Source organism: uncultured Granulicatella sp. (assembly GCF_963521425.1).
Lineage (GTDB): Bacteria > Bacillota > Bacilli > Lactobacillales > Aerococcaceae > Granulicatella.
In genome coordinates, this window is sequence record NZ_CAUQUN010000015.1 from 1 (window position 1) to 44,083 (window position 44,083).

The 44,083-nt window shown below is 31.7% G+C and carries 39 protein-coding genes and 1 tRNA gene; 35 read left to right on the forward strand and 5 right to left on the reverse strand.

Going from position 1 to position 44,083, the window contains the following annotated elements:
• The first annotated feature begins 2 nt into the window (after positions 1-2).
• Both RWO76_RS05070 and pcp read left to right on the forward strand, forming a co-directional pair.
• Positions 3-74: transfer RNA gene (locus RWO76_RS05070), tRNA-Glu, on the forward strand.
• A 56-nt stretch (positions 75-130) separates the two neighbouring features.
• Positions 131-778 carry a pyroglutamyl-peptidase I gene (gene pcp / locus RWO76_RS05075; protein ID WP_314354590.1) on the forward strand — a complete coding sequence of 216 codons (648 nt, stop codon included), beginning with the start codon at positions 131-133 and terminating at the stop codon, positions 776-778.
• Between the two features lie 51 nt (positions 779-829).
• Here the strand turns inward: pcp and RWO76_RS05080 are convergent, their stop codons facing one another.
• Positions 830-2,317, reverse strand: coding sequence for a DUF1846 domain-containing protein (locus RWO76_RS05080; protein ID WP_314354625.1), 1,488 nt, complete (start codon positions 2,315-2,317; stop codon positions 830-832).
• 133 nt (positions 2,318-2,450) lie between these two features.
• Between RWO76_RS05080 and RWO76_RS05085 the strand changes: the two genes are divergently transcribed.
• On the forward strand, positions 2,451-3,260 hold the full coding sequence (locus RWO76_RS05085; RefSeq protein ID WP_314354591.1) for an excalibur calcium-binding domain-containing protein: 810 nt from the start codon (positions 2,451-2,453) through the stop codon (positions 3,258-3,260).
• 154 nt (positions 3,261-3,414) lie between these two features.
• Positions 3,415-4,704 (forward strand): Mbeg1-like protein, encoded by a 1,290-nt coding sequence (locus RWO76_RS05090; protein ID WP_314354592.1) that lies wholly within the window; start codon positions 3,415-3,417, stop codon positions 4,702-4,704.
• 28 nt (positions 4,705-4,732) lie between these two features.
• Here RWO76_RS05090 and RWO76_RS05095 read toward each other — a convergent pair whose 3' ends face one another.
• A complete protein-coding gene (locus RWO76_RS05095) occupies positions 4,733-5,923 on the reverse strand; it encodes an acetyl-CoA C-acetyltransferase (RefSeq protein WP_314354593.1) in 1,191 nt (396 codons plus the stop codon).
• A gap of 204 nt (positions 5,924-6,127) precedes the next feature.
• Between RWO76_RS05095 and RWO76_RS05100 the strand changes: the two genes are divergently transcribed.
• The 20 genes from RWO76_RS05100 to RWO76_RS05195 all read left to right on the forward strand — a co-directional run bounded on the left by RWO76_RS05100 (position 6,128) and on the right by RWO76_RS05195 (position 27,759).
• Entirely contained in the window at positions 6,128-7,288 is a 1,161-nt protein-coding gene (locus tag RWO76_RS05100; RefSeq protein ID WP_314354594.1) for a hydroxymethylglutaryl-CoA synthase, read from the forward strand.
• A gap of 125 nt (positions 7,289-7,413) precedes the next feature.
• Positions 7,414-8,382: an asparaginase gene (locus tag RWO76_RS05105; protein ID WP_314354595.1), complete on the forward strand. Its 969-nt coding sequence runs from the start codon at positions 7,414-7,416 to the stop codon at positions 8,380-8,382.
• Between the two features lie 15 nt (positions 8,383-8,397).
• A complete protein-coding gene (gene rlmN / locus RWO76_RS05110; protein ID WP_314354596.1) occupies positions 8,398-9,525 on the forward strand; it encodes a 23S rRNA (adenine(2503)-C(2))-methyltransferase RlmN in 1,128 nt (375 codons plus the stop codon).
• 683 nt (positions 9,526-10,208) lie between these two features.
• Positions 10,209-10,949, forward strand: a complete 741-nt coding sequence (locus RWO76_RS05115) for a 3D domain-containing protein (RefSeq protein ID WP_314354597.1) — start codon at positions 10,209-10,211, stop codon at positions 10,947-10,949.
• A 186-nt stretch (positions 10,950-11,135) separates the two neighbouring features.
• Positions 11,136-12,086, forward strand: a complete 951-nt coding sequence (locus RWO76_RS05120; RefSeq protein WP_314354598.1) for a peptidylprolyl isomerase — start codon at positions 11,136-11,138, stop codon at positions 12,084-12,086.
• 183 nt (positions 12,087-12,269) lie between these two features.
• On the forward strand, positions 12,270-12,695 hold the full coding sequence (locus RWO76_RS05125) for a hypothetical protein (protein WP_314354599.1): 426 nt from the start codon (positions 12,270-12,272) through the stop codon (positions 12,693-12,695).
• Positions 12,696-12,714: 19 nt separating this feature from the next.
• Complete coding sequence (locus tag RWO76_RS05130) at positions 12,715-13,737, forward strand: branched-chain amino acid aminotransferase (RefSeq protein WP_314354600.1); 1,023 nt, start codon at positions 12,715-12,717, stop codon at positions 13,735-13,737.
• 256 nt (positions 13,738-13,993) lie between these two features.
• Positions 13,994-14,206, forward strand: a complete 213-nt coding sequence (locus RWO76_RS05135; protein WP_314354601.1) for a YSIRK-type signal peptide-containing protein — start codon at positions 13,994-13,996, stop codon at positions 14,204-14,206.
• 179 nt (positions 14,207-14,385) lie between these two features.
• Entirely contained in the window at positions 14,386-15,837 is a 1,452-nt protein-coding gene (locus tag RWO76_RS05140) for an LCP family protein (RefSeq protein ID WP_314354602.1), read from the forward strand.
• Positions 15,838-16,513: 676 nt separating this feature from the next.
• Complete coding sequence (locus RWO76_RS05145; RefSeq protein ID WP_314354603.1) at positions 16,514-17,146, forward strand: sugar transferase; 633 nt, start codon at positions 16,514-16,516, stop codon at positions 17,144-17,146.
• The gene (locus RWO76_RS05150) at positions 17,146-17,937 is read left to right on the forward strand and encodes a DUF4422 domain-containing protein (RefSeq protein ID WP_314354604.1); all 792 of its coding nucleotides are present in this window, start codon (positions 17,146-17,148) and stop codon (positions 17,935-17,937) included. The genes RWO76_RS05145 and RWO76_RS05150 overlap by 1 nt, the downstream gene beginning before the upstream one ends.
• 21 nt (positions 17,938-17,958) lie before the next feature.
• Positions 17,959-18,780 carry a LicD family protein gene (locus RWO76_RS05155; protein ID WP_314354605.1) on the forward strand — a complete coding sequence of 274 codons (822 nt, stop codon included), beginning with the start codon at positions 17,959-17,961 and terminating at the stop codon, positions 18,778-18,780.
• Positions 18,781-18,784: 4 nt separating this feature from the next.
• Entirely contained in the window at positions 18,785-19,753 is a 969-nt protein-coding gene (locus RWO76_RS05160) for a capsular polysaccharide synthesis protein (RefSeq protein WP_314354606.1), read from the forward strand.
• 13 nt (positions 19,754-19,766) lie between these two features.
• Positions 19,767-20,870: a glycosyltransferase family 4 protein gene (locus RWO76_RS05165; RefSeq protein ID WP_314354607.1), complete on the forward strand. Its 1,104-nt coding sequence runs from the start codon at positions 19,767-19,769 to the stop codon at positions 20,868-20,870.
• Positions 20,860-21,864 carry a glycosyltransferase gene (locus RWO76_RS05170; protein ID WP_314354608.1) on the forward strand — a complete coding sequence of 335 codons (1,005 nt, stop codon included), beginning with the start codon at positions 20,860-20,862 and terminating at the stop codon, positions 21,862-21,864. Before RWO76_RS05165 ends, RWO76_RS05170 begins: the two co-directional genes overlap by 11 nt.
• Positions 21,854-22,825, forward strand: coding sequence for a glycosyltransferase family 2 protein (locus RWO76_RS05175; protein WP_314354609.1), 972 nt, complete (start codon positions 21,854-21,856; stop codon positions 22,823-22,825). The genes RWO76_RS05170 and RWO76_RS05175 overlap by 11 nt, the downstream gene beginning before the upstream one ends.
• A gap of 2 nt (positions 22,826-22,827) precedes the next feature.
• On the forward strand, positions 22,828-24,087 hold the full coding sequence (locus tag RWO76_RS05180; RefSeq protein WP_314354610.1) for a hypothetical protein: 1,260 nt from the start codon (positions 22,828-22,830) through the stop codon (positions 24,085-24,087).
• 120 nt (positions 24,088-24,207) lie between these two features.
• On the forward strand, positions 24,208-25,254 hold the full coding sequence (locus tag RWO76_RS05185) for an acyltransferase family protein (protein WP_314354626.1): 1,047 nt from the start codon (positions 24,208-24,210) through the stop codon (positions 25,252-25,254).
• Between the two features lie 41 nt (positions 25,255-25,295).
• On the forward strand, positions 25,296-26,708 hold the full coding sequence (locus RWO76_RS05190) for a flippase (protein ID WP_314354611.1): 1,413 nt from the start codon (positions 25,296-25,298) through the stop codon (positions 26,706-26,708).
• A gap of 25 nt (positions 26,709-26,733) precedes the next feature.
• Positions 26,734-27,759 carry an acyltransferase gene (locus RWO76_RS05195; protein WP_314354612.1) on the forward strand — a complete coding sequence of 342 codons (1,026 nt, stop codon included), beginning with the start codon at positions 26,734-26,736 and terminating at the stop codon, positions 27,757-27,759.
• 60 nt (positions 27,760-27,819) lie between these two features.
• Here RWO76_RS05195 and trpS read toward each other — a convergent pair whose 3' ends face one another.
• Positions 27,820-28,815, reverse strand: a complete 996-nt coding sequence (gene trpS, locus RWO76_RS05200; protein WP_314354613.1) for a tryptophan--tRNA ligase — start codon at positions 28,813-28,815, stop codon at positions 27,820-27,822.
• Between the two features lie 184 nt (positions 28,816-28,999).
• On the opposite strand from trpS, the gene RWO76_RS05205 reads away from it, so the two are divergent.
• The 6 genes from RWO76_RS05205 (at position 29,000) to RWO76_RS05230 (ending at position 35,090) form a co-directional block, all read left to right on the forward strand.
• Positions 29,000-29,791, forward strand: coding sequence for a nucleotidyltransferase domain-containing protein (locus tag RWO76_RS05205; protein WP_314354614.1), 792 nt, complete (start codon positions 29,000-29,002; stop codon positions 29,789-29,791).
• Positions 29,792-30,119: 328 nt separating this feature from the next.
• The gene (spxA, locus tag RWO76_RS05210) at positions 30,120-30,518 is read left to right on the forward strand and encodes a transcriptional regulator SpxA (protein WP_314349814.1); all 399 of its coding nucleotides are present in this window, start codon (positions 30,120-30,122) and stop codon (positions 30,516-30,518) included.
• A 129-nt stretch (positions 30,519-30,647) separates the two neighbouring features.
• A complete protein-coding gene (locus tag RWO76_RS05215) occupies positions 30,648-31,973 on the forward strand; it encodes a C1 family peptidase (RefSeq protein WP_314354615.1) in 1,326 nt (441 codons plus the stop codon).
• A 215-nt stretch (positions 31,974-32,188) separates the two neighbouring features.
• Positions 32,189-33,313 (forward strand): hypothetical protein, encoded by a 1,125-nt coding sequence (locus RWO76_RS05220; protein ID WP_314354616.1) that lies wholly within the window; start codon positions 32,189-32,191, stop codon positions 33,311-33,313.
• 104 nt (positions 33,314-33,417) lie between these two features.
• Positions 33,418-33,912, forward strand: a complete 495-nt coding sequence (locus RWO76_RS05225; protein WP_314354617.1) for an Lrp/AsnC family transcriptional regulator — start codon at positions 33,418-33,420, stop codon at positions 33,910-33,912.
• Positions 33,909-35,090 carry an aminotransferase class I/II-fold pyridoxal phosphate-dependent enzyme gene (locus RWO76_RS05230; protein WP_314354618.1) on the forward strand — a complete coding sequence of 394 codons (1,182 nt, stop codon included), beginning with the start codon at positions 33,909-33,911 and terminating at the stop codon, positions 35,088-35,090. The genes RWO76_RS05225 and RWO76_RS05230 overlap by 4 nt, the downstream gene beginning before the upstream one ends.
• 50 nt (positions 35,091-35,140) lie before the next feature.
• Here RWO76_RS05230 and cysK read toward each other — a convergent pair whose 3' ends face one another.
• Positions 35,141-36,067 (reverse strand): cysteine synthase A, encoded by a 927-nt coding sequence (gene cysK / locus RWO76_RS05235; RefSeq protein ID WP_314354619.1) that lies wholly within the window; start codon positions 36,065-36,067, stop codon positions 35,141-35,143.
• A 124-nt stretch (positions 36,068-36,191) separates the two neighbouring features.
• On the opposite strand from cysK, the gene RWO76_RS05240 reads away from it, so the two are divergent.
• The 5 genes from RWO76_RS05240 (at position 36,192) to cas9 (ending at position 43,606) form a co-directional block, all read left to right on the forward strand.
• Positions 36,192-37,217 (forward strand): serine hydrolase domain-containing protein, encoded by a 1,026-nt coding sequence (locus tag RWO76_RS05240; protein ID WP_314354620.1) that lies wholly within the window; start codon positions 36,192-36,194, stop codon positions 37,215-37,217.
• A gap of 317 nt (positions 37,218-37,534) precedes the next feature.
• Entirely contained in the window at positions 37,535-38,401 is an 867-nt protein-coding gene (gene cas1, locus RWO76_RS05245) for a type II CRISPR-associated endonuclease Cas1 (protein WP_314354621.1), read from the forward strand.
• Complete coding sequence (gene cas2, locus RWO76_RS05250) at positions 38,398-38,736, forward strand: CRISPR-associated endonuclease Cas2 (protein ID WP_314354622.1); 339 nt, start codon at positions 38,398-38,400, stop codon at positions 38,734-38,736. The genes cas1 and cas2 overlap by 4 nt, the downstream gene beginning before the upstream one ends.
• Positions 38,732-39,397, forward strand: a complete 666-nt coding sequence (csn2, locus tag RWO76_RS05255; protein WP_314354627.1) for a type II-A CRISPR-associated protein Csn2 — start codon at positions 38,732-38,734, stop codon at positions 39,395-39,397. The genes cas2 and csn2 overlap by 5 nt, the downstream gene beginning before the upstream one ends.
• Before the next feature lie 174 nt (positions 39,398-39,571).
• Positions 39,572-43,606: a type II CRISPR RNA-guided endonuclease Cas9 gene (gene cas9, locus RWO76_RS05260; RefSeq protein ID WP_314354623.1), complete on the forward strand. Its 4,035-nt coding sequence runs from the start codon at positions 39,572-39,574 to the stop codon at positions 43,604-43,606.
• Positions 43,607-43,668: 62 nt separating this feature from the next.
• On the opposite strand, the gene RWO76_RS05265 is transcribed toward cas9, so the two are convergent.
• A partial coding sequence (locus RWO76_RS05265) for a hypothetical protein (protein ID WP_314354624.1) occupies positions 43,669-44,083 on the reverse strand: 415 nt, incomplete at its 5' end.

The window sequence follows — 44,083 nt, forward strand, 5'->3', positions numbered from 1 at the left end:
CTGGCCCGTTGGTCAAGCGGTTAAGACACCGCCCTTTCACGGCGGTAACACGGGTTCGAGTCCCGTACGGGTCATCCGAAGCACTCTTACGAGTGCTTTTTTTGTATTTTAAATAAAGGAGATTATTCAAATGAAAATTTTATTAACTGGTTTTGATCCATTTGGTGGAGAAAGTATTAATCCTTCTTGGGAAGTTGTCCGTCGTATTCCAGAAAAAATAGAAAATGCTGAAATAAAAGGGATTCAAATTCCTACGGTATTTCAAAAATCATTTGAAGTGTTAAAAAAAGAAATTGAAAGTTTCAATCCTGATGTCGTTATTTGTGTAGGACAAGCTGGTGGAAGACAAGGCATTACTCCTGAACGTATTGCGATTAATGTAGATGATGCACGTATTGCGGATAATGAGGATAATCAACCAATCGATTTTCCTATTCAAAAGGATGGGGAGAGCGCGTATTTTTCAACATTACCGATTAAAGCAATGGTGGATAAAATGACTTCTTCGGGTTATCCTGCTTCTGTTTCGAACACTGCAGGAACCTTTGTATGTAATCACATTATGTATCAAGTACTTTATTATGCCTCAAAAAATTATCCATTATTAAAAGCAGGATTTATTCATGTACCATTCTTACCTGAACAAGTAAAAGAAAATAATCAATATCCTTCTATGAAATTAGAAGAAATGGTTCAAGCTTTAATACTATGTGTAGAAGCAGTTATTGAATATCAAGATAAAGAAGATTTAAAAATAATTGGTGGGGCGATTCATTAATTAACATAAAAAAACAGGGGTGAACGAATATTTCGTCACCCCTGTTTATGTTTAATGGCTATAATAGAAACTATTTCCTGCAAAGTATGGTTCACTCGTAGTGGTAATTCCTAAATCACGATAAATTTCTTCATCTGCTTTTTGTAAAATAACCGTACTATGAGCTTGTAAATTTCTTAAAAGGATTAATTGATTTTTAGCTGCTTCTGCTGATGGATTTGTAACAGCTGACATACTTAAAGCAATTAAAACTTCCTTACTATCGAGTGAACGACGTTGTTGGTGGAAGACCTCTTGTCTCAATTTTGTAATGGATTCTAGAATAACTGGTGGCAATAGATGTAAATCTTTTTGAATACCAGCTAATTCTTTAATCGCATTTAATAAGCAAGCAGCTCCTGCTGTCATCGTTTCACTTTGTTTTCCAGTAATCATTTTGCCATTTGGTAATTCGATAGCAACAACTTCTGTGTTTGATTCTTTTGCTTTACTCAATGCTTTTTCTACAACAGGACGGTCGTGAGGAGTTAGTCCCATTTCATCCATAATGTATTTTCCTCGTTGAGCAGTTTCTAAAGTTCCAATTCCACGTTTGTAATCGCATTGTAAGTGGTAATATCTGCGAATAATTTCTTGTTTAGAAGCTTCTTGAACAACTGCATCGTCTGTAATGGCAAATCCTACTCGGTTAACTCCCATATCAGTTGGTGAATAATAAGGAATTTCTTGATCTTTGTATATTTTTCTTAAAATTCTTCTTAATAGGGGAAATGCTTCAATATCGCGATTGTAGTTAACAGTCGTAATCCCGTATTTTTCCAAATGATAAGGATCAATCATATTTACATCTTCTAAATCAGCTGTTGCTGATTCATAAGCGATGTTAACCGGGTGATTCAGCGGTAAATTCCAAACAGGGAATGTTTCAAATTTTGCGTAACCTGCTGAACGTCCTCTTTGAGTTTCATGATATAGCTGGCTTAAACAAGTCGCTAATTTTCCACTATTGGCACCAGGTGCTGTTACAACGACTAATGGACGAGTTGTTTCGATGTATGCATTGGATCCGTATCCAGCATCACTGACAATTGTATCAACATCCATTGGATAGCCTTCTGTGTGACCGTGAGTATAAACGGTCATTCCTCTACGTTCTAACATATTTTTGAATTGTGTGGCAGCTGGTTGACCAGTATATCTTGTAATCAATACACTATTAATTTTTAAATCCCAGTGGTGTAAATCATCAATCATTCTTAAGACATCTCTGTCATAAGTAATGCCTAAGTCTCCACGAACTTTATTTTGTTCGATATCCCCAGCATAAACACAGATGATAATTTCGGCTTGGTTTCTTAGTCGATAGAGTAGTTTGACTTTTCCATCTGGGTCAAATCCAGGTAACACTCTCATTGCGTGGAAGTCTCCAATGAGCTTTCCGCCAAATTCTAAATAGAGTTTGTCATAACTATTTACTCGCTCTAAAATATATTGACTTTGTTCTTCCAGGTATTTTTCGCTATCAAATCCTAATTGCATTTTTAACGCCCCCGTTTCACTATTTTCAAGTCCAAAGTATAGCACTCTCCTTGTAAAAAAGGAAGGAAAAATTTTTCTTGTTCAAGTTTTATTTTGTGATATACTGAGTTTGTAATAAAAAGGAGGATGTAAGATGAAAAAAGTTAAGGGTTTAGTCGTATTAAGTACAGCTGCTACATTATTAGCTCTTGGATTAGAACAAAAAGTAGATGCTCGTGTGTATTTCCGTAGCTGTAAGGAAGCTTGGGCTGCGGGATATGGAAATATTGCTCGTGGTGAAGAAGGATATTCTGAGCATTTAGATAAAAACCATAACGGAGTAGCGTGTGAAATTGGTCGTTCTAAAGGAGCCTATCGCTCTCAAACTGCTAATGGCACACCATTAAATAAACAAAAAGCATCTACTTTATCAGGTTGGAAATCAAGTGGTGGAAATTGGTATTATTATAAAAATAATAGTGTAGTTACTGATTGGAAAAATATTAGCGGAACTTGGTACTATTTTGATAGAAGTGGTGTAATGAGTACTAACTGGCAAAAAGTAAATGGTACATGGTATTATTTCAATACGGATGGAGCAATGCGTACTTCATGGCAAAAAGTAAATGGTACATGGTATTATTTCAATACGGATGGAGCAATGCGTACTTCGTGGCAAAAAGTAAATGGTACATGGTATTATTTCAATACAGATGGAGCAATGCGTACTTCGTGGCAAAAAGTGAGCGGTTCTTGGTATTATATGGATAATAGTGGAGCAATGCAAACAGATTGGAAGAAAATTAGTAACGCATGGTACTACTTCAATGCAGATGGCGTAATGCAAGAAAATCGTTGGGTTGGAGACTATTATTTAGGTTCATCTGGCGCAATGTTAGTGAATACGAAAACACCAGACGGTTATCGTGTAGATGCCACTGGAAAATGGATTCAAGATAAATAATAGAAATATGAAATAGACTTTCTGTCGTTATAAGAATGAGAAATTTTCAAAGACTTTCTACGATAGAAAGTCTTTTTTGTTTTCTAATTTTGCATTTTTCTAAGTGAGGTGGTACACTACTGAAAAGAATACAAGAGTTAGAAAGGAGCTTTTTATGGGGAATTTAATCACTTATGTTCAACAATACGGATCTCAAACATTTGAAGATAAATTACTCACAGATATCGATGCCTTAGTTCTCACAGAGATTGCTTATTTACCATTTGATGAGATTGTTCCTCAGTCATTTGATATAATAGATGCAATTTCTCTTAATCAATTAGGAAAAGAATTTGAAAAAATTAAAGAAAAAGAACACGAAAAAAATCCGTTTATGATTACAGAAGAAAGAATTCAATTACTAGAATTAGTGTCTAACAGTCAGCGTTATAAAGATATAAAAGTATTTGGATTTATGAATGATATTGATGATGAACTAACAAAACAATTTGCAGCAGTTTGTTATCAATGGGAAGAAGAAAATCGTTGGATTATTTTTAGAGGAACAGATGAGAGTTTAACAGGTTGGAAAGAAGACTTTATGATGACCTATTCTGACTTGATTCCTGCTCAAACAGATGCGATAGAGTATTTAAAGAAACAAGCAGAAACCTTTTCTGGAACACTGAATGTATCCGGGCATTCTAAAGGAGGGAATCTTTCTTTATATGCGAGCGCAATGCAAAATGAAGCCGTTCAAAATCGAATAGAGAAAATTTATTGTTGGGATTCTCCTGGAGTTCATCGTTCGATTTTAAGCACAGAAGGCTATCAAAGAGTGGTTTCAAAATCCAAAAGATATATTCCACAAGATTCGATAGTAGGATTGATGTTAGAATCTCAAGTTCCTTATCATATTATTGAAAGTCAAGGAAGTGGGATTTCTCAGCATAGTGCTTTAATGTGGAATATTGAAGAGGATCGTTTTGTTGAACTAACCGAATTAACGAGAAATAGCCAATTAACGGATCAAACTTTTAAACAATGGACAGAAGTAGTTTCGGATGAAGATTTAAAACTCTTTTTTGATACTTTCTTTGAATTGTTTTTTGAAATGGGCGTAGAGACAGTTAATGATGTCTATTACAATTTTAGAATGTATATGCAGAAGTTTTTCGAAAAAGCCTATCAAATGGATACAGAAAAACGAGAAATCTTACTAAGAGTGGGACGATTATTATTCCAAATTCGATATGAAATCTGGAGAGATACATTGTCCATTTCCGTAGAACTCCCTACATTAACATTACCGAGTGTAGAAGAACTAGTCGAAAGTTGGACAAGTGAACATCGTATTGCTGTGACTTATCAGTCTACAGAAGAAAACGAAGAAATTCGCCACTATTACCAAGAACGACAAAAACAAAAGAAATTAGAAATAAAACAAGCCAAGCATCCAGAGTAGATGCTTGGCTTATTTGTATGGTATTTTGTTAGTTTTCAACTTTTAAACTTAAGGCTACACCCATTCCACCACCAACGCATAGAGAGGCAATTCCTGTTTGTAATTGACGTTGTTGTAGAGCGTGAATTAAAGTTACTACAATACGAGCACCTGAAGCACCAATTGGATGCCCTAATGCAATTGCACCGCCGTGAACATTGACTTTTTCAGGATTGATTTTTAAATCTTTAATAACTGCTAAACTTTGAGCAGCAAAAGCTTCGTTTAATTCAAATAAATCTACTTTATCTAAAGGGATATGAGTTCTTTGAATCAATTTTTCAATGGCAGGGACTGGTCCGATTCCCATAATAGAAGGGTCGACTCCTGCTTCCGCATATCCTGTTAAAGTAGCTAGTATTGGCAAGTTTAAAGTATTGGCAACTTCTCTTGTTGTTAAAATTACAGCTGCTGCTCCATCGTTAATGCCTGAAGAATTTCCAGCTGTTACAACTCCATCTTTTTTAAAGGCAGGTCTTAGAGAGCCAAGAGATTCTACTGTTGTTTCTGGACGAATAAATTCATCCTTATCGATAGAAATGACTTGTTTCGTTTTTTTATTTGTAATTTCAATTGGTGTAATTTCTTTGTCAAAAGCACCATTTTGTTGTGCTTGGTAAGCTTTTTGTTGAGAATAAGCTGCAAATTCATCTAATTGTTGACGAGTAAATCCGTATTTTTCAACAAGATTTTCGGCAGTAATGCCCATTGCTTCATTTGAAAAGGCATCTGTTAAACCATCGTGGAATAAAGCATCAATCATGGTACAATTTCCATTTTTGGTAGCAAATCTATTTTGTAATAAATGTGGCGCTAAAGACATATTTTCCATCCCGCCGGCTAATACGATTTTTGCATCGCCTAGACGAATGGCTTGAGCTGCTAATAAAATAGATTTTAATCCAGAACCACAAACTTCGTTTACAGTTAAAGCTGTACTAGTATGAGGTAATCCTGAATTTAGCGCAACTTGACGGGCAGGATTTTGACCGATTCCTGCTTGTAAAACTTGTCCAAAAATGACTGTGTCAATTAAAGTTGGATCTACTTTTCCTTTTTCAATCGCAGATTTTGCAACGGCTGTTCCTAATTCAACAGCACTGATAGAAGCAAATTGACCTCCAAATTTTCCAATAGCTGTTCTTGTAGCACTAATAATAACAATATCGTTTGAATTCATATCATTCTCCTTAAAATTTCATTTTCTTTACTATTGTAATCGAAATTGTTTCAGAAACCTATTAAAATACTATATAAAAAAGGTAAAGATTTTTTAAAATTATAGCTTTTAACAGGGATTATCGTTGTAGCTTTCGTCTTTTTTTGCTACTATGGTACGTGCAGACTATTAGGATAGATACTTATTATATTAAGGGAGTTAGAAATGAATATCGGAATTGATAAAATTGGATTTTATACACCACCATTTGCATTATCCATGGAGGATTTAGCAGTAGAACGTGGTGTAGATCCAGCAAAATATACAGTAGGAATTGGACAAAGTACCATGGCAGTAGCGCCTGTGACTCAAGATATCGTCACAATGGGAGCAAATGCTGCGATTGGAATTTTAGATGAAGCAGATAAAGAAGCCATCGATATGATTCTTGTGGGAACAGAAACAGGAATTGATCAATCAAAATCTGCGGCTGTTTATATTCAGAATTTATTAGGATTATCGAATCGAGTTCGTAGTGTGGAATTAAAACATGCGTGTTATGGGGCAACTGCAGCATTACAATTAGCAAAAGGGCATATCGCTTTGAATCCTGAATCAAAAGTATTAGTTATTGCAAGTGACATTGCTAAATACGGCTTGAAGAGTGGTGGGGAACCAACACAAGGAGCTGGTGCAGTGGCAATGATTGTTTCTGCTGAACCTCGTTTACTTCGTTTAGAAAATGAAACTAGCTTATTTACAGACGATGTAATGGATTTTTGGCGTCCGAATTATGAAGCATACCCAATGGTAGATGGAAAATTCTCGAATGAACAATACATCCGTTTCTTCGCAGAAGTTTGGAAGGATTATGCAACACAAACTGGAGCTACTTTTGCAGATTTAGAGGCGATTTGCTTCCACTTACCATATACGAAAATGGGTTTAAAAGCTTTTAAACCATTTTTAGAAGCATTACCAGAAGAAGAACAAGAACGATTAACGACTCGTTATCAAGAAAGTACAGCTTATAATCGTCATGTTGGAAATATTTATACAGGATCATTATTTTTAAGTTTTATTTCTTTAATTGAGACAAGTTCAGTATTAGTAGCAGGAGATCGTATTGGGTTCTTTAGTTATGGATCAGGAGCAGTTGGAGAATTTTTTGTTGGAGAATTAGTAGAAGGCTTTGAAAAACAATTGCGAGTAGAAGCTCATCAACAATTACTAGATTCTCGTAAACAAGTAACAGTAGCGGAATACGAAACATTATTTACTCAAATGGTGGATGAAAGTGGAGAACAAACTTTCCAAGTGGAAGATGCAAGTCCATTTATTCTTTCAGGAGTTCACCAACATCAAAGACAATATAAAAAACAATAATTTGTACGAGGAAAGACTTGGTTTCAATCAAGTCTTTTCTTTTTTTACAATCTAGATTATGGTAGACTAAGATTATATGAAAAATGTACTATGAGATTTTGCATAAAAGATGAGGAGGTTGAAGGATGGCAAAAATTTTAATCATTAATACGGGTGGAACAATCGCAATGAGCGAAGACCATTCGACAGGGAAAGTATCTCCTAATGGAGAAAATCCTTTATTATCCAGTGCGCATTTATTTGATTTAATCGGAGATATTCATACAGAAGATTTATTTAATTTACCTTCTCCTCATATGCAAGAATCTCATATGATGCAATTAAGAAAAAGAATTTTAAAAGCTGTGGATGAGGGATATACAGGAGTTGTGGTCACTCATGGAACAGATACTTTAGAAGAAACAGCGTATTTTCTAGAATTAACGACGAATTTATCCATTCCTATTGTGGTGACTGGAGCAATGAGATCAAGTAATGAAATTGGATCAGACGGCTTAGCAAATTTACGGAGTTCCTTAATTGTTGCGGCTTCTCCAGAATCGAAAGATAAAGGAGTCGTAGTTGTTATGAATGATGAAGTTCATACAGCTACTTATGTGACAAAAACTCATACTACAAATGTTGCGACTTTCCAAACACCAACTTTTGGCCCCATTGGATTAGTTTCCAAAAGTGAAGTGATTTATTTCCAACGTTTATTAAAACAAGAATACTATCCCATTGAAGAAGTTCAAACGGGAGTTTACTTATTAAAAGCTTATGCGGGAATGGATGGACTTTTACTTGATGCAATTTGTGAACATCACGCAAAAGGTGTGGTTATCGAAGCGCTAGGAGCAGGAAATTTACCGCCAGCAACATTGCCAGCCTTACAAAGATGTTTAGAGGCAGGGATTCCCATTGTATTAGTATCAAGAGCCTTCAATGGTGTCACGTATGATGTGTATGACTATTTAGGTGGAGGAAAACAATTAAGACAATCTGGTGTCATTTTTACAACAGGATTGAGTGGGCAAAAAGCTCGTATAAAACTAAGTGTTTTATTAAGTTCAGGGAAATCATTAGAAGAAATTGAAAAAGCATTTGCATGCTAGAAAGAAGGATTAGAGATGGTAACAAAAATCGGAAGACGTGTTCGTGAATATGAAGGGAAACCAATTATTTATGGATATCCATACGAAGATTTAGTCGCATGGTTTGAAGAACATGGAGAGAAAAAATTCAGAGCAGGACAATTATGGGATTGGTTATATCGCAAACGTGTCACAAGTTTTGAAGAAATGACAAACTTATCAAAAGATTTAATTGCAAAATTAAATGAAACATTTACATTCCCAGTATTAAATGAAAAAATTAAGCAACAATCAACAGATGGTACTCGTAAGTTCTTATTTGAATTAGCAGATGGATTATTAATTGAAACAGTATTAATGCCACAAGAATATGGTTTATCGATTTGTGTAACAACACAAGTAGGTTGTAATATTGGTTGTACTTTCTGTGCTAGTGGTATTATTGCCAAACAACGTGACTTAGTTGCTGGAGAAATTGTAGCGCAAGTAATGCACGTGCAACGTACATTAGATGAGGTAGCTCCTGGAGACCGAGTGAGCCATATTGTTGTAATGGGAATTGGAGAACCATTTGATAACTATGATAATGTTATTAAGTTCTTGAAAGTAGTAAATTCAGATAGTGGTTTAGCGATTGGTGCACGTCATATTACGGTATCTACTAGTGGACTTGCTCCGAAAATCTTAGATTTTGCTAAAGAAGGTTTACAAGTAAACTTAGCGTTATCGCTACACGCTCCCGATAATGATACTCGTTCTAAAATTATGCGTATTAACCGTAAATATCCAATTGAAGTAGTAATGGAAGCTATTAATGAATATATTCGTACAACAAATCGCCGTGTGACGTTTGAATATATTATGTTGGATCATGTCAATGATTCTGTGGAGCAAGCGCAGCAATTGGCGGATTTATTAGCAGATAAGAAACGTTTATCATATGTAAACTTGATTCCGTATAATAAAGTACGTGAGCATGATCAATATGAACGTAGTAGTAAGGATCGTGTAGTGGCTTTCTATGATGTATTGAAGAAAAATCATATTAACTGTGTGGTTCGTAAAGAATTTGGTCATGATATTGAAGCAGCGTGTGGTCAATTACGATCAAGCCAAATGAAACGTGACCGTGACAGAAAACGTAAAACGGAAGAAGATAAATAAGGAAAAGAATATTTGAATAGACTTCCCTTGTTATAGTAGCAAAAGGACGGCAGCAAACCTTTGGTTTCATGCCTAAACTTCAAGCCTTGGTCTCGAAGTTTCCTGTAATATCAGCCACCGTGGCTGATATTACTAATGCTACTATGGGAAGTCTTACTGTTTTGAATGATACTAATGAGAGTACGTTAAGAATTAACTTTTCTCGAATAGTAACAAAAGGATGCAAATAACTTCGCTAATGTAAGTTTTATGGATACTACTGCTATTATGGGAAGTCTTCTGTTTATGTGATACGAAAAAATCACTCATTCACCCTCATCTTTTTAGGAGAGATGGGGGTGTTTTTTTATGTTTTTTAATCATGAAAACTCATTTTTTTATATATAAATCGCTTTCAAAGTTGTAATATTTCAATTTTTTGCGAACAAAAGTTAAAGAGAAATTTAAGTGAATATTACAAAAAGATGACAAATATAACAAAAACGTACGTTCGCCTTTATTTTTTGTAATTTAAATATCAAAAAAAGTCAATTTATTTAAAGAGGGTTAACAAAACGCGTGAAATCAACATTTTGCTGTTTTTTCATGTTAGAGTAGTTACATCAAATAAAACCGCATTTGGAAATTTTAAGCGGTAGATTCTCGAAATAGTATTTTTTAGTAGAGAGTCGGAAAGGATTTTTATGAAATTTACATTAAAAAAGACGGTGTGGGCAACAATCGCAGTAGCTTTTCTAGGAATTTCAGGAATGACAACTTCAACAGCTAAGGCTGATGAATGGGTAGCACGTACTACAGAAGAAGTAAAAGAAGGAATCGTTCATAATGATGAAGGAGTACAAGAGTACACAGTAAAATATGGTGACACATTATCTGTTATTGCTGAAGCGATGGATGTATCATTAGATGCTTTAATTCGTGTTAATGATATTCAAAACGCTAACTTAATTTATGCAGGAACAACGATTAAGTTTTCTGCTGATAAACAAGAAGTAGTCGTGAAGAATGAAGAAGAAGAGCATACTTACAAAGTACAAGATAATAAAGAAGTTGTAGAAGTAAAACCAGTAGAGCCAACTCCGCAAAAAGCTACTTCACAAGAAGTACAAACGACTACAACAGCTCCAGCAGCAACAGAAGGATATACATTAACTGTTGAAGCAACAGCTTATTCATATGCTGAAGCAGGATTATCTAGTTATACGGCTGACGGAACAAACTTAGTGAATGATCCAATGGTCATTGCAGTAGACCCACGAGTAATTCCATTAGGAACTATGGTAGAAATTCCAGGATATGGAGTATTCCGTGCAGCAGATACTGGTGGTGCAATTGTAGGGAACAAAATTGATGTTCACTTCCCAACAGTAGCTCAAACGTATAATTTTGGACGTCGTACAATTACGATTCGCATTTTAAAATAAGAATGATGATGAAAGATTGGATGAAAATCCAGTCTTTTTTCTTTGTTTGTAAATATAATAAACTTAGAAATATATGAAGATTTTAAGAAAAAACTATTGTCTTTTTTTCAAAAGCTAGGAAATAAGCTGAAAATATGGTATATTGTGGGAAATGCAATATTTAGTAGTACGACAGGAGTGGAAAGAATGAAAAAAACAATGATGGGGATGTTAGCTGTAGCATCAACTTTAGCGTTAGCAGCATGTTCAAATAATCAATCAGCTGTGGCGACTTCAAAAGCAGGTAATGTTACCCAGGAAGAGTTTTATAAAGCTTTAAAAACAACATCAGGAGAACAAACATTACAACGATTAGTGTTACAAAAAGTTTTAGAAAATGATGCAAAAGATAAAAAAGCTTTAGAAGAAGAAGCGAAAACAGAAGTTGCAAATCAAGTGAAACAATATGGTGGAGAAGATGCTTTAAAAGCTGTATTAGCTCGTAGTGGATTCACTTCAGTAGATGCTTACCGTGATACAGTTTACTTAAATAAATTAATTACTGCAGCGGTCAAAAAAGCTACTACTTTCAGTGATGAAGAAGTTCAAAAATACTATGATTCATGGGAGCCAAGAGCTACTGCTCAACATATTTTAATTGGGGTAGCACAAAATGCTTCAGATGAAGAAAAAGCAGAAGCAAAGAAAAAAGCAGAAGATTTAATCAAACAATTAAAAGATGGCGCTGATTTCGATACTTTAGCAAAAGAAAATTCAACAGATAAAAGTTCTGCTGAAAATGGTGGTAAAATTGGACCATTCAGACGTTCAGAAATGGTTAAAGAATTTGCAGATGCAGCGTACGGTCTAAAAGTAGGGGCTATTACAGAAGAACCTGTGTTAACTCAATATGGTTACCATATTATTAAATTAGTTGATAAACCTGAAAAAGGTTCATTAAGTGATGTACGTTCTACATTAGAAGACGAATTATTAGCTGAAAAATTAAAAGATACAGCTACAATCCATTCAGTAGTTTCTTCATTAGTAAAAGAAGCAGATGTAAAAATTACGGATGATACATTGAAAAATGCGTTAAAAGATTTTTCTGATAATACACCAAATGTAACAGAACAATCTCAAACAACAGGAAACTAGAAAGTTAATTAGGAGTAGGTTAAAAATCAAAATAAAGTATTTGATTTTTCCTACTCTTTTTTATACAATTCATCTTGACAATGAACAGAAAAATTGTAAAATTGAAAATAATTTAATAATTGTTTTCACGTTATCATTTTTTTGAAAAGTTATGAAACTAAGCAAGTAGAAAGGAAGGATACCATGAAATCTTCATGGAAATTAGTAGTTAGTTTATTAGCGATTGGATTAATGGGATGTGCTAGTCGTACAGAAACTTTTAATCAAGCCGATATGGTGAATGTTTCTAAAAATGGCGAATCTGCTGTAACAACAAAAGTTGAAGAAACAACTACAACTGCTTCTTCTATAAAAGAAGGAACGACTACTACCGAACTAAATGCTTTAGCAAAAGAAGCGATTAAAGAGATTGAAACGAAGAAACAAGTCTTACTGGATAATCACTATACGATATTAGTTCAAGCTCAGACGAAAGATTCCATTGATATCCACATTCGTCATCAAGAACAAAGTGGATCAAGTAGTTTTGGATATTTCCGATATACACAATCGACAAAACTTTTAGAAGAGATGGACTCGGTAACAGGTGATTATAAAGCAGTAAAATAATTTTTAGGGAAGTGTTGTTATGACAAAAACAGTAGACTTAGATTGGAACAATTTAGGCTTTAGTTATATTAAAACAGACTATCGTTATATTAGTTATTACAGAGATGGTCAGTGGGATAATGGAGCATTAGTAGAAGATAATGTACTTCATATTAGTGAAGCGTCAACAGCACTTCATTATGGGCAACAAGCATTTGAGGGATTAAAAGCTTATCGTTGTAAAGATGGTAGCATTAATTTATTCCGTCCTGATCAAAATGCGGCACGTTTTGCACGTTCTTGTACACGTTTATTAATGCCAGAATTTCCACAAGAACGTTTTGTTGAAGCGATTAAGGAAGTTGTTCGTGCAAATGCACATTGGATTCCACCATATGGTACAGGCGGAAGTTTATACATCCGTCCATTAATGATTGGGGTAGGCGATACTATTGGAGTAAGCCCAGCTCCAGAATATATTTTCACAATTTTCGTAATGCCAGTAGGAGCTTATTTTAAAGGTGGCTTAACACCAACTAGCTTCGTAGTAAGTGAATATGACCGTGCTGCTCCTGTAGGAACAGGTGCTGCAAAAGTTGGAGGAAACTATGCAGCTAGTTTATTACCTGGTAAAGAAGCTAAAAAACGTCAATTTAGTGACTGTATTTATTTAGATCCATTGACTCATACTAAAATTGAAGAAGTTGGAGCAGCGAATTTCTTTGGAATTACTAAAGACAATCAATTCATCACTCCATACTCTCCATCTATTTTACCAAGTATTACAAAATATTCATTATTATGGTTAGCAGAACACCGTTTAGGAATGGTTGTAAAAGAAGCAGATGTATTCATTGATAAATTAGATGAATTTACAGAAGCTGGTGCTTGTGGTACAGCAGCGGTTATTTCACCAATTGCTGGAATTCAAAATGGAGATGACTTCCATGTATTCTATTCAGAAACAGAGGTAGGACCAGTGACTCGTCGTTTATATGACGAATTAGTAGGAATTCAATATGGAGATGTAGAAGCTCCTGAAGGTTGGATTCAAAAAGTATAATTTTATATATAATATCAAGAGCCTTATTTAGTGATTTTGTATTACTTTATAAGGCTTTTTATTTTTGGAGTAAGAAGAAAATATTTCACCAAGACTGATAGAATTCGCTTTCAGCTTTTCAAAATAACCATTAAAATGAATTTGATTATCTAGAATGGGTAAGTACTATGTAAAATTAATATTTTCCCAAAAATAAATATTGAGGATAACCGGAAAATAATCGAAAAAATATACATGATGACAAAGGAGTGTACTTATGGGCAAAAATAATAAACAACAACCAGTGAAGCAATTCCAGCGATATGGTATTCGTAAGTTTAGCCAAGGTATCGCTAGTGTAATGATTGCTAGCGGATTATTTTTCTTAGGAAGTGGAGCAGTATTAGCGAATGAAGCTACTCCAACTAAACCTGAAGTACCAGCAACAAGATTTTTGTTTTTTAGTTATCGAGAGAGTAGTAAAAGATAAGATGTTGAATAAAAAACATAAATTATTTCTCAAAATGCTTACTTCTTTCCAGAAACAGAAATACATATTTAAATTGATAAAAGGCTAAATTAGTAGTATAGTAGAATAAGAGTTTTATAAATAAATTAGATTAATGGAAGCATATTTTTTATTTCCAACAATAAACAAGAGGTGTTAATATGCGTAGAGATAAATATAGAAGAAAAAAAACGTCAAAAGTACTCGATTGGATCAATTACATATTGTTAGCTGGATTTGTAATTCTGGCTGGAAGTGTTCTGTTTCAAATGTTTCGATATAATTTGCTAGCTTTTCGTTTTTTAAATATCATTGTTACATTGTTAGTAATTTTCCTATCAATTGGAATAGGAGCGTTAGTTGTAAAGAAAAAAGCACAAACATTTACAATACTATTTTTAATTTTTGGAATCATGGTAACTTCATTGGGAGTTTTTGGAATCCAACAATTTGTTTCTGTTACAAGTAAATTAAATGAAACAGCAACAGTTTCCAACTATACAATGAGTATTGCAGTATTAAAAGATAGCGGAATCGAATCTGTTTCTGAAATTCAATCTGTTGCAGCTCCAGTTGGAAATGATCAAGAGAATATTCAAAAATTAATTGATGATATTCAAAAAAACCAACAACAAAGATTAGAGGTAACATCGGTAGATTCTTATCTTGAAGCGTATAAACAATTGCAATCAGGAGAAGTGAAGGCAATTGTTTTAAATGAAGGGTTTGAAAATATTATTGAATCTGAATATCCAAACCATGCAGCGACTATTAAAAAAATCTATACAATGGGTGTGAAGAAAAAAATTAAAGGTCCTAAAGCAACTAAAGGAAATGCAATGACAATTTATGTCAGTGGGATTGATACTTATGGTCCGATTAATTCAGTTTCTCGTTCAGATGTGAATATCTTAATGACGGTGAACAGAGATACTAAAAAAGTGTTATTAACAAGTACGCCGCGTGATTCTTACGTTCCAATTGCAGATGGTGGGAATAATCAAAATGATAAATTGACACATGCGGGTATTTATGGGGTAGATGCTTCAATTCATACTCTCGAAAATTTATATGGAATTGATATTAATTATTATGCACGTTTGAATTTTACTTCATTCTTGAACTTGATAGATTTGTTAGGTGGTATTGAAGTCTATAATGATCAAGCGTTTAGTGCTCATACGAATGACGGAAAATATTATCCAGTTGGTACACTCCAATTAAGTTCAAAAGATGCTCTTGGATTTGTTCGTGAACGTTATTCTTTAGCAGATGGAGATAGAGATCGTGGACGTAATCAACAAAAAGTCATAACAGCGATTATTCAAAAATTAACATCACCAGAAGTGCTTGCAAATTATTCTGCAGTTATCCAAGGTCTACAAGAATCTGTTCAAACAAATATGCCTGTAGAAGCAATGATGGAATTAGTGAATGGGCAATTAGAAAAAGGTGGAAAATATGAAGTGAAATCACAAGATCTTAAAGGGACAGGAAAAATGGGGTTACCTTCATACGCAATGCCGGGAAGTCAACTATATATGATGGAAGTTGACCAAAATAGTTTAGCAAATGTAAAAGCGGCTATGACAGCTGTGTTAGAAGGAAAATAAGAACGATTATTTTTCGCTTGTATGATTGATGACGACTCAAAACAATAAGAAAAATATAAGAATTGTTAGAGCATACTTTTCAATAAAGAATTTGAAAAAATCGCAAGAACTTATCATCAAAAGGAATATTTGGGACTTTCAAAACAGTAATGGTAGAAAATTTTTAACTAGAATGAAAAATTGCAAAAGAAGTAGCGGAATGCTTGACGCTACTTTTTGGCGCAAAAATCTATTTTATGAGTAATGCACTAGAAAGACCTGTAGATGATAGTTTCTATCCTTAATAGAACTTGATAAGTAGTAATTAAATTTAGTAGGAGCACTATTTGTTGAGATATACATGTGGCATTAACAATTTTTCTAATACAAGATATCTTTCTGTCCCTTCTTTTAATAAAAAATTGGTTCATGTAGTATGTACAATTTAGATAAAAGACCTACATATACGGAGAATTGTTCGAAATTATTACGTCGAAATATGGGAAATAATATTAAATCTATTAGGAATGAATTAGCCGTTTATCTATAACACAATTGTTGTTTTATGCTTAAATAAATTAAATAGACACATTATTTTTAGGAGTGGTATTAGATAATATAAAGTCTAAACAGACTGCTATGTTTCATATGTAACCTACGGGAATTATGGGAGAAAAGAAAGTAAAGGATTGAGAAAATGTATTCAGTTATAAAAGAAATTATTGATCGTATTTTAGCATGTATTCTTTTGCTATTATTAATCATTATTCCAATTATACCAATTACGATGTTTGCTATTTGGATAGAGGATCCGGGGGATATCTTTTTTAAACAAAAAAGAATTGGAAAAAATAATACTGAGTTTGAAATGTTTAAATTTAGAAGTATGTATCATAATGCTGAAGTAAAAATGAAACAACGGATGCAAAATGGCGAAGTTGAATACTTAAACTTTAAAGATGATGGAAGTACAATGATAACGAAAGTTGGAAAGATTATTCGTAAACTATCAATTGATGAACTTCCTCAACTAATCAATATTATTAAAGGAGATATGTCAATTGTAGGTCCAAGACCTCTCCAAAGATTTGAAATTAATCATTATATTGCATCGAATGAAACTAAAGGAAGCGTTGAATTAATGGCAAAGAGAAATTCGGTAAAACCAGGTCTTCTTTGTTATTGGCAAATTACTCCGAAAAAAAATGAATTACCATTTGACACTAGAATGCAATTAGATGTTAATTATATTAATCAAATATCGCTAAAAACAGATATTTGTATAATTTGGAAAGGAGCCCAAGTTGTTCTTCTTGGAAACAATAGTTAATGAAAAATATTAAAATATTAATTGCAACACATAAAACTCATGTGATGCCAAGTGATGCAGAAATATATTTTCCAATCCATGTTGGGGCAGAAGGGAATCAGGATATTGGCTACTGTAGAGATAATACAGGGGAGAATATTTCAACACTGAATCCTTATTACTCTGAATTGACGGGACTGTATTGGGCTTGGAAAAATTTAGAGGTTGATTATTTAGGACTAGTGCATTATCGACGATACTTTACGGAAAATGTGAAAAGATACTATGAAGGTATTAATATTGATAAAGTGGTATTGACTAAAGAACAAATTGACTCACTACTGAATGAAAATCAAGTTATAGTACCGAAGAAACGAAATTATTATATTGAAACATTATATTCTCATTATGACCATACATTTGATGGTATGCACTTAGATATAGCTAGAAAAATTATTGCTGATCAAACTCCAGAATACTTGAACGCGTTTGATTTAGTAATGAAACAAAGAAGTGGATATATGTTTAATATGTTTATTATGCCAAAGACATTGGTTAATGAATATTGTGAATGGTTGTTTAAAATTTTGAATGGTATGTATGAACAAATTGATTTGTCAAATTATACAGCCTTTGAAGCTAGATTGTTTGGTCGTGTAAGTGAATTGTTATTCAATGTATGGTTAAATAAGAAACAGATAAAGCCTAAAGAAGTACCATTTATGTATATGGCAAAAGTTGATTTAATTCAAAAAGGAATCTCATTTTTAAAGGCAAAATTTTTAGGTAAAAAATATGAAAAGAGTTTTTAGAAAGAGATAAAGGAGAAGATAATGAAAGAAATAAATATCATTCAAAAGAAGGTATTATCAATATTATCGATATTTATTGAAATTTGTGATAGACATAATCTTACATATTATACTCTTGGTGGAACCTTGCTAGGAGCAGTTCGACATCAAGGCTTTATTCCATGGGATGATGATATCGATATTGGAATGCCTCGAGAAGACTATGAAAAATTAAAAAAAATAATTCATGATGAATTAACGTTGCCTTATGTGTTTTTGAGTGAAGATACACCTGGATACAGCAAGGCATTTTCAGTTATTAGAGATACTTCTACAAAAATTATAATGAATTATAGTAACAGTGAACAAGAGGAAAGTTTGTGGATTGATATTTTTCCGTTAGATGGTATGCCAGAAAATAGACTGAAGAGATGGATACATGAAAAAAAATATTTGTATAGAAGAATGATGGTACAACTTTCGCAGTTTCATTCTATTGTGAATCAAAACAAATCCAACCGTCCTACAATTGAAAAAGTAATCATTGGATTAGCAAATAGATTACCAGTAGAATCAATTATTTCTTTTAACAAAGCTCAATCAAAGTACTTGGAAACTATTAAAAAGTATTCTTTCGATGAAAAATTTGCTGGAAATTTAACAGGTGCATATAAATTGCGAGAAATTGTACCAAGTAAATATTTTGGAACACCAATTGAATTAACATTTGAAGGGTTACAGTTAAAATGTCCTCAATATTTTAAAGAGTATTTAATAGCTATATATGGTGATAATTATATGGAATTACCACCAATTGATCAAAGAATTCCACATCAATATGAAATTGTGACTTTAGGAGAATAAAATTATGGGGAAATTAAAGAAAGCAGTAGGATACTACAAAGATGTAAAAAAGAAAAGAAAATATTTCCCCAATTCTGTATTAAATTGGCAACTAGCTGGAAAATTTTTAGGACAAGTACCTCATTTAATTGGAGAAAAAACAGCAAAGTATTTTTACGAAAAGCGTCACAAAGTAACAGTAGACTTTTTAGTAAATAATTTCCATGAATTTATAAATCAGTATGATTTTTTTGAAGCGAATACTGAAAACAGTAAAATTATTTGGACATTATGGTGGCAAGGGTACGAAAATGCACCAGAAATAGTTAAATATTGCCTAGATAACATGAAAATACAGGCGCAGAAAAAAGGGTTTGAATTTTTTTGCTTAGATCAACAAACATTCAAAGAATTTGTTGATATTCCAGATTATTTAGAAGATAAAATTAAACAGGGGAACATTTCAATTGCTAATATATCTGATATTATTCGAGTTTCCTTACTTGCAAAGTATGGTGGAACATGGATAGATTCGACAGTTTTTATTCAAACATCGTTTGATTGGACAGTTTTTACTAGATCATATTTCACACTAAAAACAGGAGAAATAACTGATTATTCTCCAAATATTGCAAAAAATCGTTGGAAATCATTTTTACTATCGGGGAATAGTTCATTATATGCATTTACTCGTGATTTCTTTTTTGAATATTTTAAAAAGTATGATTTTGTAGTGGATTATTTATTAATTGATTATATTTTTGAATTAGCTTTCCAAAGAAATAGTAATATTAGAAATCAAATGTTGAACCTAGAGATTACGAATCCAAATCTATTTTGGTTAGAGAAACATTTTGATGATACCTTTGAAGAAAGTTTGTGGAAAGAAATTTCTAAAGAAACAAAAATATTTAAAACAACTTATAAGTTATCAGAACGAACGAAAGAAAATAAAAATAATTTTTATACGGCTTTAATTAATAAGAAACTTTAAATTGAGGTGAAAGATGAAAAAAATAGCGATAGTAAAATGGATTATTGATCGAACAGATGGTGGGCTCAAAGTTGCGGTAAATTTATCGAATGAATTATCTGAGATTTATGAAGTCCATTTGCTGTCAATGATTACTACAGAACAAATATTTTTTTCAGTTAAAGATGAAGTGATTTATAGAAATTTGTCATCAAAGAAACTATCGATGAATAAAAACTTTCTTCAAGCTGTACATAAATTAAGAAACTATTTAATAGAAAACGAAATTGATATTGTTTTTGGTGTTGGAATGAGTATGAATAGTGTAGGGATTGCGAGTACTTTGGGCTTAAAGACTAAATTCGTATCTTGTGACCATACAAATTCAATTGTGGATATAGATACAATAGTGAAAAAAACACAAAGATGGGTTGCTTCAAAATTCGCTAATAAAATTATTACTCTTACAAATCAAGATAAATTAAATTACATAAATAAATATAAAATGAAAAAAGACAAAGTAGAGTTTATCTATAACTGGATAGATTCATTAGATAGTGTTAAAGAATATAATGTAGATTCAAAAAAAATAATCACCGTTGGACGTTTTGATTTTCAAAAAGGATTTGACTATCTAGCAAAAGTAGCAATTAATGTATTATCCAAACATTCTGATTGGCAATGGGATATTTATGGTGATGGTGATGAGAAAATTAAACAAGAGTTGAGAAATGAATTAGAAGCAGGTGGGGTTCTTTCTCAAGTTCATTTTAAGGGAAATGTTAAAGGAACAGAAAATATTTATCCTGGACATGGAATTTACGTTATGACCTCACGCTACGAAGGTTTACCACTTGTATTATTAGAAGCTAAACAATATGGATTACCAATTGTAAGTTTTAATTGTCCAACAGGTCCATCTGAGCTTATTTTAGATGGTAAAAATGGGTATTTAGTTGAAAATTATAATGTAGAACAAATGAGTCAATTAATTAATAAATTGATTGAGAATAAAGAATTGAGAATCAATTTTTCTAAAAATTCCATGTTAGATACTGATAAATTTAGTAAAGAAAAAATTATTCAACAATGGGTTGAATTAATTGAAGATATGACAGGAGAAAATCATGCAAAATAAATTATTGAGTATTGTAATTCCCGTTTTTAACATTGAACAATATATTACAAAATGTATTGAGTCTTTTGAGAAAGTAAATGAAAAATACTATTCACTATTTGAACTTATCATAGTGAATGATGGAAGTACGGATTCGTCTTTACAAGTAATTGAGGAAATGTTAGAAGATAGTTCTTTAACAGTACGCATAATTTCAAAAGAAAACGGTGGGCATGGCTCAACCATAAATGTCGGAATAACTGAAGCGAAAGGGAAATATTTTAAGGTTATTGATGGTGATGATTGGATTAATATTGGAGAATTTGAGCAGTTTTTAGAAAAAATTGCACACGTAGATGTAGATATGATTATTACAAATTATTCAGAACAGCATATCTATAATAATGAAGTATTACCGATTTCTTTTAAAGGTAAAATACAAGAAAATGTTGTGTTAACAGGATTGCCTGCTAAACGAATTCCGATGCATTCTTTAACTTATAGAACATCAATATTAAAAAATAATAATATTCAGATAAGTGAAAAAACATTCTATGTTGATACGGAATATACGCTGTTACCTTTAAAATATGTAGAAAATTATATTTATTTTAATTTTGATTTATATCAATATTTTTTAGGACGTCCAGATCAAAGTATGAATATAAATATAATGAAACAAAAATCAGACCATCATTTAAGAGTAACTAAAAGAGTTTTAGATTTTTATTTAGAAATATTTGAAGAAAATCCAATTAAACAGATAGTGCGAGAATCTTTGGATTATTTAGTTAATAAACAAATTCAATTGTTGATTATGAATATGCAAGTTGATGAAATTTATGAATTACTTTCATATGCGGATAAAAGAAACTATCAATGGAGATATGATAAAAGTAAGAAGACTATTTCCTTAGTGGCAATTAATTATAAATTAAGTAGATTATTAGATTTTATTTTAAATCCATTGTTAAGAAAGCAACAAAAAGAATGGAGTGAATCCAGTGCGTATTAGTATCATTATCCCAGTGTATAATGTAGAAAATTATCTTCATTATGCAATGGATAGTCTTTTTAGACAAACGTATAAAAATTTTGAAGTGATACTAGTGAATGATGGTTCGACTGATAATTCTGGAAAATTGTGTGAGGAATATGCACAAGAATATGATAATGTTTTTGTTTATCATAAAAAAAATGCTGGATTATCAGATGCTCGTAATTTTGGAGTAGAAAATGCAAAAACAGATTGGATTTTTTTCTTAGATCCAGATGATTATATTGAACCATTTACTTTAGAATTATTGGTAGAATTACAAAGAAAATATAACGTTGATTTGATTTCTACAAAGGTACAATCGACAAATACATTTAATAACTACAATGATTTTAAATTTACTGATTTGGATTTAACCTCAACAGTAAAAGTAACAAAAGAAAAAGCTTTAGAGTTCATGTTAGAAAATAGAATTGCTACGGTTTCGGCATGTGCAAAATTATATCATAAAAAAGTACTGCAGGAGGTGCCGTTCCCAGTTGGAAAAATTTATGAGGATTTTTTTGTAGTAGCTGAGCACTTAAAAATTGCAGGAGATATCGTTATTTGTCCTATTGTTACTTATCATTATTATAGCCGACCAGGAAGTATTGTTAATTCAAAATTTTCTAAGAGTCAGTATGATTTTTTTGATGCTGCAGAAAATAATCGACGTGCTATTCAAAAGTATTATGAAGACCCAAACCTTGAAAAATTTTTAAACTTAAAGATTGTTAAAGGGGCATTTGCTATATCTTCATTGGCTGCTAATTCAGCGGTTTCGGAATTAACTCAAATTCATAAAAAAATAAGTCCATATTATTTTGAAATCATATCCAACAGAAAAGAAAAAATTAGGTTTAAAATTAAGTATAGCTTAATTTTACTCATACCGAGGATATTTTATAAAGTTAAAAGTAAATCAAGAAAGGAGAACTAAAAATGGAATTAGTAAAAAATTTATTGGATTATTTGTTGTTGACACTAATCTTTATTTCAACAAATTCAATTTATGTTAATTCTGGCTATAAATTTACTCCCTTTACAATAGTTGTTGCTGGAATGTTAATTGTTATTAATTTATTTACAACTAAACTATCTATTAGTTATTTAAAAAAAATTTGCTTTATTGTTGGCAGTTATTATTTTGTGATAATAATGTTAATGTTAATTCATAATGAAATTTATAGAATTTTTTATTTTTTTGTATTGTTTCCTGTAATAATAATTTTTGTATTATTGGAAAGTTATAGGGAATCACTTGTTAAGTTTTTAGACAAATTTGTGCAAGTAATTCTTGTATTAGTAACTATTTCATTATTCTTTTGGTTTTTTGGAAGTATTTTAAAAATAATTTCTCCAACTAACTATGTTGTAAACGAGTGGATGAATGGTAGTGAAATAAAAAGTTATTTTAACTTATATTTTGAAACACAAGGTGTTAAATTTTTAGGACTTCATTTTATTCGTAATAGTGGAATCTATACAGAAGGGCCTATGTGGAATTTAATACTTTCATTAGCATTAATGATTCAAGTTTTACTCTTACCTAAGAATCACAAAAGAGAATTAATCTTAACATTTACGATTTTTACAGTTGCCTCAACAACAGGAATATTTATAGTTGGTGTTCTCTATGTTTACAAAATATTACACCATTTTAATAGAAGACAAAAATTAATTGCGTTCTCTGCAACACCTTTTATTGTATTTGGAATGATGAGAATATTTAAAAGTAAGGCTAATTCTATTTCTACTAGTATTCGTATAGATGATTTTGTTGCTGGAATATCCGCATGGAGGGAATCGATTGTATTTGGATCAGGATTATCAAATGGTTTAAAAGTATTGGAATCTTATATGAATACAGCAATTAGACCAAATATGGGAAATAGTGATAGCTTTGTTTTAATTCTTGCTCAAGGTGGAATATTGTTAGGCTTGTTGTATTTTTATCCTATGTTCAAAATATTATTTTCTAAAAGCTTTAGTCTTAATTTGAAATTTTTTTCAATATTATTTTTTATTATATTAGTAACCTCTATTTTTGTAACAACACCATTATTTGCGCTTATGATTGCAATTTTTTATGCCAGTATTTTAGAAAATAATGATTTTGATACAAAAAATGAGAAATTATTATGTATGAAGCTTTATTTTAAACAATTAAAATTATCATTATTAAAAAGCAGTATTGAGTAATAAATTTATTTTTTATAGTATATTATTCATGAATTGAGTATTTATTTTAGAAACAGATTATTTGATAAATAATTTAAATAACTATTGAAAACCCTTTGGAGGAAGCAAAATTTGAAAAAAGTGGAATATAATAATTTAAAAGTAATTGCGATTTTATTAGTATTGTTGAGTCATTCTACTTATTACACAATCATGACAAATTTTGGTGGTATTAATTATGAACAATGGTTGTTAAACGATAATAGTATTTTTTTATACAAAGCTATAGATAAATTTAGAGAAGTAATCTATTATTTCCATATGCCATTATTTATGGCAATATCTGGTGCATTTTTTCAAATGCAGGTAAAAAAGAATAAATGGGTAAATTTATCATCTTTGATTCTTGCCAAGAGTAAAAGATTAATGATACCATTTATTATTTTCACTTTATTTTATACAATTCCTGTGAAATATATTTCTAACTATTTCTCACATACTGATATGATTAGTGCAGTTGTTGGGCAATTATTTTTGCTTGGGAATAGTCATTTGTGGTACTTGTATGCTTTATTTATTATTTTTATAATAGCTTTTTTTGTACTAAGAAAAGATAGTGGAATTTGGGTATTACTCTTTGTAGGTTTACTTCATTTAATAAGTTATAAAATTGAAATAACACTCATTAAGGCACCACTTCAATTTTTATTTTATTTTGCATTAGGATTTACATTTGAACAAAAGAGAGAAGTATATAATAAATTTTTGGATAATAAAAAGAACCTTATCGGGATATTAATGCTTGGATTTATATTGATTACTTTATTTAATTGGCAAATAAAAAAATATTCAAATTTTTCTTCAAAATTAATCGTAGAAATATTAGCAGTTTATGGTAGTTTATTAACCTATACTATTGCTTATTACTTATCAAAATGTACAAAATTAATGAATACCAAACTTTATCAATTAATTTTGGAAAATGGCTTAGGGATTTATATTTTCTCAGACACATTAAATTATTTAATTTTATATGTAGTGTTTAATGTGGGTGGTGATTTTATGTTCACATCATATGGTATTATTTTAATGGGGATAATTCGATTTATAGGGACATTATATTTAGGGTTAGGATTGACGATTCTTTTTAAAAAATTATTTCCTAATTATCAATGGTTAGTAAATTAGTAATCTTGTAGTTTAAAAAGGAGAAAAAATTATTTATCAGTATGAAATTGTTAAAAAATTATTCTTATAATTTGTCATATCAGTTGTTAGTAATCCTGTTACCATTTATTACAACACCTTATGTGACACGTGTGTTTACGAGTTCAGCTCTAGGAAGTTATGGTTATTATAATTCCATTGTTGCATATTTTATTTTAGCTGCAACATTAGGAATTAATACCTATGCTACAAAAGAAATTTCATCTCATATAGTGGATCGTTCTAAAGTTTTTTGGGAAATTTATACGATTCAATGGATTGCCTCAGCAATAGCTTTAGTATTATACCTATTTATTTGTTGGTCACTGCCAGGAATGCAGAATCCAATTGCATATATTTTAGGTGTTAGTCTGATTTCTAAAGGCTTAGATATTTCTTGGTTATTTCAAGGAGTAGAAGATTTCAAAAAGATTACGATTCGTAATATGACAGTTCGTGTAATAGGGGTTATTTCGATATTTTTGTTTGTTCGACATGAGTCAGATTTATATTTATATGTGTTTTTACTTACTTTTTATGAATTATTAGGGCAATTAAGTATGTGGATTCCTGCAAGGGAATGGATTCAAAAACCAACTATATCATTTAATGGGGTTAGACGTCATTTGTTGCCAGTAGTAACGCTTTTTTTACCTCAAATTGCAATTTCACTTTATACAACATTAGATCGTACATTTTTAGGTTTTTTTGCTTCAACAAGAGATGTTGGAATCTATGAGCAGGCATTTAAATTAGTGAGTATTTTATTAACGATTGTAACTTCATTAGGAGCTGTTATGTTACCTCGTGTATCTCAACTCTTATCACAGAATCAGCATAAAGAAGTTTTAAAGTTATATGAATTTTCTTTTTACTTATATAATATGATTATTTTTCCTGTTATTGCAGGAATGATGATTGTAAATGATAATTTTGTTCGATTTTTCTTAGGCATCCAATTTCAAGATGCTAAATATGCCATTATGCTTATGGTCTGGAGAATGTTTTTTATTGGATGGACGAATATTATGGGAATCCAGATTTTAATTCCTCATAATAAGCATAAAGAATTTATGGTGTCTACTACAATACCAGCATTTTTCAGTATTATATGTAATTTAGTAATGATTCCATATTGGGGATATATTGGAGCAGCTATTACTTCTGTATTAACCGAAAGTGTTGTATGGTTTATTCAACTATACTATGCAAGAGAAGTAATGAAGGAATTGACTATTTTACCGCATGTTATAAAAGTAGCGATTGCTACAGGAGTGATGAGTGCGATTTTATTAATAGTGAAATCATGGATTCATTTTTCTCCGATATTAAATGTTATGATTTTAGCTGTAATTGGAATTCTTATTTACAGTATAATTGTGATTGGATTTAAAATTGTTGATTTAAAAGAGTTAAAAATGAGATTAAAAGGATAGTTAGTATAAAATTTAAGGAGGAAACATGAAGAGAATAGAGTGGGTTGATTTCGGTAAAGGATTTACGATATTTCTAGTTGTTGTCGGGCATGTATTTTCAGGAATGTTTCAATCCAGGAGTTTTATAGAAAGTAAAAATTTAATTTTTATTTTAACTCAGAGTATGTATATTTTTCATATTCCTGTATTTTTTCTATTATCAGGATATTTATTTAAACCGTTGAATAGTTGGAAAGAATTTTTCAATGAAGTAATTAAAAAGTTAATAATATTGGGAATACCATATGTTTTTTATTCTGTAGTGCAATTTATTTTACAAAAAATTGGTGGATCTTCTGTAAGAGCTGCAGCAAGTTTTTATGATCTTTTGAATATATGGAGAATACCTTATGGAGTAGCATGGTATTTATTAACATTATGGTGGATTTCTATTATTTTTGGAGTAATTTCCATAAAAATTAAGAATCACTTTGTATTGTTCTTCATTTCTTTCATACTATTGATTAGTAATTTTATGTTAAATTATGATATTTATTTAATGAATAAAATAACGTTATGGTCTTCTTTTTACATTTTAGGTTATCTTCTTCGTAAAACTAAAATTATTGAAAAATATAAGGTTGTACTTGGAATTGTTTCAGGAGTCATACTTGTAGTTTATTTATTAATATGTATTCAATATGGAATAAAAGACATTATTTCTTATGTCAAACCTGGATTTGCAGGATTACTGTTTTTTGCTTCTGTAATTTTGGCGGCTTCTATTTATCCAAAGTTAAATCTTATTCCAATATTTGGAGACTATTTTAGAAATTTAGGGAAAGATAGTTTGGTAATCTATCTTGTACATGGACCTATTGCTTCCGTTACTAGAATTTTCCTTTTAAAATTTGGAGTAACTAATTTATTAGTACATATAGTGATAGGAACAGTTTTTGCATGGTACGGATCTATATTTGCTATTTATTTGATGAACAAAATTCCTTATATTGATTTTGTATTTTATCCGATGAAGTATTTGAAGAAAAGAAATATATCAATTAAAATCTAAAAATCCTGTTGGTGATTTATTAATCACTAACAGGATTTTAATGTATTTACGTATTTACCATTATCTTGCAAAGCCGACCGCTTTTTCCATTTTGCGAAGAGTTTTAGAGGCAACAGCGTTTGCTTTTTTAGCTCCTTCATCTAAAATTTCATCTAATTGTTTAGAGTTTAGTAATTCATAGTAACGTTCTTGGATTGGTTCCATCACTGCTACAATGGCTTCTGCTAAATCTGCTTTGAAAGTACCATATCCTGAATCTTTATAAGTTTCTACTAAATCTTCAATGCTACGGTTTGAAAAGGCGCTAAAGATTGTTAAAAGGTTCGAAATTCCTGGTTTTTCAGTTGGGTTGTATTCAATGACACCACTTGAATCCGTTACAGCACTCTTGATTTTTTTACGAATTGTTGCGGAGTCATCTAACATGCTAATATATTCTTTGACATTTGCATCGGATTTACTCATTTTTTTCGTTGGTGTTTGTAAGCTCATAACACGTGCGCCAGCTTTTGGAATAAATGGTTCTGGCATTTTTAATAATTCATTCCCATTTCCATAACGGCTGTTAAAACGAGCTACGAAATCACGTGTTAATTCCATATGTTGTTTTTGGTCTTCTCCAACAGGAACAACTTCAGCATTGTATAAGACAATGTCTGCTACCATTAGAGGTGGATAAGTTAATAAACCTGCAGATACGGATTGTTGTTTTTGAGATTTATCTTTGTATTGTGTCATACGTTCTAATTCACCGACCCCTACATTACATTGTACAATCCATGCAGCCTGAGCATGTGCTGGAACTTCAGATTGAACGAAAATTGTAGATTTTTCAGGGTCTAGTCCAATGGCTAAGTATAACGCAGCTAGTGAACGAGTTTGTTCTTTTAATTTTTTAGGATCTTGTGGAACTGTAATCGCATGTTGGTTAACGATACAGTATGTGCAGTCATATTCATCTTGTAAAGCAACAAAGTTTTTCATCGCACCAATGTAGTTTCCAATAGTTGGAATGGCTGAAGGCTGTACTCCAGAGAAAATTTTCTTTTTTGTCATTTTTATTCTCCTTTAAATTTCAATCAATTAGTCTTATTATACCGTATTTTTGAAAAATTAACACAAAAAAATGTTTTGGTGTGGGGCTCATAAATAAGAAAAAATATAGTTATCTTTGCAGTAAAATCTGTTATCATATGCTTAGTTTTTAAAATTGGATAAAAACAAAAGGAGTTAATAAGAGATGCCGCAAAATCTTTTTAAAGAATTGGAAAAATTAGAACTAGTAGAAGCGATTGTTTTGGGAGGATCAAGGGCTGGAGAAAATTATGATAAAGATTCTGATTACGATGTCTATGTCTATTTGACAGCCCCTATAAACGAAGAGAATAGAAAAGAAATTCTTAGTAAGTACTGTTCCTATATGGAAATTGGAAATCAATTTTGGGAATTAGAGGATGATTGTGTTTTAAAGAATGGGATAGAGATTGAATTGATTTATCGCTCATTAGATAATTTTGATAAAGAATTAGAAAATGTGATTCTTAATCATCAAGCTCAAAATTCATATACAACGTGCATGTGGTATAACTTAATGCACAGTAAAATACTTTATGACAAAGAGGAACGTTATAGTCAGTTACAGAGTAAATATCATTTACCTTATCCAACAGCGTTAAAAAGAAATATTATTTATAAACAAAGGTTATTACTAGAACAGGGGATGCCAGCTTTTTCTAAACAAATTCAAAAAGCTATCAAACGTCAAGATTTGTTAAGTATGAATCATCGAAGTAGTGAATTTTTTGCGTCTTATTTTGATTTATTGTTTGCACTTAACGAACAACTTCACCCGGGTGAAAAACGTATGTTACAGTATGCTAAAGAACGCTGTACTCATTTACCAAAAGATTTTGAAGTGAATATTCAATCTTATTTTCAATCTCTTTACAGCCCTGATGGGAAAGATGAAGCAATAAAAGTATTGGATACTCTATTAGTTCATCTGAGAACATTAGTGGATGGGTATGAGTAGAAAATGAAGGAATCATAGCCTTCGTTCCTTTATAAGGTAGATTGCTTTGAGAATTAATGGTGAAAAATAGTTGTAAATAAGTTGTGAAAATGGCTTCTAATCGGAATAAAACGGGAATGTGAAAAAGGATATTGCTTGACAAATCTTAAGAAAAGATTAAGCCTTGAAATAATCGTATTTTAATGAAATAGGTTTAGAGAATCTTTAAAAAATAATTTGTGAAAATTTTAAAAAATTACGAAAATTGTATAGATTTTATTCTAAAAATAATATATAATATAAAGCGTGATGAGCCCATCTAAACTAGCTCATCGAGAAGGAGCGATTTATGGTTACATTATACACATCACCAAGTTGTACTTCATGCCGTAAAGCACGTGCTTGGTTAGAAGAACACACTATCGCATATACTGAAAGAAATATTTTCTCTGAACCATTGACAATTGACGAAATTAAAAACATTTTACGCATGACAGAAGATGGTACTGAAGAGATTATTTCAACACGTTCAAAGGCATTCCAAGAATTAAACTTAGATTTAGATGAAGTTCCTTTGAATAAATTATTTGTTTTAATTCAAGAAAACCCAGGCTTATTACGTCGTCCAATTATGTTGGATGAAAAGAGATTCCAAGTAGGATATAACGAAGATGAAATTCGTCGTTTCTTACCTCGTGAAGTAAGAGCTTTTGAATTAGATCAAGCGCAAAGATTAGTGAATTTTTAAGAATGAGGCACTGTAGAAATTTCTACAGTGTTTTTATTTTTTAATTTATTAAATTACTCTCTTTTTGCTTGAAAATAATAGCATAAGAGGAGTATGATGTAGAATACAAAAGGAAAAGGAGATGAGTATATGTTTTTAACAAAAGACATGACTGATGAGTTCCGTCAAAAATTTCAAGCTGACGGACAAAAGAAAGTTGCACAACATGCAACTGTGAAAAATGGGATTCACGCTTCTAGCCAAAATGTAGAAGCAATCGTGAAAAACCCACCCGTTTATTCCATTGATTTGGAACATGGAAAGGTGGCAAACCAAAAACAATCTGGGAGATGTTGGATGTTTGCTGCACTAAACACGTTCCGTCATAAAATCTTTAATGAGTTTAAGCTAGAGGAATTTGAACTTTCTCAAAGCTATACTTTTTTCTGGGATAAATATGAGAAGGCGAATTTCTTCCATGAGAATATTTTAAAAACGGCTCATGAACCAATTACTAGTCGTAATGTTGCCTTCTTACTTCAAACACCACAACAAGATGGTGGACAATGGGATATGATTGTTTCCATCTTTAATAAGTATGGTGTCGTACCTAAGGCAGTAATGCCAGAAAGTTTTAGTAGTTCAGCTTCTGGAGAGTTGAATAAATACTTAAACAAAAAATTACGTGAAGATGCGAAGATTTTAAGAGATTTAGTAGCAGGGGGAGCTACTGAAGAAAAAATCTTGGAAGTTCGTAAACAATTGATGAAGGAAGTCTATGATTTACTAGCCATCAGTTTAGGAACTCCACCAGAAGTGTTTGATTTTTCTTATCGTGATAAAGATAAAGAATATCATCACTATGAAAATTTAACACCACAAACATTTTATAAACAGTTTGTAGGCTTAGATTTAGACCAATATGTATCGATTATTAATGCACCAACTGCAGACAAACCTTATAATCGCTCTTATACTGTTGAAATGTTAGGAAACGTTGTTGGAGGGACTCCTGTAAAATACTTGAATGTAGAAATGGATACTTTCAAAAAACTTGCGATTCAACAATTAGAACAAGGCGAATCGATTTGGTTTGGTTGTGATGTTGGTCAATTCTCAGGTCGTGATACTGGATTAATGGCAATGGATCATTATGATTTGAAAGGTTTATTGGGGTTAGATTTCAAACTTTCTAAAGCAGATCGCTTGGAATATGGAGAAAGTTTAATGACACATGCCATGGTATTAACTGGGGTAGATTTAGTTAATGGAAAACCAACTCGTTGGAAAGTAGAAAATAGTTGGGGAGAAAAATCTGGAGTCAATGGATTCTGGATGATGTCAGATGAATGGATGGATGAATTTACGTATCAAATCGTAGTTCGTAAGGAATTCTTAACAGCTGAGCAGTTAGCTGCATTTGATTCTGAACCAATCGTATTAGCACCATGGGATCCGATGGGTTCGTTAGCCTAATAATAGGTCGGAAATGACTTTTTGATATAGTAGCGGAGGACGCAAGCAGCCTCGCTTTTGCGAGTCTCATTGCTAAAAATTGAGCCTAAGGTCTCAAATTTTCCAAAAGGTAGAAGCTAGTAAAGTAGCTTCTACCTTTTTTGCTACTTTTTGTACTAAAAATCCTAATAAAAATTTAACCATTTAGATACAAGAGTTTTTAGAGAGAATATGGTATGATAATTGCGTTATGGAAGGGAGAGAAGATAGTGGAAGTGGTAAATATTTTTCAAGAAGCGTTAGAAAGTCAATGGCAACAATTGCCAATGTATCGTCTGTTAGTCATAGGCGAGACTGGTGTTGGAAAAACAACGTTGATTCAATCTTTATTTGATTTAAAGAAAAACGAAAGTATTCCACAATTCCAAGTGGAAGAGTATTCACTATTAGATGAACTTCCTGCGACATTCAATTATGATGCATGTATTTTTTGCCTGAAAGGTTCTAGCGATGAGTTTTCTCTTGAGACGAAAGAAACGTTATTGCAAATTATAAATCAACTTCCTACGATTGTTGCATTAACACAATCCATTGGAACGAAGGCGGAACAATTTCAAAGTCAATTAGTAGATTTGTCTCTTCCTGTAAAAGGAATTATGAATGTTATGGCAGTACCTTATCCAATTTATGAATCAGTTCATTTACCATCTTTTGGATTAGAAGAACTACTAGATGTATTATTAGAATGTGCAACAGAGAACACTGCGAAAACATTGGTGAGTTTGCAAAAAATTGATTGTAAGAAAAAATTATATTTAGCCAAACAGACGGTGGAAGAGGAAATAAATCGTATTTTTCAAGCTTCTACAGATGCACGTCAAGTGTTCAGACAGATAGTCGAGGTTTTAGGAAGAGCTTTTGCATATTTTGGAAATCAAACAGAAGCGAATCGAATGACGGAAGTGCTGGAAAATCTTTATCAGCGGAAATTTCAATCGTATCAAGAATTATGTTTTGTACATCAAGAAGCTTATTATTTAGCAATGGTACTGAGTGCGTGTTGCTATAGCGGAATTGAAATGATGGCATTATTATCGAAAAAGGAAAATTCCTTTACGATTCAAGAGAGCAGTATTTTATTAGAAACGAAAATTGCCAGTCGTATGAAGCAAGGAAAACATAATGTAGAAGTTCATGCATTTATTATGAAAAATGGATTAGAAACTGAACAACAAATGATGCAAAAACCTGTTATTCATGTGCCGATGAAAAAGAAACCTTTACTCGAACATTTTCAAAAACAATCCCGTCAATGGTTACATCACTCACTAGATGCATTTAGTAAATGGGCTAGAAAATAAAAGAATAGAAAAATTAATAAAGCATTAGTTTTTTTGAAGAAAGTAGTATACAATAGGGAAGATAGATTTCTTTCAAGAAGAGAATCAGTATAGGAGGAAGAAATATGTTCAAAGATGTAAATGAACAAATTTTAAAATTAATCGAAAAAAATAGTCGTTTATCTACTGAAGAAATCGCGACTTTATTAGCGATTGAACCCGAAGAAGTTCAAAGAAGAATTCAAGAATTAGAAGACCAAAAAGTAATTTGTGGTTATCATACATTAATTAACTGGGAAAAAACAGATGATGTGAATGTGTCAGCTGTTATCGAATTAAAAGTAAATCCTCAACGAGGAATGGGATTTGATCGTATTGCGGAGAAAATTTACCATTTCCCAGAAGTCGAAGATTTATATTTAATGTCTGGTGGATATGATTTTATGGTGAAATTGAAAAAAGCACCAATGAGAGATATTGCAGCATTTGTTTCTAGTCGCTTATCAGTGATTGATGAAGTACAATCAACAACAACTCATGTTGTATTAAAACAATATAAAGATCATGGCACAATGTTTGTTGGTAAGAGTGGAGATAAACGGATGGTGGTTACTCCATGATTGAATCATTATTAAGTCAAAAAGTAACAGGAATTAAACCTTCGGGGATTCGTCGTTTTTTTGATATTGCTAATGAATTAGAAGATGTCATTAGTTTAGGGGTAGGGGAACCTGATTTTGATACTCCGTGGCATGTAAGAGAAGAAGGGATTTATTCACTTCAAAAGGGAAGAACTTTTTATACAGCCAATGCCGGTTTGAAAGAATTACGTCAAGAAATATGTCGTTATATCGAACGTAAACAAGGAGTTACTTATAATCCAATGACGGAGGCTCTTGTAACGATTGGGGGAAGTGAAGCAATTGATTTAGCCATGCGTGCTTTATTAAATCCAGGAGATGAAGTGATTTTCTGTGAACCTTGTTATGTGTCATATTTACCATGTATTATATTATCCAATGGAGTACCTGTAAGAATTCCTCTAAAAGAGGAAAACCAATTCCGCTTAACACCGGAAGAATTAGAAGCAGCGATTACTCCAAAAACAAAAGCTATTGTTTTGTCATTCCCGAATAATCCAACGGGGGCTGTAATGCGTCGAGAAGATTTAGAAGCAATTGCAAAAGTAATTTTGAAACATAATATTGTCGTGATTTCAGACGAGATTTATTCTGAATTAACGTATACAGGAAATCGTCATGTTAGTATCGTAGAAATTGAAGGAATGAAAGAAAGAACGGTTTTAATTAATGGGTTCTCAAAAGCCTTTGCGATGACTGGATGGAGAATGGGGTATGCTTTAGCTCCTGAAGTGTTGATGAAACAAATGATTAAAATTCATCAGTTTACGATTATGGCAGCACCAACGACAAGCCAATATGCGGGGATTGATGCTTTGAAAAATTGTGATGATGATGTGATTGAAATGCGAGAAAGTTATAATCAACGCAGACGCTATTTATTGAAAAAAATGGAAGAATTAGGGATTCCATGTTTTGAACCATTTGGAGCTTTTTATATTTTCCCAAATATTTCTCAATTTGGAATGACTTCTGAGGAATTTGCGACTAAATTAGTGCAAGAAGAACGTGTAGCGGTTGTTCCGGGATCTGCCTTTGGTGAAAGTGGAGAAGGATTTGTTCGTATTTCTTATGCCTACTCATTAGATAGTTTGAAAAAAGCCATCGAACGTTTAGAAAGTTTTATTCATAAATTAAGAAATGGTGAAATTTCGTAAAATAAAACTCCTGTCATCAATGAATTGACAGGAGTTTTTGATTGTAAAGATTATTCTTGATTGAAAATGCCTGTTGATAGATAACGTTCACCAGTGTCTGGTAGAAGTGCAACAACAGTTTTACCTTTTCCAAGTTTTTTAGCAACACGTAATGCGGCAGCAACAGCAGCTCCTGATGAAATTCCTGTTAGAATTCCTTCTGTAGCAGCTAATTTTTTAGCAGTTTCAATGGCTAATTCACTTGGGATTAGTTCAAAATCATCGATAACTTCTTTATCGATGATACTTGGTAAGAATCCAGCGGAAATTCCTTGGATACGGTGTTTTCCTTTTTGACCTTTTGAGATGAATGGAGCTTCTTCAGGTTCTACACCAATGATTTGAACAGCAGCATTTTTTTCTTTTAAGGCACGACCAACACCTGTAATAGTACCACCTGTTCCGATTCCGGCAACAAATGCGTCAGGTGTTTCACCATCGAAGGCTTGAATAATTTCTTGACCTGTTGTTTGATAGTGAATACTTGGGTTAGCTGGATTGTCAAATTGTTTTGCCCAGAAGTAACCAGGTTGTTGGGATAATTCTTCTGCTTTTTGAACGGCTGCTCCGAACCCTTCAGCAGCAGGTGTTAATAGAACTTCTGTACCATAGGCTGTCATTAATTGACGACGTTCGATAGACATTGAATCTGGCATAATCGTAATGACTTTGTAGCCTTTAGCTGCTCCAACTAGGGATAAGCCGACACCAGTGTTTCCAGAAGTTGCTTCGATAATCGTATCTCCTGGTTTTAGCTGACCTTCTCTTTCAGCAGTTTCAATAATATTTAGTGCAATACGGTCTTTGACAGAACCACCAGCGTTAAAAGCTTCCACTTTCACGTAAATATCTGCACTATCTGCATCTGTTAAACGATTTAGTTTAACAAGGGGTGTATTACCGATTAATTCAGTAATATGGTTTACTCTTTTTGACATAAGAATACCTCCAAAATATATTTAATTGGGCAACTTTGAAGGGCTGCTTAAGGGGTATTTTAGACCTGTATTTTGATAAAAACAAGAGTTTTGCTTAAAAAAATTAAAAGAAAGGGGTATTTTTATGAAAAAATATCCGAAAACAATGGGAAAGATTCGAGAATTTATGGAAATTGGTGTTTATCCAGGATTTAGTGTTGCGTTTATTGAAGGAGAAGAAGTAGAAAAGATAGTTGAAGGGACGCTTACAAATGAGGCGAACAGTAAACTTGTTGAAGATGGATTATTTTATGACCTTGCGTCGGTTACAAAAGCATTTGTAACAAGTACTTTATTAGTACAAATGGTTGAAAAACGGGAAATAAATTTGGATGAACCGATTCTCAAATGGTTTCCAAATGCTGATGAGAGAGTTACGCTTCGCCATTTAATCACTCATACTTCAGGATTATGGGGATATATTGAAAATCGAAATGAATTAGCGCCAGATGCTTTAATTGAAGCTTTATCCACTTTACCTGTCACAGAAACATTTCACCATACGGTAAAATATACAGATACAGGATTTGTGTTGGCAGGAATTATTTTGGAAAAAGAATTTGGCAAACCGATTGCAGATTTATTTGAAGAAAGAATTGCTCGTCCATTGAAATTAACAGCAACATATGGACCACTGGCTAGTGAAGGTTGCGTGCCAACAGCTTTTGAAGAAAGACGTGGAAGATTATTGCAAGGTGAAGTACACGATCCCAAAGCAAGCATTTTACAAAGAAGATGTGGAAGTGCAGGACTATTTGCAACATTGGATGACTGTATTACGTTAGTGCAATTATATTTACACGATGGAAAATTGGGAGATTTTGAATATTGTAGTGCAGAGATGATGCAAAGTTTATTGAAGGACTGGACACCTACAAGACAAGCGGGAAGATCACTTGGATGGGATATGGATCAAGTGGATGAACAAATTTGGTTAAGACATACAGGATTTACGGGGACAACGGTATTAATGAATTTAACAACAAAACAAGCGATGATTTTATTAACGAATCGTATCCATCAATATGAAGATACGCCATCTTATAATCGACTAAGAGAAGAATTGATTCTGCTTTACGAACAGGAAGCGTTGTATAATATGACTTTTTAATATAATAGCTATGGACGTCAGCAGCCTCACTTTGCGAGTCTCAATTTTTCAAGTGATAAAATCTGCATCATGCAGTTTTTATCACTCGTGCTACCATAAGAAGTCTTTTGTGCTTTAAGTGGAGTTTTATGGGAGTATGTAAGTACTATGATATAGTTTTTAATACCTTTTAAAATATGATTTTTAATAACTTAAGGAAGAAGTTACTTTTGGAGGTCTTCTTCTTTTTTGTTTATTCATTCACAAATTTGTAGACTATCATAATTAACAGTGATAAACTGATGGGCTAGGGATTCTATCAGTTAGGAGTGGGAAAAATGGGGTGGAGAACAATTGTTGTTAAAGCACATGCTAAGCTATCGTATAAAAATAATTATTTGATTTACAAAGATGCAGAAATTGTAGAACAAATTCATTTATCAGAAATTGATATTCTATTATTAGAGAGAACAGATATTTTAATTACGACCATGTTAATGAAACGATTAATGGATGAAAAAATATTAGTCATTATTTGTGATGATAAACGATTACCAATCGCCCAAGTAGTTCCTTATTATGGAAGTCATAATAGTAGTCTACAATTAGCAAAACAACTTCAATGGGAGTCGGATAAAAAGGTAGAAGTTTGGACAGAAATTATATTGCAAAAAATGATGAATCAAGCAAGTCTTCTATATCAGCAAGATTATACAGTAAAATCAGAATCATTAGGTCGATTAATTCATGAATTACAATTAAATGATCCTACTAATCGTGAAGGTCATGCAGCAAGAATTTATTTTACAACATTATTTGGAAGTAAGTTTACAAGAGACGATGCGAGTGATATTAATGCTGCATTAGATTATGGATATACGTTATTATTAAGTTTATTTGCAAGAGAAATTGTTTCAAATGGGTGTTTAACACAATTAGGATTAAAGCATGCAAATCAATTTAATGCCTTTAATTTAGCAAGTGATTTAATGGAACCATTTCGTCCATTAGTTGATCAAATCGTTTATCAGAATCGTTATAAAGTTTTTGTAGATCTTAAAAGAGATTTATTTCAATTATTCTGTAAAACTTATCATTATGATAAGAAAGAAATGTATTTATCAAATATTGTGAGTGAGTATACAAAAAAAGTAATTAAAGTTTTAAATGGGGAGAAGGCGGAAACACCGGTGTTTCGTCTATGAGTGAGAGATATATGCGAATGTTGTTAATGTTCGATATGCCTGTAGAAACTGCAGAAGAAAGAAAAGCTTATCGACAATTTCGAAAGTTTTTAATTAGCGAGGGATTTATTAAACATCAATTTTCTGTTTATAGTAAATTATTGTTGAATGGAACTGCGAATCAAAGTATGATTGCACGATTAAAACAACATAATCCTAAAAAAGGGATGATTACAATTTTAACTGTAACAGAGAAGCAATTTGCTAGAATGATTTATTTATCAGGTGAAAGAAATCAGTCAGTTGCCAATACTGAAGATCGATTGGTATTTTTGGGAGATGATGAAAATGATTAGAATTGGATTACCTTTAGCAGATGAAGAAATTTTTGTGGAAGGTGCAACATTATTAAGTATCGAATCAAGAGAAGCACTTGCTCGAACAGTTGAGAATTTTTATCGTTATGATGGTGAGGGGAGTTTGAAATTAGCAGATAAAAAATTCAAACCGATTAAAGAATCAGAAGTAATGATTGTAACAGATATACTTGGATATGATGTCAATTCGACAGCTATGTTGAAACTAATTTATGGAGATATTGAAAATCAATTAAATGAAAAGCCAGAAGTGAAATCAATGATAGAAAAATTAACAGATACGATTACTGAATTAATTAGTTATGAATTAGTTGAAAATGAATTAGATTTAGAATATGACGAAATAACGATTCAAGAATTAATTAAGGCTTTAGGAGTTCAAATTGAAACAAGAAGTGATAGTTTGTTAGATAAAATAATGGAAATTATTCAAGTTTATAAATATTTGAGTAAAAAGAAATTATTAGTTTTTGTGAATGTACTAGTCTATTTTCAAAAAAGAGAAGTAGAAGAAATTTTAGATTATATTCGTTTGAATCATTTAGATATTTGTTTTTTAGAAGGAAAGATAGTAGAGGATTTCTCCATGATAAGTTATAAAATCGATGAAGACTTTTGTTTGTTTACAAACAATGTATAAAAAAAGATGTCGAATCGACATCCACGTATGAAACGTTGTTTACGGACAAGCCTTATTTTAACTTGCGTGTTGTTCTGAATAGTTCCACACTGAAAGTATACAACAAACAGTTTAAAATGTAAACGTTTTTTGGTAAAATTAATCTGTGAAGAAATTCTTAAAGAGGTGGGGAATATGCGAAAAAATTACTCTATTGGATTAGATATTGGGACAAATAGTGTTGGGTATAGTGTTATTTTTGATGACAATTATAAAGTCCCAGTAAAAAATGCAAAAGTTTTAGGAAACACCAATAAAAAATCCATTCGTAAAAATTTAATGGGATCAGTACTATTTGATAGTGGTGAAACAGCGATGGCTCGTAGAATGAAACGGACAAATCGTCGTAGAATTGAACGAAGAAGAAATCGAATCCGTTATTTACAAGAAATTTTTGCGCCATTTATGATGGAAGTGGATGAAAATTTCTTTGCAAGATTACACGATTCATTTTTATGGGAAGAGGATAAACCACATAGTAAATATCCATTTTTTGGGAATGTAGAACAAGAAGTTGCATTTCATGATCACTATAAAACGATCTATCATTTGAGAAAAGAATTGGCAGATGGAAAAGAACAAGCGGATTTACGTTTAGTATATTTAGCTTTAGCTCATATCGTTAAGTTTAGAGGGCATTTTTTAATTGAGGGAAACGTAGATGTTGAAAATAATGATATCCAACAGTTGTTTGATGATTTTTTAGCTGTTTATAGTGCTTATTTTGAAGATAGTTCTGTGCTAGAAAAGAAAATAGAAGTAAGAGAATTTTTAACAGAAAAAATTAGTAAATCTGCTAAAAAAGATAAAATTGTACAAGTGTATTCGATTGATAAAAAGAGCCCGTTAATTGAGTTTTTAAAATTAATTGTAGGTAACTCAGGAGAATTTAAAAAGATTTTTGACTTAGAAGAAAAATCTTCTCTTCAATTTTCTAAAGAAAGCTATGAAGAAGAACTAAGTGCATTATTGGAACAAGTAGGGGATGAAGTAGCGGATGTATTCCTAGCTGCTAAGAAAGTTTATGATAGTGTTGTTTTAGCAAATATTTTATCCATTAAGGATAAAAATACAAAAGCACCTCTGTCTGCTGCTATGATTGAAAGATATGAAAATCATCAAGAAGAGTTAGCTGAATTAAAACAGTTTTTCAAAGCAACTTTAGCACGAGAAACATATATAGAATTCTTTAATGATTCTAAAAAAGATGGGTATGCTGGTTATATTGATGGTAGTACGACTCAAGAAGCTTTTTATAAGCAATTGAAGAAGTTATTTGAAGTAACAGAAGCTCCAGAATTGTTCAAAGAAAAATTAGAACGAGAAGACTTTTTAAGAAAACAACGTACATTTGATAATGGATCAATTCCGCATCAAATTCATCAAAAAGAATTCGAAGCCATTATTGAACGACAAGGTGTATTCTATCCATTTTTAGTAGAGAATAAAGATAAATTAATCAAAATTTTTGAATTTAGAATTCCATATTATGTTGGACCATTAGCGAAAAATCAACAAAGTCCATTTGCGTGGGCAACTTATCATACGGATGAACCGGTACGTCCATGGAATTTTGAAGACATTGTAGATACAAAAGTTGCTGCAGAAGAATTTATTCATCGTATGACAAATTATGATATTTACTTACCAGATCAAAAAGTATTACCAAAACATAGTTACTTATATGAATTATTTACAGTTTATAATGAATTAACAAAAATTCAATTTGTAGATGATCAAAATCATAAATCTTATTTTAATGCGAAAGCTAAAAAAGATATTATTGATAATGTCTTTAAAAAAGAACGAAAAGTTACGTATGAAAAACTAATGAACTACCTAAGAGTTGCTTATGCTGATTTTAGAATAGAAAGTATTATTGGTTTGAGTAAGGATACAAAAGCTTTTAATGCTTCATTAGGAACGTATCATGATTTATTAAAATTAAAAGTGGATAAGGACTTTTTAGACAATGAATCTAATCTTCCAATCATCGAAGATATTATTTTAACATTAACGATATTTGAAGATCGAAAAATGATTCGTGAGCGTTTAAGTAAATATGCATCTTATTTTGATGAAAAAGTGATGAAACGTTTGGAAAGACGCCATTATACAGGATGGGGAAGACTTTCTAAAAAATTAATTGATGGAATTAGAGATAATGGGAAAACAATTTTAGATTATTTAAAAGATGATCCCGCAGGAAATCGTAACTTCATGCAATTAATTCGAGATGATTATTTAACATTCAAAAAACAAATTGCAGAAGCTCAAGTAGTTGGCGAAGCAGATAGTTTAGTAGAACAAGTACAATCTCTTGCTGGAAGTCCTGCTATTAAAAAAGGTATTTTACAAGCAATGAAAATTGTGGATGAACTCGTGAAAATAATGGGTTATAAACCAACGAGCGTTGTAATAGAGATGGCTAGAGAAAATCAAACAACCGCTCAAGGATTGAAACAATCTAGAACTAGATTTAAAAAATTATCTGAAAGCTTGAAATTATTATCTAGTAAACTTTTAGAAGAACATGATATTACGAATAAAGAATTGATGAAGGAAAAGCTATACTTATACTGTTTACAAAATGGAAGAGATATGTATATAGATGAACCATTAGATATTAATCGATTGAGTGATTATGATGTAGACCATATTATTCCGCGTAGTTTCTTACCAGATGATTCTATTGATAATAAAGTCTTAGTTAGTTCAAAATTAAATCGTGGTAAATCAGATGATGTTCCTAGTATTGAAGTTGTAAATCGAATGGATTCATATTGGAGACTTTTATTAAATGCGAAATTAATGAGTGAAGTTAAATATAATCGATTAACAAAAGCACGTCATGGTGGGTTAACAGACAAAGATAAAGAGGGATTTATTCATAGACAATTAGTTGAAACAAGACAAATTATAAAACATATCGCAAGAATGTTAGATGAAAGATGGAATTCAAGCGTAGATGATTCGGGTAAGAAAATCTATGAAGTAAAAATTGTAACCTTAAAATCTAACTTAGTATCTAATTTTAGGAAAATGTTTAATATTCCTAAAATTCGTGATTTGAATCATTATCATCACGCTCATGATGCTTATTTAAATGCGGTGGTGGGAAATCTTTTAATTAAGAAATATCCTAAATTAGCTCCTGAATTTATATATGGACAACATTTATATATAAATCGTAAGGTGAAAGATGAAGAAAAAGCTACTAAAAAGGCAATTTTATATTCAAATGTATTAAAATTCTTAAAAGATGATGGAGAACAGAAAGATTTTCAAGGTAATTTAATTTGGAATAAGAATCAACATATAGGAATGATTAAGAAAGTTATTTTTAATAACCAAGTAACCGTTGTGAAGAAAACAGAGATTCAGTCCGGTGGATTTACAAATGAAACAGTTGAGAAAAAAGGAACTTCAGACAAGTTAATTCCACGTAAAAATGGATGGGATACAGATAAATATGGTGGAGTAGGAAGTCCGACAAATGCTTATGCTATAATGTTTGAAAGTGAGAAAACTAAAGGAAAGAAAGTAGTTAAAGGAAAAGAAATTGTTGGGGTTTCAATTATAAATCAAAAAAGATTTGAAGAAAATCCTATTATTTTCTTAGAACAATTAGGGTATAAAAATGTTCAAGAAGATAGTATTAGAGTTCTTCCAAAATATACATTATTTGAAATGAAAGATGGAAAGCGTCGTAGATTATCTAGTCATAGAGAGTTACAGAAGGCAAATGAATTAGTTTTGTCTGAAAGATTTACACTTATACTGTATCATGCATTGCATAGAGATGATGAAGAAAACAAGGAACATCAAGATTATTTAAAGCAGCATCGCTCAGGATTTAAAGATTTGTTTGATGAAATTATAAGGAAATCAGAACAATGGGTTGTAAAGCCAAAAGTTGTAGAACGTTTGAAAAAAACGATGGACAAAAACTTTGAAAAAGCTGGTATTGATGAAATTTCAGCATCATTTTTATCATTATTAACTTTCATGAGAGCTGGAGCTTCATCAGGATTCACTTTTTTTGATGAGCAGATAAAATTAGAAAATCAACGATATGAATCAGTTACAGAATGTTTAACGAGTGTATTAATTTATCAATCTGTTACAGGATTTTATGAAACAAGAATAGATTTGAATTTAGAAAAGTAATATAATTTACGTAACAACATAAATAATTAAATATAAAAAATGGAATCATTCAGAGCTGAAGTCTAGCTAGGACGAATGGTGCGATTACGAAACAACGCTAGAATTTTAAAGTGCGAGGTTTTAGAGCTGTGTTGTTCTGAATGGTTCCAAAATAAAATAGCTGACATAAAGTACCCTAGTACGAGTTTTAGAGCTGTGTTGTTCTGAATGGTTCCAAAATCTTTGTTATGGGCACGTCTGATTAGCTTAGGTTTTAGAGCTGTGTTGTTCTGAATGGTTCCAAAATAGTTATGTTTTAATACTGTAGTGCCTTCTGGTTTTAGAGCTGTGTTGTTCTGAATGGTTCCAAAATAGCAAACGAAGAAGAAAAACAACAAGCTCAGTTTTAGAGCTGTGTTTTTCTGAATGGTTCCAAAATTTGAAATAGAGGGGAAAATAATCCCACTTAGTTTTAGAGCTGAGTTGTTCTGAATGGTT

Bases quoted from the DNA above. Each gene is read 5' to 3' on its own strand.
- RWO76_RS05095 (WP_314354593.1), bottom strand. From the start codon at position 5,923: ATGAATTCAAACGATATTGTTATTATTAGTGCTACAAGAACAGCTATT.
- RWO76_RS05225 (WP_314354617.1), top strand. From the start codon at position 33,418: ATGTTCAAAGATGTAAATGAACAAATTTTAAAATTAATCGAAAAAAAT.
- RWO76_RS05165 (WP_314354607.1), top strand. From the start codon at position 19,767: ATGAAAAAAATAGCGATAGTAAAATGGATTATTGATCGAACAGATGGT.
- RWO76_RS05085 (WP_314354591.1), top strand. From the start codon at position 2,451: ATGAAAAAAGTTAAGGGTTTAGTCGTATTAAGTACAGCTGCTACATTA.
- pcp (WP_314354590.1), top strand. From the start codon at position 131: ATGAAAATTTTATTAACTGGTTTTGATCCATTTGGTGGAGAAAGTATT.
- RWO76_RS05145 (WP_314354603.1), top strand. From the start codon at position 16,514: ATGTATTCAGTTATAAAAGAAATTATTGATCGTATTTTAGCATGTATT.
- RWO76_RS05240 (WP_314354620.1), top strand. From the start codon at position 36,192: ATGAAAAAATATCCGAAAACAATGGGAAAGATTCGAGAATTTATGGAA.
- RWO76_RS05190 (WP_314354611.1), top strand. From the start codon at position 25,296: ATGAAATTGTTAAAAAATTATTCTTATAATTTGTCATATCAGTTGTTA.
- rlmN (WP_314354596.1), top strand. From the start codon at position 8,398: ATGGTAACAAAAATCGGAAGACGTGTTCGTGAATATGAAGGGAAACCA.
- RWO76_RS05205 (WP_314354614.1), top strand. From the start codon at position 29,000: ATGCCGCAAAATCTTTTTAAAGAATTGGAAAAATTAGAACTAGTAGAA.
- RWO76_RS05155 (WP_314354605.1), top strand. From the start codon at position 17,959: ATGAAAGAAATAAATATCATTCAAAAGAAGGTATTATCAATATTATCG.
- RWO76_RS05080 (WP_314354625.1), bottom strand. From the start codon at position 2,317: ATGCAATTAGGATTTGATAGCGAAAAATACCTGGAAGAACAAAGTCAA.
- RWO76_RS05180 (WP_314354610.1), top strand. From the start codon at position 22,828: ATGGAATTAGTAAAAAATTTATTGGATTATTTGTTGTTGACACTAATC.
- RWO76_RS05100 (WP_314354594.1), top strand. From the start codon at position 6,128: ATGAATATCGGAATTGATAAAATTGGATTTTATACACCACCATTTGCA.
- RWO76_RS05160 (WP_314354606.1), top strand. From the start codon at position 18,785: ATGGGGAAATTAAAGAAAGCAGTAGGATACTACAAAGATGTAAAAAAG.
- RWO76_RS05195 (WP_314354612.1), top strand. From the start codon at position 26,734: ATGAAGAGAATAGAGTGGGTTGATTTCGGTAAAGGATTTACGATATTT.
- cas2 (WP_314354622.1), top strand. From the start codon at position 38,398: ATGAGTGAGAGATATATGCGAATGTTGTTAATGTTCGATATGCCTGTA.
- RWO76_RS05215 (WP_314354615.1), top strand. From the start codon at position 30,648: ATGTTTTTAACAAAAGACATGACTGATGAGTTCCGTCAAAAATTTCAA.
- RWO76_RS05120 (WP_314354598.1), top strand. From the start codon at position 11,136: ATGAAAAAAACAATGATGGGGATGTTAGCTGTAGCATCAACTTTAGCG.
- cas1 (WP_314354621.1), top strand. From the start codon at position 37,535: ATGGGGTGGAGAACAATTGTTGTTAAAGCACATGCTAAGCTATCGTAT.
- RWO76_RS05105 (WP_314354595.1), top strand. From the start codon at position 7,414: ATGGCAAAAATTTTAATCATTAATACGGGTGGAACAATCGCAATGAGC.
- spxA (WP_314349814.1), top strand. From the start codon at position 30,120: ATGGTTACATTATACACATCACCAAGTTGTACTTCATGCCGTAAAGCA.
- trpS (WP_314354613.1), bottom strand. From the start codon at position 28,815: ATGACAAAAAAGAAAATTTTCTCTGGAGTACAGCCTTCAGCCATTCCA.
- RWO76_RS05230 (WP_314354618.1), top strand. From the start codon at position 33,909: ATGATTGAATCATTATTAAGTCAAAAAGTAACAGGAATTAAACCTTCG.
- RWO76_RS05220 (WP_314354616.1), top strand. From the start codon at position 32,189: ATGATAATTGCGTTATGGAAGGGAGAGAAGATAGTGGAAGTGGTAAAT.
- RWO76_RS05130 (WP_314354600.1), top strand. From the start codon at position 12,715: ATGACAAAAACAGTAGACTTAGATTGGAACAATTTAGGCTTTAGTTAT.
- RWO76_RS05115 (WP_314354597.1), top strand. From the start codon at position 10,209: ATGAAATTTACATTAAAAAAGACGGTGTGGGCAACAATCGCAGTAGCT.
- cysK (WP_314354619.1), bottom strand. From the start codon at position 36,067: ATGTCAAAAAGAGTAAACCATATTACTGAATTAATCGGTAATACACCC.
- RWO76_RS05125 (WP_314354599.1), top strand. From the start codon at position 12,270: ATGAAATCTTCATGGAAATTAGTAGTTAGTTTATTAGCGATTGGATTA.
- cas9 (WP_314354623.1), top strand. From the start codon at position 39,572: ATGCGAAAAAATTACTCTATTGGATTAGATATTGGGACAAATAGTGTT.
- RWO76_RS05135 (WP_314354601.1), top strand. From the start codon at position 13,994: ATGGGCAAAAATAATAAACAACAACCAGTGAAGCAATTCCAGCGATAT.
- RWO76_RS05170 (WP_314354608.1), top strand. From the start codon at position 20,860: ATGCAAAATAAATTATTGAGTATTGTAATTCCCGTTTTTAACATTGAA.
- RWO76_RS05090 (WP_314354592.1), top strand. From the start codon at position 3,415: ATGGGGAATTTAATCACTTATGTTCAACAATACGGATCTCAAACATTT.
- RWO76_RS05140 (WP_314354602.1), top strand. From the start codon at position 14,386: ATGCGTAGAGATAAATATAGAAGAAAAAAAACGTCAAAAGTACTCGAT.
- RWO76_RS05150 (WP_314354604.1), top strand. From the start codon at position 17,146: ATGAAAAATATTAAAATATTAATTGCAACACATAAAACTCATGTGATG.